General features: G+C 43.1%; 50 protein-coding genes and 3 tRNA genes (1 of these 53 only partly in view). 26 read left to right on the top strand and 27 right to left on the bottom strand.

What is annotated here, in order from left to right:
• Both FQ082_RS11045 and FQ082_RS11040 read left to right on the top strand, forming a co-directional pair.
• Positions 1-797, top strand: the end of a protein-coding gene (locus FQ082_RS11045) for an efflux RND transporter permease subunit (RefSeq protein ID WP_149493127.1). 2,302 nt of this gene lie to the left of the window's left edge; only the last 797 of its 3,099 coding nucleotides appear in the window; its start codon lies beyond the left edge, outside the window; its stop codon occupies positions 795-797.
• A gap of 369 nt (positions 798-1,166) precedes the next feature.
• On the top strand, positions 1,167-2,168 hold the full coding sequence (locus FQ082_RS11040) for an NAD(P)-dependent alcohol dehydrogenase (protein WP_149493126.1): 1,002 nt from the start codon (positions 1,167-1,169) through the stop codon (positions 2,166-2,168).
• Between the two features lie 247 nt (positions 2,169-2,415).
• Here the strand turns inward: FQ082_RS11040 and glmS are convergent, their stop codons facing one another.
• From glmS to hisF, 7 genes are all read right to left on the bottom strand, one after another.
• Positions 2,416-4,260, bottom strand: coding sequence for a glutamine--fructose-6-phosphate transaminase (isomerizing) (glmS, locus tag FQ082_RS11035; RefSeq protein ID WP_149493125.1), 1,845 nt, complete (start codon positions 4,258-4,260; stop codon positions 2,416-2,418).
• A 149-nt stretch (positions 4,261-4,409) separates the two neighbouring features.
• Positions 4,410-5,786, bottom strand: a complete 1,377-nt coding sequence (gene glmU / locus FQ082_RS11030; protein ID WP_149493124.1) for a bifunctional UDP-N-acetylglucosamine diphosphorylase/glucosamine-1-phosphate N-acetyltransferase GlmU — start codon at positions 5,784-5,786, stop codon at positions 4,410-4,412.
• A gap of 183 nt (positions 5,787-5,969) precedes the next feature.
• The gene (locus tag FQ082_RS11025) at positions 5,970-6,548 is read right to left on the bottom strand and encodes a phosphatidylglycerophosphatase A (RefSeq protein WP_149493123.1); all 579 of its coding nucleotides are present in this window, start codon (positions 6,546-6,548) and stop codon (positions 5,970-5,972) included.
• 3 nt (positions 6,549-6,551) lie between these two features.
• The gene (thiL, locus tag FQ082_RS11020; protein ID WP_149493122.1) at positions 6,552-7,586 is read right to left on the bottom strand and encodes a thiamine-phosphate kinase; all 1,035 of its coding nucleotides are present in this window, start codon (positions 7,584-7,586) and stop codon (positions 6,552-6,554) included.
• 2 nt (positions 7,587-7,588) lie between these two features.
• The gene (gene nusB / locus FQ082_RS11015) at positions 7,589-8,650 is read right to left on the bottom strand and encodes a transcription antitermination factor NusB (protein WP_262498209.1); all 1,062 of its coding nucleotides are present in this window, start codon (positions 8,648-8,650) and stop codon (positions 7,589-7,591) included.
• Positions 8,651-8,874: 224 nt separating this feature from the next.
• The gene (ribE, locus tag FQ082_RS11010) at positions 8,875-9,396 is read right to left on the bottom strand and encodes a 6,7-dimethyl-8-ribityllumazine synthase (RefSeq protein ID WP_011514697.1); all 522 of its coding nucleotides are present in this window, start codon (positions 9,394-9,396) and stop codon (positions 8,875-8,877) included.
• A 205-nt stretch (positions 9,397-9,601) separates the two neighbouring features.
• The gene (gene hisF / locus FQ082_RS11005; RefSeq protein WP_149493121.1) at positions 9,602-10,384 is read right to left on the bottom strand and encodes an imidazole glycerol phosphate synthase subunit HisF; all 783 of its coding nucleotides are present in this window, start codon (positions 10,382-10,384) and stop codon (positions 9,602-9,604) included.
• Positions 10,385-10,572: 188 nt separating this feature from the next.
• Here hisF and FQ082_RS11000 point away from each other — a divergent pair, with 188 nt between their 5' ends.
• The 3 genes from FQ082_RS11000 to FQ082_RS10990 are packed head-to-tail and all read left to right on the top strand — an operon-like array spanning position 10,573 to position 12,970.
• Positions 10,573-11,742 (top strand): homoserine kinase, encoded by a 1,170-nt coding sequence (locus FQ082_RS11000; RefSeq protein ID WP_149493120.1) that lies wholly within the window; start codon positions 10,573-10,575, stop codon positions 11,740-11,742.
• Positions 11,743-11,785: 43 nt separating this feature from the next.
• Positions 11,786-12,046: a hypothetical protein gene (locus tag FQ082_RS10995; protein WP_149409692.1), complete on the top strand. Its 261-nt coding sequence runs from the start codon at positions 11,786-11,788 to the stop codon at positions 12,044-12,046.
• Entirely contained in the window at positions 12,047-12,970 is a 924-nt protein-coding gene (locus FQ082_RS10990; protein WP_149493119.1) for a class II glutamine amidotransferase, read from the top strand. It abuts the gene before it with no gap.
• A gap of 23 nt (positions 12,971-12,993) precedes the next feature.
• On the opposite strand, the gene FQ082_RS10985 is transcribed toward FQ082_RS10990, so the two are convergent.
• Both FQ082_RS10985 and FQ082_RS10980 read right to left on the bottom strand, forming a co-directional pair.
• Positions 12,994-13,545 (bottom strand): YchJ family protein, encoded by a 552-nt coding sequence (locus FQ082_RS10985; protein WP_149493118.1) that lies wholly within the window; start codon positions 13,543-13,545, stop codon positions 12,994-12,996.
• A 45-nt stretch (positions 13,546-13,590) separates the two neighbouring features.
• A complete protein-coding gene (locus tag FQ082_RS10980) occupies positions 13,591-14,307 on the bottom strand; it encodes a metal-dependent hydrolase (protein ID WP_149493117.1) in 717 nt (238 codons plus the stop codon).
• Positions 14,308-14,421: 114 nt separating this feature from the next.
• Between FQ082_RS10980 and FQ082_RS10975 the strand changes: the two genes are divergently transcribed.
• Both FQ082_RS10975 and acnA read left to right on the top strand, forming a co-directional pair.
• Positions 14,422-15,465 carry a DUF3025 domain-containing protein gene (locus FQ082_RS10975; RefSeq protein ID WP_149493116.1) on the top strand — a complete coding sequence of 348 codons (1,044 nt, stop codon included), beginning with the start codon at positions 14,422-14,424 and terminating at the stop codon, positions 15,463-15,465.
• A gap of 424 nt (positions 15,466-15,889) precedes the next feature.
• Positions 15,890-18,697 carry an aconitate hydratase AcnA gene (gene acnA / locus FQ082_RS10970; RefSeq protein ID WP_149493115.1) on the top strand — a complete coding sequence of 936 codons (2,808 nt, stop codon included), beginning with the start codon at positions 15,890-15,892 and terminating at the stop codon, positions 18,695-18,697.
• Positions 18,698-18,785: 88 nt separating this feature from the next.
• Here the strand turns inward: acnA and FQ082_RS10965 are convergent, their stop codons facing one another.
• The 5 genes from FQ082_RS10965 to gltX all read right to left on the bottom strand — a co-directional run bounded on the left by FQ082_RS10965 (position 18,786) and on the right by gltX (position 22,281).
• Positions 18,786-19,439: a LysE family translocator gene (locus FQ082_RS10965; RefSeq protein ID WP_149493114.1), complete on the bottom strand. Its 654-nt coding sequence runs from the start codon at positions 19,437-19,439 to the stop codon at positions 18,786-18,788.
• Positions 19,440-19,663: 224 nt separating this feature from the next.
• Positions 19,664-19,739: transfer RNA gene (locus FQ082_RS10960), tRNA-Glu, on the bottom strand.
• 157 nt (positions 19,740-19,896) lie between these two features.
• A tRNA-Ala gene (locus FQ082_RS10955) sits at positions 19,897-19,972 on the bottom strand.
• A 122-nt stretch (positions 19,973-20,094) separates the two neighbouring features.
• Positions 20,095-20,472 (bottom strand): hypothetical protein, encoded by a 378-nt coding sequence (locus tag FQ082_RS10950; protein WP_149493113.1) that lies wholly within the window; start codon positions 20,470-20,472, stop codon positions 20,095-20,097.
• 279 nt (positions 20,473-20,751) lie between these two features.
• Positions 20,752-22,281 carry a glutamate--tRNA ligase gene (gltX, locus tag FQ082_RS10945; protein WP_149493112.1) on the bottom strand — a complete coding sequence of 510 codons (1,530 nt, stop codon included), beginning with the start codon at positions 22,279-22,281 and terminating at the stop codon, positions 20,752-20,754.
• 427 nt (positions 22,282-22,708) lie between these two features.
• Between gltX and rsmH the strand changes: the two genes are divergently transcribed.
• The 7 genes from rsmH to FQ082_RS10910 all read left to right on the top strand — a co-directional run bounded on the left by rsmH (position 22,709) and on the right by FQ082_RS10910 (position 32,107).
• Positions 22,709-23,710, top strand: a complete 1,002-nt coding sequence (rsmH, locus tag FQ082_RS10940; RefSeq protein WP_149493142.1) for a 16S rRNA (cytosine(1402)-N(4))-methyltransferase RsmH — start codon at positions 22,709-22,711, stop codon at positions 23,708-23,710.
• A gap of 212 nt (positions 23,711-23,922) precedes the next feature.
• Positions 23,923-24,435, top strand: coding sequence for a cell division protein FtsL (locus tag FQ082_RS10935; RefSeq protein ID WP_149493111.1), 513 nt, complete (start codon positions 23,923-23,925; stop codon positions 24,433-24,435).
• A complete protein-coding gene (locus FQ082_RS10930) occupies positions 24,432-26,519 on the top strand; it encodes a peptidoglycan D,D-transpeptidase FtsI family protein (RefSeq protein ID WP_149493110.1) in 2,088 nt (695 codons plus the stop codon). Before FQ082_RS10935 ends, FQ082_RS10930 begins: the two co-directional genes overlap by 4 nt.
• 70 nt (positions 26,520-26,589) lie before the next feature.
• Positions 26,590-28,308 carry a UDP-N-acetylmuramoyl-L-alanyl-D-glutamate--2,6-diaminopimelate ligase gene (locus FQ082_RS10925; protein WP_149493109.1) on the top strand — a complete coding sequence of 573 codons (1,719 nt, stop codon included), beginning with the start codon at positions 26,590-26,592 and terminating at the stop codon, positions 28,306-28,308.
• A gap of 111 nt (positions 28,309-28,419) precedes the next feature.
• Positions 28,420-29,868, top strand: a complete 1,449-nt coding sequence (locus tag FQ082_RS10920) for a UDP-N-acetylmuramoyl-tripeptide--D-alanyl-D-alanine ligase (protein ID WP_149493108.1) — start codon at positions 28,420-28,422, stop codon at positions 29,866-29,868.
• Positions 29,869-29,871: 3 nt separating this feature from the next.
• Complete coding sequence (mraY, locus tag FQ082_RS10915; protein WP_149493107.1) at positions 29,872-30,990, top strand: phospho-N-acetylmuramoyl-pentapeptide-transferase; 1,119 nt, start codon at positions 29,872-29,874, stop codon at positions 30,988-30,990.
• Between the two features lie 163 nt (positions 30,991-31,153).
• Positions 31,154-32,107, top strand: coding sequence for a putative RNA methyltransferase (locus FQ082_RS10910; RefSeq protein ID WP_149493106.1), 954 nt, complete (start codon positions 31,154-31,156; stop codon positions 32,105-32,107).
• Between the two features lie 24 nt (positions 32,108-32,131).
• Here the strand turns inward: FQ082_RS10910 and cls are convergent, their stop codons facing one another.
• The 3 genes from cls to FQ082_RS10895 all read right to left on the bottom strand — a co-directional run bounded on the left by cls (position 32,132) and on the right by FQ082_RS10895 (position 34,895).
• Positions 32,132-33,571 (bottom strand): cardiolipin synthase, encoded by a 1,440-nt coding sequence (gene cls, locus FQ082_RS10905; protein WP_149493105.1) that lies wholly within the window; start codon positions 33,569-33,571, stop codon positions 32,132-32,134.
• Positions 33,572-33,651: 80 nt separating this feature from the next.
• A complete protein-coding gene (locus FQ082_RS10900) occupies positions 33,652-34,431 on the bottom strand; it encodes a YdcF family protein (RefSeq protein WP_149493141.1) in 780 nt (259 codons plus the stop codon).
• Positions 34,432-34,804: 373 nt separating this feature from the next.
• Positions 34,805-34,895 (bottom strand) — tRNA-Ser (locus FQ082_RS10895).
• A 269-nt stretch (positions 34,896-35,164) separates the two neighbouring features.
• Here FQ082_RS10895 and FQ082_RS10890 point away from each other — a divergent pair.
• From FQ082_RS10890 to FQ082_RS10880, 3 genes are all read left to right on the top strand, one after another.
• Positions 35,165-36,016, top strand: a complete 852-nt coding sequence (locus FQ082_RS10890; RefSeq protein WP_262498208.1) for a DNA/RNA non-specific endonuclease — start codon at positions 35,165-35,167, stop codon at positions 36,014-36,016.
• Between the two features lie 76 nt (positions 36,017-36,092).
• The gene (locus FQ082_RS10885) at positions 36,093-36,356 is read left to right on the top strand and encodes a hypothetical protein (RefSeq protein WP_149493103.1); all 264 of its coding nucleotides are present in this window, start codon (positions 36,093-36,095) and stop codon (positions 36,354-36,356) included.
• Positions 36,357-36,627: 271 nt separating this feature from the next.
• Positions 36,628-37,011, top strand: a complete 384-nt coding sequence (locus FQ082_RS10880; RefSeq protein ID WP_133104958.1) for a DUF2147 domain-containing protein — start codon at positions 36,628-36,630, stop codon at positions 37,009-37,011.
• 293 nt (positions 37,012-37,304) lie between these two features.
• Here the strand turns inward: FQ082_RS10880 and FQ082_RS10875 are convergent, their stop codons facing one another.
• The 4 genes from FQ082_RS10875 to FQ082_RS10860 all read right to left on the bottom strand — a co-directional run bounded on the left by FQ082_RS10875 (position 37,305) and on the right by FQ082_RS10860 (position 41,922).
• Positions 37,305-38,567 (bottom strand): ammonium transporter, encoded by a 1,263-nt coding sequence (locus FQ082_RS10875; protein WP_149493102.1) that lies wholly within the window; start codon positions 38,565-38,567, stop codon positions 37,305-37,307.
• Between the two features lie 77 nt (positions 38,568-38,644).
• On the bottom strand, positions 38,645-38,983 hold the full coding sequence (locus tag FQ082_RS10870; protein WP_011514651.1) for a P-II family nitrogen regulator: 339 nt from the start codon (positions 38,981-38,983) through the stop codon (positions 38,645-38,647).
• Positions 38,984-39,422: 439 nt separating this feature from the next.
• Entirely contained in the window at positions 39,423-40,277 is an 855-nt protein-coding gene (locus FQ082_RS10865) for a universal stress protein (RefSeq protein WP_149493101.1), read from the bottom strand.
• Positions 40,278-40,422: 145 nt separating this feature from the next.
• Positions 40,423-41,922: a SulP family inorganic anion transporter gene (locus FQ082_RS10860; protein WP_011514649.1), complete on the bottom strand. Its 1,500-nt coding sequence runs from the start codon at positions 41,920-41,922 to the stop codon at positions 40,423-40,425.
• 521 nt (positions 41,923-42,443) lie between these two features.
• Here FQ082_RS10860 and murD point away from each other — a divergent pair.
• Both murD and FQ082_RS10850 read left to right on the top strand, forming a co-directional pair.
• Positions 42,444-43,859 carry a UDP-N-acetylmuramoyl-L-alanine--D-glutamate ligase gene (murD, locus tag FQ082_RS10855; RefSeq protein WP_149493100.1) on the top strand — a complete coding sequence of 472 codons (1,416 nt, stop codon included), beginning with the start codon at positions 42,444-42,446 and terminating at the stop codon, positions 43,857-43,859.
• A 437-nt stretch (positions 43,860-44,296) separates the two neighbouring features.
• Complete coding sequence (locus tag FQ082_RS10850; protein WP_149493099.1) at positions 44,297-45,421, top strand: FtsW/RodA/SpoVE family cell cycle protein; 1,125 nt, start codon at positions 44,297-44,299, stop codon at positions 45,419-45,421.
• 47 nt (positions 45,422-45,468) lie between these two features.
• Here the strand turns inward: FQ082_RS10850 and gluQRS are convergent, their stop codons facing one another.
• From gluQRS to FQ082_RS10820, 6 genes are all read right to left on the bottom strand, one after another.
• Positions 45,469-46,458, bottom strand: coding sequence for a tRNA glutamyl-Q(34) synthetase GluQRS (gene gluQRS / locus FQ082_RS10845; protein WP_149493098.1), 990 nt, complete (start codon positions 46,456-46,458; stop codon positions 45,469-45,471).
• Between the two features lie 263 nt (positions 46,459-46,721).
• Positions 46,722-47,162 (bottom strand): RNA polymerase-binding protein DksA, encoded by a 441-nt coding sequence (dksA, locus tag FQ082_RS10840; RefSeq protein WP_011514645.1) that lies wholly within the window; start codon positions 47,160-47,162, stop codon positions 46,722-46,724.
• A 523-nt stretch (positions 47,163-47,685) separates the two neighbouring features.
• On the bottom strand, positions 47,686-48,525 hold the full coding sequence (locus FQ082_RS10835) for a metallophosphoesterase (RefSeq protein WP_149493097.1): 840 nt from the start codon (positions 48,523-48,525) through the stop codon (positions 47,686-47,688).
• A gap of 308 nt (positions 48,526-48,833) precedes the next feature.
• A complete protein-coding gene (locus FQ082_RS10830; protein ID WP_020444438.1) occupies positions 48,834-49,667 on the bottom strand; it encodes a metal ABC transporter permease in 834 nt (277 codons plus the stop codon).
• A 75-nt stretch (positions 49,668-49,742) separates the two neighbouring features.
• Complete coding sequence (locus FQ082_RS10825; RefSeq protein ID WP_227673050.1) at positions 49,743-50,474, bottom strand: metal ABC transporter ATP-binding protein; 732 nt, start codon at positions 50,472-50,474, stop codon at positions 49,743-49,745.
• A 57-nt stretch (positions 50,475-50,531) separates the two neighbouring features.
• Complete coding sequence (locus FQ082_RS10820; protein WP_149493096.1) at positions 50,532-51,053, bottom strand: Fur family transcriptional regulator; 522 nt, start codon at positions 51,051-51,053, stop codon at positions 50,532-50,534.
• Positions 51,054-51,340: 287 nt separating this feature from the next.
• Between FQ082_RS10820 and FQ082_RS10815 the strand changes: the two genes are divergently transcribed.
• The 7 genes from FQ082_RS10815 to atpA all read left to right on the top strand — a co-directional run bounded on the left by FQ082_RS10815 (position 51,341) and on the right by atpA (position 57,655).
• Positions 51,341-52,270: a metal ABC transporter solute-binding protein, Zn/Mn family gene (locus FQ082_RS10815; protein ID WP_149493095.1), complete on the top strand. Its 930-nt coding sequence runs from the start codon at positions 51,341-51,343 to the stop codon at positions 52,268-52,270.
• Between the two features lie 295 nt (positions 52,271-52,565).
• Positions 52,566-52,964, top strand: coding sequence for an ATP synthase subunit I (locus tag FQ082_RS10810; RefSeq protein ID WP_149493094.1), 399 nt, complete (start codon positions 52,566-52,568; stop codon positions 52,962-52,964).
• Positions 52,965-53,645: 681 nt separating this feature from the next.
• Positions 53,646-54,512 carry a F0F1 ATP synthase subunit A gene (atpB, locus tag FQ082_RS10805; RefSeq protein ID WP_149493093.1) on the top strand — a complete coding sequence of 289 codons (867 nt, stop codon included), beginning with the start codon at positions 53,646-53,648 and terminating at the stop codon, positions 54,510-54,512.
• A gap of 33 nt (positions 54,513-54,545) precedes the next feature.
• Positions 54,546-54,794 carry a F0F1 ATP synthase subunit C gene (atpE, locus tag FQ082_RS10800; protein WP_010197960.1) on the top strand — a complete coding sequence of 83 codons (249 nt, stop codon included), beginning with the start codon at positions 54,546-54,548 and terminating at the stop codon, positions 54,792-54,794.
• Between the two features lie 117 nt (positions 54,795-54,911).
• The gene (locus tag FQ082_RS10795) at positions 54,912-55,382 is read left to right on the top strand and encodes a F0F1 ATP synthase subunit B (protein ID WP_011514637.1); all 471 of its coding nucleotides are present in this window, start codon (positions 54,912-54,914) and stop codon (positions 55,380-55,382) included.
• A 13-nt stretch (positions 55,383-55,395) separates the two neighbouring features.
• Complete coding sequence (locus FQ082_RS10790; RefSeq protein ID WP_020444434.1) at positions 55,396-56,019, top strand: F0F1 ATP synthase subunit delta; 624 nt, start codon at positions 55,396-55,398, stop codon at positions 56,017-56,019.
• A 91-nt stretch (positions 56,020-56,110) separates the two neighbouring features.
• Positions 56,111-57,655 carry a F0F1 ATP synthase subunit alpha gene (gene atpA / locus FQ082_RS10785; RefSeq protein ID WP_011514635.1) on the top strand — a complete coding sequence of 515 codons (1,545 nt, stop codon included), beginning with the start codon at positions 56,111-56,113 and terminating at the stop codon, positions 57,653-57,655.
• The last annotated feature ends 16 nt before the right edge of the window (positions 57,656-57,671 follow it).

Here is a 57,671-nt window from a genome sequence, read left to right as displayed (position 1 = left end):
CAAGTGCGCTACCAGCAGGACAAGGCGTGCGTGTTGGCGAAGTTGCGACACTCGACTTTGGTACTGGACCTGCGCAAATCAGTCGCCTAGATCGTGAGCGGGCGATTAGTATTACTGTTCAGCCTGCCAATGGTGAGCTTGGTGATTTGGTACAAGCAGTCAAGAGTATACCTAGTATGCAACAGCTGCCAGCCTCTATTACTATTATTGATCAAGGACAAGCAGAAAATATGGCCGAGTTATTTAGCGGCTTTGTGATTGCAATGTCGGTCGGCGTGGTCTGTATTTTGGGCGTACTTATATTATTATTTGGACGCATCTTGCAGCCATTTACGATTCTCATGGCATTGCCCTTGTCTATCGGTGGTGCCTTTGTAGGCTTGGTAATTACCAATAGCAGCCTGTCGATGCCCTCGATGATTGGTTTTATTATGTTGATGGGCATTGCGACCAAAAACTCTATTCTTTTGGTCGATTATGCACTGATTGCTCAGCGGCGCGGTCTAGCACGTTTTGAGGCGATTATCGATGCTTGTCGTAAGCGTGCGCGTCCGATTATTATGACTACCATTGCGATGGGTGCGGGCATGCTGCCATTGGTCTTTGGTTGGGGCGATGCCGATCCGACGTTCCGTCGACCGATGGCGGCCGCCGTATTGGGTGGTTTGGTCACTTCAACTTTATTAAGCTTGGTCGTCATTCCAGTTGTCTATACGCTGATGGATGACCTATCAGGATGGTTTGGTAAGTGGCTTGCTCCAAATGGTAAGCCAGATATAATGACTGAGGAAAAGTAGCAGCTTTAACAGTATTACTGTTAGTAAGCGACATAAAAAGCTCAAACTATATTCAGGTATAGTTTGAGCTTTTTATGGGTAAGATGTTAGCTATTAGATTAATTCAAGCTATTATGAAGTCAAAGAGTCGTAATGTGTGTTATTGGGAGACAGGTTACCAAGGTAATGGGCTTTAATTATGGTTCTTTGTATGACGTTAGTCTGAAACTGGTAAGTTTAGTGGTTTAGTTGAGCAAGTCTTTGTTATAGTCGATTCAGTTAAATTTATCAAAGAAACGGTTTGTATCGATATTTTGATGCTATTCGTGTCTTGATCATTACTAGAACTATAAACCAGTTTCTATATATATTAGAAAACAAGGAATAACTATGATTATTGCCTATGCAGCAAAAGAAAAAGGTGGCGAGTTTGTGCCTTATCAATATGATCCTGGCACATTAGGGGATCATGAAGTAGAAATCGAAGTACATAGCTGCGGTATCTGCCATAGCGATCTATCGATGTGGCAAAACGAATGGGGAATGACCCAATATCCGTTTGTAGGTGGGCATGAAGTCGCAGGAAAAGTCCTCGCAAAGGGCAAGCATGTCAAGCACCTAGAGCTTGGCGATAAAGTCGGACTTGGCTGGCATAAAGGATATTGCAACGTTTGTGATCTATGTATCGGTGGGGACCACAATCTATGCCCTGAGCAAGAAGGTACTATCATTGGTAATCACGGCGGTTTTGCAGATAAAGTACGCGCAAAAGATACTAGCGTCATCAAGATACCTGAAGGGCTTGATTTTAATGCGGTAGGACCATTGCTATGCGGTGGCGTTACGGTGTTTAATCCGCTTATGCAGTACGACATCACGCCAACCTCAAGAGTCGCTGTTATCGGTATCGGTGGTTTAGGTCATCTAGCGCTTCAGTTTGCCAATGCGTGGGGCTGTGAAGTGACGGCATTTACCAGTGAATCAAAAATGGAAGAAGCAAAAGAGATGGGCGCTCATCACTCATTAAACTCAAGAGAGGATAGTGAAATTGAAAAAGCAGCTGGTTCTTTTGATTTAATCATATCAACAGTGAATGTCGATATGAACTGGGATGTTGTGATCAAGACCTTGAGACCAAAAGGTAAGCTACACTTTGTTGGACTGTTAGAAGCTCCATTAGAGATATCAGCTGCACCAATGATTATGGCTCAAAACAGTCTGTCAGGCTCACCAGTTGGATCACCGTCAACCCTGCGAAAAATGTTAGATTTTGCCGCTCGCCATAATATTCAGCCAGTGACTGAAACGTACAAAATGTCTGAGATCAATGAAGCATTTGAGCGCCTAGAGAGTGGTAACGCTCGCTATAGAGTGGTATTAGAAAGAGACTAAAAGTCATTGAAGATCACGAAGCATAGTCATATAGTTATACCTCATTTAATGAAAGACGGGGTATCGCTATTTTTTTGTATTGTATCTCTACTTTCTTTAAGCCATTTTTGCTTTTTTTTGAGCGCATAAAAAACCCTTGCTGTGGTATTAAACAACAGCAAGGGCTAATAGTTGAGTCAATAGAATGAATTGTCTAAGATGATACTTTATTACTCGCTGACAATAAATATTGTTAAATTAGTAAACATTATTCGACTGTAACTGATTTTGCTAGGTTACGTGGCTGATCGACGTCTGTACCGCGCATTACTGCGACATGATATGACAGCAATTGTACTGGCACGCTATAAACAATCGGCGCAAGCGTTTCGCAAACATCTGGCACATACACCACGTGCAATCTATCTGCTGCGACCATTTGACTGGATTCGCTCGCAAAGACAAACAACTCACCATGACGAGCATGTACTTCTTGCATATTGGCTTTTAGCTTATCAAACATACTGTCTTTCGGGGCTAGCACCACGATAGGCATGTCTTTATCAACTAATGCCAATGGTCCGTGCTTCAGCTCGCCTGCTGCATAGCCTTCAGCGTGGATATAAGAGATTTCCTTTAACTTTAATGCGCCTTCTAGAGCAATTGGGAACTGTAAACCACGACCTAGGAATAAGCAGCTTTTCTTATATTCAAAATGCTCACTCATGATCTTGATAGGCGCGTCCAGGTGTAAGCTGGCATGGAGCTGACCCGGTAGTTGTTGCAGTTGACTAAGCAGCGTGCTCAAATTTTCATCAGTCATGCGCTGTTGGGTCACACCTACCTTTAATAACAATAACATCAGTGCTGCAAGCTGAGTAGTAAAGGCTTTGGTAGATGCCACGCCAATCTCGGGACCGGCAAGCGTTGGTAAAAAGATATCCGTTTCACGTACCAATGATGAGGTTGGCACATTGCACAATGCCAGACTAACCAGTCCAATAGGAGACTGTTTTTGAATATCACGTAGTGCAGATAAAGTATCAGCAGTCTCGCCCGACTGAGAAATACAAATCACTAAAGAGTTATCAATAACGACTGGATTGCGATAACGGAACTCACTGGCAACTTCCACTGAGCAAGGCACACGAATAAGACTCTCAAACCAATATTTTGCGACCAAACCTGAATGATAGCTAGTACCACAAGCGATCACTTGTACGTGCTTAATGCCTTTTAATTGCGTTTCATGACGTTGCAGAAAATCATCACGCAGTTTATTTGACTCATCGCTATCTAATGCCATCTCGAGAGTACGAGCGACAGCATCTGGCTGCTCGTAGATTTCTTTGAGCATATAATGTTTAAATTCGCCCTTGTCCGCATTGTGTTGTGCTGCGTCAATTTCATGGATTTGGCGTGTGACCTCGACACCATCAGCGTAAACCTGAATACTGTTACGCGTTAATCGGGCAATATCGCCTTCCTCTAGATACATAAAACGATTGGTCACTGGTAAAAGTGCCAATTGATCGGAGGCGATAAAGTTTTCGCCAATACCGACGCCAATCACTAAAGGCGAGCCTAAACGTACTGTAATAAGCTCTTCTGGGCAATCAATATGGATAACGCCAAGGGCAAATGCGCCATGTAATAAAGGAGTGACAGTGCGAACGGCTTCTAATAAGTCAGGCGTTGCTTTATAGATATCGTTAATAAGATGCGCGACGACTTCGGTATCGGTTTGCGAGGTAAACTCGTACCCTTTGGCCATTAATTCTTCTTTTAGCTCGGCGTAGTTTTCAACGATACCATTATGTACCACAGCAATCTTGCCTGAAACATGCGGATGGGCATTACGCTGAGCCGGTTCGCCATGCGTTGCCCAGCGTGTATGCGCAATACCAATATGACCATCGAAAAACTCTGGGTTGACTGCGACGGCATCGACTAAGGCCTGAACTTTACCCACTTGGCGCTCACGGTGGAGCTCGCCATCACGAATGACAGTCAGACCAGCAGAATCATAGCCTCTGTATTCTAGGCGCTTAAGTCCCTCAAGTAAGATATTGGCGATATTACGCTCAGCCACTGCTCCAACTATTCCGCACATAACTATTCCTTAAATTTAATTATTAGTATTTCTATGTATGACGATGTCTGGTTAATCTATAAATATAAATAAGCAGCACCACAAATCATTGTCGTACTGCTTGAGATTGCTAAGAGCCATTTTTATTTAACTAACTGTCAACGCTGCCATTATTTTTTAGTCGGACGCTTAAAGTCATTTTTCTGTGTTTGACGAGCACGACCAAAGGCTAGTGCATGAGCATCAACGTTTTTAGTAATCACTGAACCAGCTGCCACAGTAGCGGTATCACCAATTTTCACTGGCGCCACTAGACTTGAGTTAGAGCCAATAAAGGCATTATCTTCAATGATGGTTTGTGATTTATTCACACCATCATAATTGCAAGTAATCACACCAGCGCCAACGTTGACACCAGTACCAATAGTGGCATCACCAATATAGCTCAGATGATTAACCTTGCTACCATCACCAATCGTTGATTTTTTAATTTCGACAAAATTACCGACTTTGCTGTTGTCAGAGAGTATTGTCTCAGGACGTAAATGCGCAAAAGGACCAATATCTACACCTGCGCCAACTTCAGCGCTATCAATCACGCAATAAGGCTTTATATGACAAGCGTTGCCTATCTGGGCGTTTTTAATGACACAGCCCGCTTCAATATAAACATTATCACCTAAGACACAATCACCCTCAAATACCACACCCACATCGACAAACACGTCCTGACCTGCGCTCAAGGTGCCACGAATATCGACACGAGTAGGGTCAGCGAACTGTACGCCAGCTTCTTGTAAGTCGGCGACAAGTTTACCTTGCCATGTACGCTCTAAGCTAGCAAGTTGTTGACGGTTATTCACGCCTTCAATCTCAAAGGTATGCTCAGGCTCAATGGCTGCAATAGTGATGCCATCAGCAACCGCCATTTTGACAATATCGGTCAAATAGTATTCTTGCTGCGCATTGTCATTTGATAGTTTGGGCAAAAATTTATGCAATAAAGCATTATCGACGCAGTAAATACCGCTATTAATTTCTTGTATCTGCTGCTCATCGCTATTGGCGTCTTTTTGCTCAATAATGGCTTCAATATTGCCATCTTTATCACGTTTAATACGACCAAGACCAAATGGATTATCTACGGTTAGCGTCAACATAGACATGCCGTCAGTATTGGCATCCTGTAGTGTCGCTAAAGTTTGACAGCTAACCAATGGCACGTCGCCGTAAAGAATGAGGCTTTGTCCATCTTTTGGTAGCTCAGATAGAGTCACTTTGACCGCATGTCCCGTGCCCAACTGCTCAGTTTGGGCGACCCAAGTAATGGGCAAATGCGCATATTGCTGGTCAATGTGATCTTGTACTTGCTCGCCACCAAAACCATGCACAATGATGGTGTCATCAACTGTCAATTGATGGCAAGTATCTAACACGTGACCTAGCAATGACTTGCCAGCCAATGTCTGTAGCACTTTTGGCTTGGCCGACTGCATACGCGTGCCTTTACCAGCAGCGAGGATAATTACCGAAAGAGAAGATGTCATAATAGCCCTACAAATGTAACAAAATATAATTTGGGATTATAGCGTAAATTGGCATTTAACTAAAACGCTATGTCGTGACCTCTTTGTAATTCAGCTATCGCTAACAGCAATATTAAATGATGAAAGTTGTTTTGTTATCACTATCTGGTTACAAGATAAAATAAATGCGCTGCTAATGTAAAATTAGAGGATTATATTATAAATAATGACCCAAACTGCCGCTGCCATAATGCCAGCAATAATGTCATCTAACATAATGCCTAGACCGCCAGCGACTTTCTTATCTGCCCATCCAATGGGTGGTGGCTTAATAATGTCAAAAAAGCGAAAAAGTATAAAGATCATGATCAGAGCAGCGACAGAAAAAGGTTGCGAGATATTGTGCCAAAAATTACCGTCAGCAATACCTATATAGGACAACGGCAATAAGGTAATCCATATACCTGCCCACTCATCCCAGACGATATGTGGGTCATCATGACCGCCCATCAAATCTGAGGTGCGACCACATATCCAGATACCAATGATGCAAGATAAAAGTGTAATAATTAAAAATGGTATAAAACCTAAGCTTAGCAGCGGTATTGCAACAGTTAAGCCGCCAACCGTACCCCAAGTGCCGGGCGCCCGGCGAGGTATACCACTGCCCAAGCCGATACCGAGCCAATAAACTGCGCGGTCAATCATAGTGGCGTTGACTGGCAGAGGAGGGCAATCATTTGCTTTACGGATATCGGGCTTAACTAGGTCGTGATCGGTCATGGGTTAACCTGCAAAATGTTGGTAACCCGTAAGATTGGGCCAAGTAATAAACGGTGAGGGATGGGTGGGTGTCACTGGCTGATCTTGATAATAAAGTTCAGGACGTTTATGCGCCGCATTATCTGTATTTCTATCACTCGCCAATGCAATCACATTACCAATGTAAGTCACAGGCGTATTAACGTCGGTACAAGAAGATGGCTCGATATGGGGAGGTAAGGTAAAAGCCAACTCATAATCATCGCCACCAGTTAATTGACACAATAGCCGCTCAGATACATCGATACTAGCTAAAGGGTTACTGGTAGGAAGAGCTTCCAAATTAAGTCTCATAGCGATGCCGCTTTGCTCGCAGATATGACCAAGATCTTGATAAAGACCATCAGAGATATCTATCATTGACGTTGCACCGATTTGTGCTAGTCCTGCACCTAAGCTAATACGTGGGGTTGGCATATGAAGTCGATGCGCAAGTTCAATGCCGATAGCATTATCAGGGTGCTGTAAGGCATAAGCAGCATCGCCCAGTGTACCTGATACATAAATTTTATCACCGACTTGCGCACCTGAGCGATAGACAGCTGGAGTATCTGCGGCAAGCAGCCCTTGGGCACTAATACTTAACACTAAGCTATCATTACGAGTCGTATCACCGCCTATCAAGGTCACACCAAATAACTGGCAAGCATGAAATAAACCTTTGGCAAACTCAGTCAGCCACTGACTATTAGCAAGGCGCTGAGGTAATGCTAATGCCAGTAAAATGCTATGCGGGGTGGCACCCATCGCCGCGATATCAGAGACGTTAACGGCTACCGCTTTATAACCAATAGCAAATGCCAGTTTATTCACCTGTTCCCAATCAGCACTAAAGTGACGACCTTGAACGAGTGTGTCAATACAGCTGACTAAGCGCGCGCCTTGTGGCAATGCCATCACAGCCGCATCATCACCGATGCCCTTTTCGACAGCGTTAGATGATGACTGCGTGGCTTGCATCTGTGAAAATATGCGCTCAATCAGCTCAAATTCATTCATGGCTAGTCTTGGCTTTTTTCATCAGCATCATTTAATTCAGCACTTTTTGTATCAAAATCAACGCTATTCGAGTCAAGTAATTCGACCTCTGCTGTAACTTTGTCATTGCTAGCAGCAATGTTTTCTTCTACTGGCTGATCATTGACAATGTTTTCGGCACTAACGACAATCTCGTCTGCTTTATCAACGATGACTGTTTCGATGCTAGTCGGTTTAACAATAATTTCTTCAACCGTATTTTGAGTATCGTTCTGCTTGCTGGCTTTGTAATCAGTAATATTTGCCAAAGCTTTACTGACACTATTGCGTTTAACACTGGCATTATTAGCACTGATACGTGGTTTATTTGATGCTGTTGGTTTTTCTTCGATATCACTATTATTAGCATTGATATCTGTGTTTTTATCCGCTTTAGTAACAGGCTTAGCTGCCGCTTTTTGCGACGTGCGAAGATTGGCTTTACTATCTGCGTCTACTTCGGCAGCACGTAGCTCAACTGCCATTCTATCTAAGACGGCATTAATCAGTTTATGTGCATCCGTAGCACCAAAGTGATTGTTTAGCTTCATCGCTTCATCAAGTACCACTTTGTACGGAATTTCTAAACGATTTTGTAGCTCGTAAGCGCCAACCAAAAGAATGGCATGTTCAACCGTATCGAGTTTATTGATTTCACGATCTAGATGCTGGCTAATAAGCGCATCTAAGGCATCAATCTGCTCTGGGATATCGCGCATCATTTCATGATAGTAGCCAATATGTACAGTATGCATGGCATTGGTCGCGCGTGTACGAGCAGCAATATCGTGCGGGGCATTGGCTTTCCAACCAAGCTTGCCATCGATATCAAAACGGCGGTCAGTAACCAGCCATTCATATAGACCTTGCATAGCAAAGCGGCGTGCCTTACGGATAGCAGTGTGACTGGTCTTATAAGAAGACTCACTCATATCAAAGGTTTGATCGCCCGCACTGCTGCTCGCGATGCGCGTGGCTTCAGCTTGTTGGTCATTAACTTGTGCGGTTTGTGCAGCGCTAATAGCGCGCTTGAGTTGGTCAGTCATAAGGGGTCTATACCTAGTTTTTGAGATAATAAGTTTAAAAATAAAATGTTAAATAGTGGTCGACTAGCAAGTGTTGCTAGTCAGTCTTGGAGATGGATGTTCGATAATCATTTAAAATATTAATGCTATTGTAAAGTGCTGAGGGCTATCGTTATAACCATAGCCCCGTTTCAAACAATAAATAATAATTTTATACTCATAAATGCGGCTAACAGTGAGTGCAATTAAGCGTCTTCGCTGCCATCATCAATGTCTAACTGTGATAACACGGCAAGCATTTCTAATACAACCATCGCTGCTTCTGAACCTTTATTACCAGCTTTAGTACCAGCACGCTCAATCGCTTGCTCGATGCTGTCAGTAGTCAATACGCCGTTTGCTACTGGAATATTATAGTCAATGGCAACACTGCTTAAACCTTTAGCAGATTCGCTTGCGACAAAGTCAAAATGCGGCGTGCTACCACGGATAATCGCACCCAAAGCAACGATAGCGTCAAAGCGATCAGACTCAGCAGCGCGCTGTGCAACCAATGGCAACTCGAAAGCACCCGGCACACGAATCACAGTGATATTACTGCCCAATACGCCATGACGAAGCAATGCATCAATCGCACCATCAACCAATGACTCAACGACAAAACCATTAAAACGACCGACGACGATACCGATACGCACGTCCTCGTTTTGATGTAAATTGCCATCAATATGGGTCACGTCATTGCGTTGCTGTTGTAAATTTGACATAAAAAATCCTTTGCCGAATAGGCTATTAATAGAAGTATAAGAATCTAAGTATTAGGAATCTAAATATATTGCTAGGTTCAAATCGCTTATTTAATTGGCTAGTGAGCAGATAAATAGGCAGTAAAATGAACGAAAACCAAATGATAATAAGCAGTTAGCGCTATGATAACATTTTTTTCTGCTATATTTGTATTTTACCAACGTCTTACAAACGCATTTGTATCCCTTGCGCTGCCATATATGCTTTGGCTTCTTGAACGGTATACTCACCAAAGTGAAAAATACTGGCAGCAAGGACGGCATCGACGCCGCCTTCTAATACGCCTTCGGCTAAATGCTGTAAATTACCGACGCCACCTGACGCGATAACTGGTACATTTACACGACTGGTAATTTGCTTCATCAATGCCAAATCGTAGCCTTTTTTGGTGCCATCGCCATCCATAGAAGTTACCAATAATTCACCAGCGCCAAGCTCAGCCATTTTGCTTGCCCAAGCGACGGCATCAATGCCCGTTGGCTTACGACCGCCGTGGGTAAAAATCTCCCAGCGTGGTATGATAATGCCATCAACCTCAATATCAGCAACGCGCTTGGCATCGATAGCAACGACGATACATTGATTGCCGAATTTCTGCGAGGCTTCACCGACGAACTCAGGGGTAAATACTGCCGCTGAGTTAATCGCTACTTTATCCGCGCCTGCATTGAGCAAATTACGAATATCGGCAATTTTACGCACACCGCCGCCGACAGTTAATGGCACAAATACCGTTTCCGCCATACGTTCTACCGTATGATAAGTGGTGTCACGCTCGTCATTGGTTGCGGTAATGTCCAAAAAAGTAATCTCATCGGCGCCTTGTTCATTGTAGCGTTTCGCCACTTCGACAGGGTCGCCTGCATCTTTAATATCGACAAATTGTACGCCTTTGACCACGCGCCCATTATCAACGTCCAAACAAGGGATGATACGCTTTGCTAACATAGGGTCTTTCACCTTATAATCAATTCATTCTATAAGCGCTAGTCTAGCAAAATCACTGCCATCTCAGGCAGGTTTTCGCAAGATTAATGTGCTTTTTGCCAAAGTTTATTTATAAGCGGTGCAATCGTCGCTATCACCGTCTATATTTATCCTATTTACCTTTATTTAATTGCCATAAGTGAGATGTTATGTCCGTCTATACCCAGTTAACCGATGACCAGTTTGCCGATTTTTGCCACCGTTTTGGCGTATCGTTCGCCCGTGCCATTCCGATTACCCAAGGTATCAAAAACTCTAACTGGTTTATTCAGACGACTGATGATGTAGATGGTGCACACTCTTATGTATTTACCTTGTTTGAAGAGCGTCCACCAGAAGACATCGAAAAAATGGCGGTTATCTTAAACCAATTAGATGGTAAATTGCCGGTAGCGGCGCCGTTATCATTGGTTGATAGCGCAGAAAAATGTTATGTCATACGTTATGACAATAAAGCGATTACCTTAGTGCCATGCCTAGCAGGTTCGCATCCAGAGCAAATCACGCAAGCGATGTGTCATGAAATCGGCACCGCTTTAGCGATGCTACATGAGACTTTGCAAGCATTACAGCCAAGTGAACAATACGGTGTTCCATTATACCCATGGAGCGATGTACGCGACCGTGAAAAGCAGTTTATGCCAGCTGACGAAGCTAAATTGATGAGTGATATTTGGCAATCTTATACGGACTTGCCACTTGCCACTTTGCCAAAAGGCTTATGTCATTTAGACATGTTTGCTGATAATACTTTATGGAACTTATCTTTAAATAACAGTCAAAAAGGTGAAGCGCGTCTGACTGGGTTATTAGATTTCACCGAAGTCAGCGTTGAACATTATGTGATGGATATTGCCATTACTATTAATGACTTTTGTACTACTTGGGGTATGGCTGAACAAGGCGAGTCGGTAAACTTTGACCGCAGTAAAATGGCGGCTTTTTTGCAAGGCTATGAGTCGAAACGCATGCTCGGTGAAGATGAAAAGCGTGCCTTACCAGTGATGCTCGCAAAAGCTGCGGTGATTTTTTGGCTATTACGTCTCAACGTCATTCATTATAACCGTACCGAAGGTCGTACCGGTGATAACATCATGGTCAAAAACCCTGACTTGATGAAGCGTCTAGCTGCTTATCATTGGTCACATGTTGAAAAAGCACAAAATACGGTATTTGTGCTCTTAGCTATTGATAATAAGATCGAAAAGCCGATAGCCGGTGTGTTCAGCAGTATTACGCAAGCTGAGCAAACATGTGATAGTTTAGGTAATAGCAGCGATTTTATTATTAAAGAATATACGCTCGATCAATTAGTATAATTTTTTTTGAGCATTCCTGTATCAAAAATATAAAGGCGACCTCATGACCGATCAAGTTGATAACTGGCACAAACTGGCACGCTACGATACCAATATCCAAGGTGAGTTACATGCCAATTTGCTACGTAATAATGATATTACTGTTTCTCTACAGCCGCTGAGTGCGATGCCTGGTATGAATTCTGGCATCGTGCTTTGGGTACAAGATACCGATTTGGTGCATGCAAAACGCATTTTGGATAGTATTGATAAGGATGCGGCAAGCTTGCCTGAAACAGACGACAATAACGGCGGTACTCTATAAATGTGTCAACTTTTAGGTATGAACTGTAATACGCCAACCGATATTGGTTTTAGCTTTGCAGGCTTCCGTCGTCGCGGCGGCATGACAGACAGTCATGAGGATGGTTTTGGTATTGCATTTTTTGAGCGTAGCGAATGCACTAATAGTGACAGCTCTAATAGTGAAAAGTCGGACAATGCCTCGACTGGTCTACGCTTATTCCATGATAATCGCCCAAGCCATTTATCGCCCGTTGCTGATTTGGTTAATAATTATCCAATTAAAGCGATGAATGTTATCGCACATATTCGTAAAGCCACCCAAGGGCAGAATTGCTTGGCGAATACCCATCCTTTTGTCCGTGAAGTCTGGGGTGAGCAGTGGGTATTTGCGCACAACGGACAGATGAATAGCGAATTTATTAAACGCTGCCAGCGCCTGCAAGACAATGGTAATGCCTCACATTGCCAACCAGTCGGTACAACTGATTCTGAAATGGCATTCTGTTATCTGGTCAATCGCCTGAAAAGTAGCTTTAAAACTCGTCCGGATGACAAAACGCTGTTTAACTTTTTGACGACTCAATGTCGTTATTTATCCGCTAACGGTTTGTTTAATTGCTTAATATCAAATGGTCAATGGCAATTGGCTTATGCTGGCAGTTTACTGTTTTATCTCACGCGCAAAGCGCCATTTGGTGAAGCGAAATTAGCAGATGATGATTTGGCGATTAACTTTGGTGATGTGACCACTGATAAAGATAAAGTGACTATCTTAGTGACTGTGCCATTGACTGAAAATGAAAAATGGCAACAGTTGGCAGTCAATGAATGCCTGATATTTCAAGATGGTGATGTCATTTATAAAGACAGCCCAAGCCAGCGTAAGTTTTTGACCGTTGAGGAAGGAATTGCGGTAGCACGCGCGGTTGGAGCGAGTGTTTAGGGTTAGCGAATATTTTATGTTAATTAAATATACATTCCACAACAACGCTTAAACTTCTCACCTGAGCCACAAATACAGGGCTGTTTTTGGGTGACAGTCATTTCTACTGTTGGGTCGAGGAAGTACCAACGCGCATCATTGTTCGCTTTGTCTGTTACTTTTACAAAGGCAGACAATTCATGATGCGCCTGTAACTCATTAGACGTCTTAAAGTAAGCCTTAAACTCAACTTGCGCATGGCGTTTACCCAGTTTTGGCGTGTGCTGTACGATTTCTAATCCTGCCCAGTCCGTCTCTTTTGCCCAAGACTCAATAGCCTGAATATCTAGCAATTTTTGCTGCGCGGGTAGCGTAGTCTTGACGATGTATTCTGGTTTAACCAAGACAAAGGCGCTATAACGCGACCGCATAAGGCGTTCAGCAGAGTCTGGCTTTGCGCCATTATCTTTATCAGCTTCGTTATTTAAAAGCCCGTCATGATAAGGCTGACAACAATCTTGATAAAGTAGCGGCGCGCTAATGTCATCCGATGATGGATTGATTTGGCAAGGGCAGATTGGTAGGGAAATTGGCATTATTTACTCGAGTTATTATTCATTTTTTTAACGGTTTTATAAATTTCAATTGAGCCAGTTTTTTATCAATTCTGGCCATAGCCCCAGTTTAAGCTTTGCCCAAGGCGTGGGGTCACGTAGCTGCTGCCAAAATTCATCAAACGGCGGCGCAAAATATACCAAGAGCGCAAGGATAACGTACAGTAGCAGGTACCACCATTTATCTTTATGCTGATAGAACTTCATCGCTGTACCCGATGAGCGCTTCATTTTCATATTGGACAAATTCACACTATATAGCTCATCCAATGCCAAATGTACCATGGCGCCGCCAAATAAAAACAAGCCGTAAAACCAGCTAACCGTCAACGGTAAGTTTAAAATATCGTAGCTGACATAGGTCATTCCAAGCCCCATTATCGCCATATAGGGCACCGAATGAATGACACCGCGATGCACGGTCATATTAGTAAAAATCGAAAACACCACATAACGCATAAAGCCGTAGCCGGCCAACCATAACGCTATCAGCGCCAGTAAACTCAGCTCACTACGCCAATGCATCACCAGACCAAAGGCAAAAATAAACGAGGTAATATTAAACCCAAGCTTAATCGGTGTCGAATTATCAGAATCCAAATCAGGCAACAGTCCCCCGATGGTACCGAGTGCCACGCACATCAAAAAACCTGAATCATCAATCAAGCCAGCTTTATAAACCGTTAGACTCATCGTACCACTGACCATGAATGCGACATTTAAGTGGGTGTTAAAATTTGCCATAAAAACTCATCAATAAGTAGCGCACGAAAACGTCATTTCGAGCGGCTCGTCTAGCCGTAAAAAAGCGCTCCATGATACCATAGCCACGCCAGTCGTCTAATAGAGATAGTGAATATGACCGCCACTGAATTACCTGCCAAGCCTAATACCAATCTTTGCAACGCTCCTTTCGATGTGCCTGTTAATGCAACTGTTGAAGCTGCTATTAATAACCCGTCTGCATGCGATAGTCAGCTTGATGACAGCTTTGCTGCCATTGACTGGCAAGCGCCATGGCTCTGTCACTTAAACCAGTTAGGCTATATAAGTAAAGCTATCACAAAGCTTAGCTCTTTAAGAGATGAGCCTGCTCAAACAGATAAACTCGAAAACACACCTGATATTATCGCCAAGGTTTTAAATGTAGCATTGCAGCAACAGGCTGATGACCTACAGCAGTCATTACCGCAAACCAAACCTGCGCTAAATAATCAAGCCCAAACCTTACAATTTGTCTCACAAAATGCGTTGCCAGCAGGCGAAGCATACGAGAGTTTTATCGGTACGGCTGGTAATATTCCGACACGGGATAATTTGCATGACTTATTTAATGGCAGTATTTGGCTCACTTTTCCCAAAACTAAAGCCTTGCTGAATTATTATCATATGCTTGAAATCGAACAACAAGGTATTGGTGCCAGTCGCGGGCGTGTCCGCGATACCATTACCGTATTTGATGAAAATGGCTCTGTATTAGTGACATCGAATGCTAGCATTGGTGAGGCACTAGTGGATTTTGACTGGCAAGCAAGTTTGGTAGAACCGCGTGAGCAGTGGGATAAACCAAAAGCGCTAAATAGCGACTCTCAAGCTGCGGTTTATATTTTTGGTCATGCCTTAATAGAAAAACTGCTACAACCACGTAAAGCATTATGTGCCCATAGTATTGTTATTTATGTGACGCCAGATTTTTTTGCCTTATCGCTATCTGAGCGTATTAGCCATTTGGATCAGAAAGTAGCTGATTATATGGAGGCATTATTATCACAACCGGATGTGACACCGCGCAAACTGTCTCCATTGCCTATTTTAGGTGTGCCGCATTTTTGGGCTGAAAATGCCAAGCCTGATTTTTATGATGATAGCCAAGTGTTTCGCAGTGGTCGCCGTCAAAAATAAAAAGTCAAGGGAATACCTTACGAGTTAACCGTTAATGCTTAACCGCTAAAGCATTGTTACGTTTACGATTGTGCCACGATTTGACTACGTCTAGACGTTAACAAAGCTCGGGTTATTTGTTATGGTAAAAGGACGTTACTGTTAAATACTAAAGATATGCTTATGTCTTTTGTTACCTAAGATTTTGTTAGTATAAAAATACAGCGGTCTATTTTTCTTAGCAACTCTTATGAGTCATTAATTTGAGTCATTAATTTGAGTTGTTAATAACAGCTACTAAAGTTAGCCATTAAATTCATTTAGTAAAAATTTAAGCACTATTATTTAGCCACCAATTATCAGCATAAATGCTTATTGATTGATAGTCATATTAGTTCAAGAGTCATTTATGTTCAGGATCTATAACAACGATAAGGAAGCTACCATGAGTGATATTTTTAATGTAAAAGACACCATTACGGTCGATAGCAAGGACCATACCTATTACAGTCTGCCCAAGCTAACCGAGACTTACGAAAACATCAGCAAGTTACCATTTTGCATGAAAGTCGTTTTAGAAAACTTATTGCGTAATGAAGATGACGGGCAGTCTGTTGGCAAAAACCACATCGAAGCGGTCGCCAATTGGGATGCAGGCGCGGAAGCGTCAAAAGAAATAGCCTTTATGCCAGCCCGTGTTGTCCTGCAAGATTTCACTGGTGTGCCATCAGTAGTCGATTTGGCAGCGATGCGCGATGCCGTCGTTGAGCTTGGCGGTAAAGCTGAGCAAATTAACCCGTTTATCCCAAGTGAATTGGTCGTTGATCACTCAGTACAAGTCGATGCTTATGGCCGCGAAGATGCGATAGATCTTAACGAAAAGATTGAGTTTAAGCGTAATAATGAGCGCTATGAATTTCTGCATTGGGGTAAGAATGCCTTTAAAAACTTCGTTGTCGTGCCACCAGCCACAGGTATTGTGCATCAGGTCAACTTAGAGTACTTGGCCCGTGTGGTAATGGCTGCTGATGTCGACGGTGAGCTGACCGCTTATCCTGATACGGTATTTGGTACTGACAGTCATACTACTATGATTAATGGTATTGGTGTACTTGGTTGGGGCGTGGGCGGTATTGAAGCGGAAGCGGCAATGCTCGGTCAGCCATCATCAATGCTCATCCCACAAGTGGTTGGTTTTGAGCTAAAAGGTAAGTTAACCGAAGGCGTTACTGCAACAGATTTAGTGTTACGTGTGGTTGAAATGCTGCGTGCGCATGGCGTGGTTGGTAAGTTCGTCGAATTTTATGGCGAAGGCTTACATAGTATGCCACTTGCAGATCGTGCCACCATTGCCAATATGTCACCAGAATATGGTGCAACCTGCGGTATTTTCCCGATTGACCAAATGGCGATTGATTATCTACGTCTATCAGGTCGTGATGAAGCACAAATCGAGTTGGTTGAAAAATATGCCAAGGCACAAGGCTTATGGCATGATGCAGATACTCCAGCAGCGACCTACTCAAGTAAGTTGGAGCTGGATTTATCATCCGTTCAGCCAGCACTTGCCGGTCCAAACTTGCCACAACAGCGTATTAATCTATCTGATATGCATGAAAAATTTGGCGAAACCTTGACGGCGATGACCAAAGACCGTAAGAAAGAAGTTGAAGCCAAGGTTCGCTTCGATGAAGAAGGCGGTAAGCAAGAGCAAGCAAAAACGCTCGCGGCAAAACCCAATCCTTTTTGCGCGGAAGGCAGTACTTATTGCACGGTCAAAATCGAAGACGAAGAGTATAGATTGCGTGATGGTTCTGTCGTTATCGCGGCAATTACTTCTTGTACCAATACCTCAAACCCAGCAGTGATGATTGGCGCAGGTTTGGTTGCGAAAAAAGCCGCTGCAAAAGGTCTAACGGCTAAACCATGGGTTAAAACTTCACTGGCTCCAGGGTCAAAAGTAGTAACTGATTACCTTGAAAAAGCCAAATTGATGGATGAGCTAGAGAAAATAGGCTTCTACCTAGTTGGTTATGGCTGTACCACTTGTATCGGTAACTCAGGTCCGTTATTAGGGGCGATTGAAGGGGCTATCGAAGAAGGTGATTTGGTTGCCGCTGCTGTACTATCAGGTAACCGTAACTTTGAAGGCCGTATTCACTCACATGTAAAAGCCAGCTACTTGGCGTCACCGCCATTGGTGGTTGCTTATGCCCTAGCAGGTACTGTCGATATTGACTTGACCACGCATCCGCTAGGACAAGACCAAGAAGGCAATGATGTATTCCTAAAAGACATCTGGCCAACGTCAGAAGAAATTAACGAGCTAATTGCCAATAATATCGACGCGGATATGTTCCGTAAAAACTATGGCGAAGTGTTTGACGGTAGTGCAGCATGGAACGCGATTAGCTCAGCCGATAGCCAGCTGTATCCATGGAGCGAAGAGTCTACGTATATTAAGAACCCACCGTTCTTTGATGGCATGACCATGGAGCCAGAAGGTATCCCTGATATCGAAGGCGCGCGTATCTTAGGGTTGTTCGGTGATTCAATCACCACCGATCATATCTCACCAGCTGGTAATATCGATGCTGATTCTCCTGCAGGTAAGTACTTGCAAGGGCGTGGTGTGATGGAAGCTGACTTCAACAGTTATGGCTCACGCCGTGGTAACGATGCGGTCATGACTCGTGGTACTTTTGCCAATATCCGTATCAAAAACGCCATGATGGCTGGCAAAGAGGGCGGTTATACCTATTACTTCAATGGCGATAGCGCCACGCTAAAAGACGGTCAAGAAATGGCTATCTATGATGCGGCGATGAAGTATAAAGAAGACAAACGTCCGCTCGTGGTACTTGGCGGTGCAGAATATGGTTCTGGCTCTAGCCGTGACTGGGCAGCGAAGGGAACGATTCTACTCGGCGTGAAAGCGGTACTGACCAGCTCGTTTGAGCGCATTCACCGCTCAAACCTAGTCGGTATGGGTGTCTTGCCATTGACCTTTAAAGACGGTGAAAATGCAGCGACCTATAATCTAGATGGTTCTGAAGTCCTTAGTATCACAGGTCTAGATAATGGCGAAAGTAAAACAGCGAAAGTCACTGCTACACGTGCCGATGGTTCGACTGAGAGCTTTGACGTCAATGTCATGCTACAGACGCCAAAAGAGCGCGAGTATGTGCGTCATGGCGGTGTATTGCACTATGTGCTACGTCAACTGGCAGCTGAGAGCAAAGACGCTGCGTAATAATTGATTAGACTTAGTATGACAAAGAGCCCAATCATATGATTGGGCTCTTTTATGCAATATTATCGTGCTTAGGTAATTTTATCGCTCAACCTTTCTCAGTCAGCAGCTTGACTCCCATGCCGATAAATATCACACCGCTTATTCTATTTAAAATCACTTCAATCGTGGGATTTTTACGCAGATTTTCACTGAACTTTGACGACAGTAATGCCAAGCACGAGAACCACATAAAACCGGTCGCGGCAAAAGTTAGCCCGAGACCTAAAAAAGACAACATGCTATTACCGTAACTCGAGTCGATAAATTGTGGGAAGAACGCCAAAAAGAATAATGCGACTTTTGGATTAAAGGTATTAGTTATGACCCCTTGCTTATATATCTGCCACCTATCTAACGGTCGAGTAGACGCTACTTTTTCCTCAATGGGTAAATTACTGGCAAGTAAAGGTACTGGTTTGCTAGTCAGCATTTTAAAGCCTAGATAGCATAAGTAGCTTGCGCCAATATATTTCACTAGCGTAAATGCAAATGGTGAATTGGCTAATAGGACGGACAACCCGAGCGCAGCCAGCAAAGTATGTACTAAAATACCAGAGATAATACCGAATACAGAGTAGAATCCTGCAGTCTGTCCCTGTGACATACTACGAGTAATGATATACATGCTATCTGTTCCGGGTGTTATATTTAATAAAATGGCAGCAAGGATAAATCCCAGATAATTTTCAATACCAAACATAGCCAATACCTCCTTGTGATAGCAGTTCAGCTCAACATTTTATAGAGCGCTTTTACATTGCATTCTATCAATATTCCTAATGGTTTATATAGCCTTGCTAGCTTTTTTCAGAAATGACAGACATAAAAAATTCCAGTCACCGTATGATGACTGGAATTTTTTATTGTTCGCTTACTAGTCTAATCTGATGCTAAGCAAAAGTGCTAATAAGTGACGCCGTATAATGGCGTCCCCAGGGGGATTCGAACCCCCGTTACCGCCGTGAAAGGGCGGTGTCCTAGGCCTCTAGACGATGGGGACGCATAGAGTGTTATAACCAGGGGTTACAACGGTACTTCACAATATCAGATAGCTTATCTATTAATAACAGAGCAAGCTGTGCCTAGGTGCTGATATCGTCCTACTAGCGAGTATTTATATCAAGTTTCAGTAATACTGAGCGTTGCGATAAATAGTATGGTGGAGCTAAACGGAGTCGAACCGTTGACCCCTTGCATGCCATGCAAGTGCTCTACCAACTGAGCTATAGCCCCTCGCTAAGAGTGTGCGTATTTTATGTAAGACCGGCAGTCTTGTCAACTGCTATTTGAAAAATAATGCATAAATATGCAAAAAAAAGCGTTTAAAGCCATTTTAGCTGCTTAATAAGCTTAAATTAACGTGGATTTTGCTTGATGGCAATCTCTTTTAGGGCTTTATCGGTAAAGAATTCTTCTTCCGTACAGTTAGAGCTGCTGTCAGAAAAAATGATTGCACAGCATTCCGTTGGGATATATTGACCGCCTTTTTCTCGGACAGTACTTATGCCCTTAAAACCAATAATGTCAGAATTGCTTAACTTATCTAAATTCTGCTTGGTGTAATGACAGTAGGTGCTGTATATCCATTTTAAATCTTCAAAGTCTTGACCGGTTGTCAGGGTAAGTTTTGCGTCGTATAGCTCTTTTATGATGGCATCATAGTAGTTCTGCGCTTCTTTGAGGGTATTAAAGACATAATCTTTGCTTTCGATGGTGACGGTTTTGGCGGCCATATTTATATCCAATGAAGGTGTTGAATTTTAAATGCTGAGATTAACGTAAAAAAGGGGCAGTATTAGCCTGACCCCTTTTCGTTATAGTAGAGTTACTTTAAAATCGATACAGTGCGACTGGGATGAATTTTTCGTAGCCTCTGGAGTGCAAAGCGCACAGCAAGCAAGGAAAATTTATACCAGTCGCATATAGCTATAACGTAGCGCTTTTATTTTGAACTGATTATATTTAGCAATACTGTTTTTAATTAACAAGTAAAAAACTATTCAGCTGCCAAACTATTTATCAGCTAAGAAGTCTGGCAATTCTGCTGCTTGTTTCTCAAGTTTCTTCAGTTTCTTTTTACCAAGGCCACCCAGTACATCAACCGCATGGCGCAAGCGTGTCAATGTCATATCAGCGCCGATAATTGCCATAGAATTCATGACAGGCGTCGATGAGGTGCTACCAGCGATAGCGATAAAGAACGGCGCCATAAAGTCACGCATCTTAATATCAAGATGGGCGGCAAGACCTTTAAGCGTGGCGTAGATATTTTCTTCTGACCACATTGGCAAGGTTTCTAGCTGCCAAAGCGCTAATTGCAGCATCTCAGTAATTTGCTCAGCCGTCAGTGATTTATGGGTAAAGCTCTCAGCATTAATATCAGGTAGGTTCTGGAAATAAAAGCCCCCCCAATTAACCGCATCAGATAACAGCTCAATACGTGGCTGAATAGCAGCGGCGATAGCGGTTAATTTATCGCTGTTACTTGCCCAGTCGAGGATTTTGTTTTTGAGTTCTTCTGGTGTTAGCGCCCGTAGCCATTCTGCGTTGAGCCAATTAAGCTTTTCGATATCGAAAATAGGGCCGCCAAGTGACACACGCTGAATATCAAAGCTGGCAATCATTTCATCCAAGGTAAATTTCTCTGCTTCGTCAGGCATTGAGTAGCCCATACGACCAAGGTAATTTAGCAAGGCTTCAGGTAGCACACCGGCATCACGATAGTAGGTGATAGAGGTTGGGTTTTTACGCTTAGACAGTTTTGATTTGTCAGGGTTACGCAGTAATGGCATATGGCAAAGGACTGGCATCTCCCAACCAAAATACTCATAAAGCAGCTGATGCTTAGGCGCAGAGTTGAGCCACTCTTCACCGCGCAACACATGGCTGATGTCCATCAAGTGGTCATCCACAACGTTGGCTAGATGATAAGTTGGCATGCCGTCGGTTTTGAGAAGCACTTGCATGTCCACTTGCGTCCAAGGAATCTCGACCGTACCGCGCAGCATATCTTGTACCTGACAGACGCCTTCGGTTGGCACACGCATACGAATGACGTTTGGTTTGCCCTCAGCAACCAATTGCGCGGTTTTCTCTGGTGCTAAATGGGCACAGCGACCGTCGTAACGCGGCGTTTCACCATTGGCCATTTGCGCAGCACGCATGGCATCGAGTTCTTCACTGCTACAAAAGCATCGAAACGCATGATCGTTTTCTATCAGCTGCTCTGCATGCTTTTTATAAATATCACTACGCTCGCTCTGACGATAAGGCGCGTGCGGACCGCCGATATCTGGACCTTCCGCCCAGTCAAGACCGACCCAACGCAGTGCATCCAAAATCATTTTTTCAGATTGCTCTGTCGAGCGCGTTTGGTCGGTGTCTTCAATACGCAAAATAAATTCGCCGCCATGAGCTTTGGCAAAGGCCAAGTTAAACAGTGCGATATAAGCAGTGCCAACGTGCGGGAAGCCAGTAGGCGAAGGGGCAATGCGGGTACGAACAGGGCGTATGCTATTAGTAGAAGTAGATGGTTGCATCATAAAAATCTCAGAATGTTGTTGTTAATGAATGGGACAGTCAAAAGTAGTAGTGAAAAGTGAAAATATGGACGAAAGAATGGCAGTCAACATTGAAAAATAGCGTAAAATATAGCGCTAGTATAACAGAGAGATGGGATATTTTTAACGAAATGCCCTTCTAGCGCTTGACTACCCGTGTATCCTTGCGATAATAATGTTAGGTAAGTCATAACTTGTTTATTTTCATCTGATTTTTTACTATTACTGGTCAATTTGACCATCATCTATTGAGTTGTTTGTGTCCATATCGAATAGTAAGCCGAAAAATACGCCAAATGCTAATCACAATCCTTCTGACCCTGATCATTCTATGTCAGCGGCGAGTCTGTTTTCTGAAGAAAGCACTTCTACTCAAAAACTTACACAAGAGCCTAGTGAAGATCAAGCTATGTCTGACGAATTGAGTTTTGTCCATGATGCGGTGCTATTGCAAGAAGCGGTCGCCGCAGTGTTGGGTGTCAAAGCTCTACCGAAGCAGACAGACGACGAAAGTCAAAATAGCTTGCAAGCAAGCGGTATCTATGTCGATGCTACCTTTGGTCGTGGTGGCCATAGTCGCTTGCTATTAAGCCAGCTTGCCGATGATGCAACTTTGATTGTTTTTGATAAAGACCCAACGGCCATTAGCGTTGCTCGTGAATTGGCAAATAGCGACAGTCGCGTAAAAGTGGTGCACGATAGTTTTGCGACGTTAACAGACAGTCTTGCGGCAATGGGTATCATGCAAGTTGATGGCTTAATGGCAGACTTAGGTATCTCATCACCGCAAATTGATGATGGCAGTCGTGGTTTTAGTTTTATGCGCGATGGCGCGGTCGATATGCGTATGGATACCAGCCGCGGGCAGTCGGTTGCTGAGTGGCTTGAGACGGTCGATGATGAAACCTTGGCCAATGTGCTTTATGAGTTTGGCGAAGAGCGTCACAGTCGCCGTATCGCTCGTGCCATTAAGCAGATGGACAGTTACGACTCTACTTTAGCATTGGCTGAAGTGATAAAAGTTGCGCACCCAAACTGGCAACGCGGCAAGCATCCAGCGACCCAGAGCTTTCAGGCGATGCGGATTTTTATTAACAACGAGCTTGGTGATGTCGATAACTTTTTAGAGCAAAGTATCCCGATATTAAAGGTAGGCGGACAGCTAGCAGTGATTAGTTTCCACTCCTTAGAAGATCGACGTATCAAGCAGTTTTTGCAGCGTCATAGTAAAGGGCAATATCCAGAAGATGAGAATCTACCGATGCCACCCAAGCGTCCGCGTTACTTTAGTAAGCCAAAACGCGTCGGTCCAAGTAAAGAAGAGATAAGTCATAACCCACGCTCGCGTAGTGCATGGTTACGCATGGCAACACGTACTGATGCTGACTATGTAGCAGATATTCATCCATGAATGCCATTATTAAATTATGTGGTTTAAATATGACTGAATGTTTTAATGATTACGCGGCTGTTAAAAAGCTGTAAACATTATCTGCTAGGCTCAGCAGTTACTTTTTTGCTTGGCATTGTTTTTATTGATGGTGCTGATGGCTTATAAGAGTTTTATAACTCGTAAATGGTTATCGCTTTTTATATTTTGAAGTTCACTTTTTTGAGATTGTCATGGCAATATCCGACAAACCTGTAAACCGCCGCGCCGCAACGCCATCGAATACCGATGTTGGCGCCTTATTTGTGCGTAAATTTAAAATATCAAATATCTATGTGGCTATATTGATACTGTTGGCGGCTGGTATTGTATGGAGTGGCATCAAAACGGCTGAAGGTGTTCAGCAATATCATCAGGATTATAAAACCTTGCAAGACATGAAAAAACAAGAGCGGAAATTACAAGTTGAGCATCAGCGTCTGCTTATTGAACAGCAGACCTTTAGTGCGACGCCGCAGATTGCCAGTCGTGCCGTTGCTGAGCTTGGGATGTTTTCACCAACACTCAAAGATAAGCTGATTATCCAGCCAGGTGCTGCGACAGCAGTTGCACTCGTGGACCCTGATGCCAGTACTCCAGACACTTTAACGACGAATGATTCTGATGTTTTCGAAGCTGATGCTGTGAGCGATGCACCCGTTAAGGCTGCTGCTACCGATTCTGACCTAGCGGAGGCAGGACAATGAGCGATAAAAAACCCAGTGCTAAAGCGACCAGCAAAAAACCCGCCAGCGGCAAGGTTACTAAGCCACTACGCCGTGCTAGTGCGGCCAAATCTGGGCAAACGAGTAGCAAGCCTGACAATAAATCAGATGATGGCCGTAAAGCCAAGCTATTTGGTCGCTTAAAAAAGAATGAAGAACAGGGTGCTTATACCAGTGTCAAAAACCTAAAAAGCAAAAGATCAATTTTGGGAAAAGCATCTGGTGCTTCCTCTCGCGGCGGTGTCGAACAAGATAAGAACCGTTTCCGTTTGATTTGGGGTATAGCGCTGCTTATTTTGGTGGCACTTATCGGTCGTGCTTACTATATTCAAATTGCCAATACTCAGTTTTATCAAGATAAAGGCAATGAGCTCATCACCAGTGTACGCACGCAAAAATCCTATCGTGGCATGATTACGGATCGCAACGATTTGCCATTGGCTGTCAGTGCACCACTTGCGACAGTCTCTTTTAGCCCGCATGACTATGCCCGTGAATACTACGAGCTTAAGCGTATTATTATCACCAATCCTGAAAGTCCGCAGCTTATCGCACGTATGCAAAAGCGCTTAGACAATATGGATTTGACGACGCTTGCGGCGGCTGCCAACATCTCAGCCGATGAGCTAAAAAGAGTGACAGCTATCGACCCTACTATTGATGTAACGGATGAGGTGGCAGTCAAAGCAGCGCTGCCATCGGGTGCAGGCTCGCATTATTTGCCACTATTAAATAAAGTAACGCCGGAGATTGCAGAAAGCGTTAGCTCGCTTGATTTTCCTGGTGTTAATGAGAAAAACTTTTTTCAGCGCTATTATCCGCAGCCACAGCCTAACTCGCAACTACTAGGTTTCATGGGACAAAATGCCAACGATCCTGAAGGTGGTTATGAAGGACGTGCTGGTATCGAACGTCAGTATGAGAAAGATCTGGCGGGTGATGATGGTAAGGTTTTGGTGCTCAAAGATGCCAAACAAAACAGTCTTAAAGAAATCAAACAGGTTGAACCAGAAGTGCCGGGTAAAGATGTGACATTGACCATTGATTCGCGTTTGCAATATTTGCTTTATAAAGAGCTAGAAAAGGCGGGGCGTTTGCAAAAAGCGCGCTGGTCGACAGGTATGGTAGTCGATGTACAAACTGGTGAAGTATTGGCGCTATCGACATGGCCGTCATTTAACTCTAATAATCTCAATGAGATGACGGGTGAAAATCAGCGTAACCGTGCGCTCCTTGATGTCTTTGAACCCGGTTCAGTCATGAAGCCATTCACCGTTGCTGCGGCTTTAGATTCAGGGAAATACACTGCCACTACTTTGATCGATACCAATCCTGGCTCTATCCGTGTCCGTGGTTATACGATTCGTGACCATAATAATCTAGGGCGGATCACGATGGCAACGCTACTACAGAAATCTAGTAACGTCGCCTCGACCAAGATTGCTTTGTCTCTACCGGCTGACGGCATTACCAATATGCAAAGACAGTTTGGCTTTGGGGCAAAAACACCACTGCAATTTCCAGGTGAAGGCAGTGGGCTTGTGGTGACACCAGAAGAAAAAGAAACTTCGAGACGGGCAACGGTCAGTTATGGCTATGGTATACAGGTAACACTGGCACAGATAGCACAAGCTTATTCAGCGCTGGCGGCAGGTGGCGTCATGCATCCGCTAACGTTGAATAAAAATGACAAAGCGCTACCAAGCAAACGTATTATGGCGCATGAACAAGCGATGGCCATCGTACAGATGATGGAAAGTGTCACAGAAGACGGCGGTACGGCTAAAGGTGCGGCTATTGATGGTTACCGCGTTGCTGGTAAAACAGGAACCTCGCGCCGTATCAATCCAAAAGGTGGCTACTATACTGACCAGTATCGTAATGTCTTTGCGGGTATGGCACCAGCTTCTAATCCAAAACTGGTCGGTGTCATGTTAATCGAAGACCCGCGTGGTCAGATTTATGCTGGTTTAACCGTGGCTCCTGTTTTCCATAATGTCATGAAAGAGGCACTACGTTTATATAATGTGCCTTTAGATAAGCCGCTCAAAACCGAAGCTCAATAGATATAAAAGTAAATTTTTTCATATCCACCTCTTAACTATTTGATGTGTTTTAACCGTTTAGGATTTGCCAATGACCCTGTCTACCTCGTCGCCAAGCAGTATCACAGTTACCTTGCAACAGCTGCTTGCAGCTAGTAGCAGCGACGATAGACATAGTCTACAGCAGGTATTTACAGCGAATATGACCGCAGCTGTTAGCGAGTTATCGCATCAAATGACCGCTGTTCAACTGGATACGGTGATCAATATGCCATTCCAACAGTTCTGTTTAGACAGCCGTCAATTAGCCAGCAACGACGTGTTCGTCTTGTTAAAAAGCCATACGCCAAATTGCCAAAAAAGCCGTGACCACCTTTATCAAGCCGCTAACAATGCGACTTTTATCCTATCGGAAATCGACCCTCTAGCTTTGCTTGCCACCGCTAATGTCCCGCCTCATGCCAATCTCGAATTGACTAAAACTGATAATGCAAAATCTATCGCACAACAGCAATTAGATACTTTGCCTTGCCCCGTATTATATGTACCTCATATCCGTGATTTTCTGGGCAGCTTGATTCAAGCACGTTTGCAGTATCAGCAGCCCGTGACATTACCAACTGTGATAGCAGTGACGGGCACCAATGGCAAAACCACTATTAGTCAATTGGTGGCGCAATTGACGCAGCTGACAGGTATGAGTAGCGCAGTTATGGGCACGGCGGGTAATGGTCGGCTTGGCGCTTTGGTACAAGCCAGTCATACCACGGGCGATGCCTTAGCGGTCCAGCAATTTTTATATCAAATGGGCAAAGAAGGTGCTGAACTACTAGCATTGGAAGCCAGCTCACATGGTTTGGATCAGCAGCGTCTGCAAGGTATGCCAGTGTCGGTGGCGATTTATACTAACCTGAGTCGCGATCATTTAGATTATCATGCTGATATGGCAGAGTACGCGGCGGCTAAAGCCAAGCTATTTGATAAAGCCCATTTTCCGGATTTGACCCACGCTATTATCAATATCGATGATGAACATGCCCAGATTATGCTCGACACCGCACACGCTAGCAATTTGACCGTTTGGACATACAGTTTAGATTCACTAAAAACAGCTACCTTCGTCGCCGCTAACATCACGCCAAGTTTACAAGGTGTAGAGATCAGCCTGCGTACAGATTTCGGCGATGGGACAATGAATCATTTAGATATCGTCAGCCCATTATTGGGACGTTTTAACGTGGCGAATTTACTTGCTGCTATCGCAGCTGCTGTAGCTTTAGGCATTAGTCTTGAAAGCATTGCGACCGTTATCCCGCAGCTACAAGGTGCGGTTGGGCGTATGCAGCGTGTACCATCGAATGATGGTTGTTTCATCGTTGATTATGCTCACACCCCTGATGCATTAAGTCAGGTGCTTGCCAGTCTCAAAACCCACTGCAAAGGCCAGCTATGGGCAGTGTTTGGCTGCGGTGGCGACCGTGATGCGGGCAAACGTCCTTTGATGGCGCAAGCAGGATTGGCAGGCGCGGATAAAGTCGTGTTAACGGCAGACAATCCACGCACCGAAGATCCCAATGCGATATTGCAAGATATGCAGGCAGGGATGAGCACTGAGCAATATCAGCGTACCCATATTGAGCCTGCGCGCCAAGCAGCGATTGAGTATGCGGTCAATCAAGCAGCGGCTGATGATATCGTCGTTATCGCGGGCAAGGGTCATGAGACCTATCAAGAAATTAACCATGTTCGTTATGATTTTGACGATAGTGTTATTTTGCAAAACGCCTTAAAAAAAGCAGGGCGTGTATAGCATTTATAGATAAATAATAGCGCTTACAGTTAGTTTTCCATGCTATTTAAAAAGTATTAGTCGTTAACTATAAAAAATAAATAAGTAGTCATCATATATAAGGTAATCATTATGACAGCCGACAACAATAACAGCATTCAGTCGCAAGGGCTGTATGTTTGGCAAGCAGACAATCTGCTCGTGGCAACCGCAGCACTCAACGGGCATTGGCAGCTGAGTGAGGGACAATCCGGCTCAGAAAACGATGTAATGAGCACTCGTATTACCACCGATACCCGTACGATAAAGCCTGGTGATATATTTTTAGCGTTAACGGGTGATAATTTTGATGGTCACGATTATCTCGATACTGCCATCGCGAAAGGTGCGGTTGCGGCTATCGTCGCTCGCCCTATTGCTACAGCTGATGCAAATAGTATTCCGCAGTTAGTGGTGAGCGATACCCGTTTAGCGTTAGGACAATTGGCTGCGTATCGTCGTCAACAGCACCAAAATTTAACCGTTATTGCTATTACTGGCTCTAGTGGTAAGACCACCTGTAAAGAGATGCTCGGTAGTATCTTTGGCAGACTTGCCCCAACGCTTATCACGCGTGGCAACCTAAATAATGACTTGGGCGTACCAATGATGTTGCTCGAATTATCCGATCATCATCGCTATGCCATTTTGGAATTGGGCGCAAACCATATTGGCGAAATTGCTTATACTACGGAGATTGTCCAGCCAGATGTTGCGTGTATCTTAAATATTGGTACAGCGCATTTGGGTGAGTTTGGCAGCCGTGAAGGGATTTGCCAAACCAAGGCTGAGATTTACCATACCTTGAATGATAGCCAATTTGCGATCGTTCCTGATAAAGATGATTTTACTAATCAATTACGCCGTATCGCTGAAAAGCATACGTCACATGTGATTGGCTTTGGTAGTACTGATGTCAGTGCCAGCCATTTAGATGTCGAGCCTGAGCGTAGTGAATTTAAGCTGCATATAGGCAATCAAGTCCATGATATCAACTTGCCACTAGCGGGCGAGCACAATGTCAATAATGCTTTAGCCGCTGCTGCCTGTGCCCATGCATTAAATATTGAAGTTAGTGATATCGTCGTCGGACTTGAAAATGCGCGTCCTGCCAAAGGTCGCTTGAACAGTCAGCTGTTAGGCATGCATCGACTGATTGATGATACTTATAATGCCAATCCACATTCGGTACGGGCGGCTGCCAAAGTATTGGCAGCACAAACGGGTACGCAAGTGATGGTATTAGGCGATATTGCTGAGTTAGGTGAGGCTGCAGTGAGCGAGCATCGAAGCTTGGGTCGTACCATTGCAACCACAGGTATTAATGTACTGCTTTGCGTTGGTGAATATGCCCCTTATACAGTCGAAGGTGCGCAGGAGATTTCTGATATCAATGCCCATGCGTTTACCGATAAAGACAGTTTATTGGCGTATTTGAAACCTTATTTGCAAGCGCAGCAGGCGCAACCTTGTACGGTGTTGTTTAAAGGTTCTCGTTCCATGGAAATGGAAACACTTATCAATGCGCTAGTCGAGGAGTAGGCGGTGTTAGTTTGGTTGTTTAGCTGGCTTGGTCATTATTATGCCCCGTTTTATGCGGTTTCTTCTTTGACTCTGCGCGCGTTACTGGCGGTCGTTACCGCCCTTGCTTTTAGCATGATTTTTGGTAATCGCGTTATTCGACGTTTGCGTGCACTTAAGTACGGTCAGGCGATTCGTAATGATGGTCCGCAATCGCATTTGGTCAAAACTGGTACCCCGACTATGGGTGGGGTGCTGATTTTGAGCGCAATTGGGGTATCGACGTTACTTTGGGCGCGTTTGAATAATCCGTACGTTTGGATTTTGCTCATCGTCATGATTATCTTTGGTGCGGTAGGCTGGGCGGATGATTGGCTCAAAATTAAATATAAGAACCCCAAAGGTCTAATCGCTCGCAAAAAATACTTTTGGCTATCCATGGGTGCATTATTCGTCGGCATTTCTTTATATTATATTGCCACACTGCAGCCAGATATTGCGACGACTCGCGAGATGCAGGATTTATTAATACCTATCTTTAAAGATTGGATGATTCCATTTTCGGCAGTGCCGTTTGGTATTGGCTTTATTATCTTTACTTACTTTGTGATTAATGGCGCCTCTAACGCGGTCAATTTAACTGATGGCTTGGATGGCTTGGCGATTTTGCCAGTGGTCTTGGTTGCTGCAGGCTTGGGCGCGATGGCATATGTCTCTGGTGACGTACGCTTTGCGGATTACTTGCACGTACCTTATATTGCCTACAATTCTGAGGTGATTATTGTCTGTGGCGCGATGATTGGCGCAGGGCTTGGCTTTTTATGGTTTAACGCCCATCCAGCGCAAGTGTTTATGGGTGATGTGGGTGCGCTGTCACTGGGCGCAATGCTCGGTACCATTGCGGTAATGACACGCCAAGAAATCGCTTTCGCAATTATGGGCGGACTGTTCGTTGCAGAAGCACTGTCGGTAATGCTACAGGTTGGCTCATATAAGCTACGCAAAAAGCGCGTCTTTCGTATGGCACCGCTGCATCACCATTTTGAAGAGATCGGCTGGAAAGAAACCCAAGTGGTGGCAAGGTTTTGGATTATCGCCATTATCTTGGTAATCCTTGGCTTGATGACGTTAAAGCTGCGTTAAAACAATAACTCAGGTTAATCTCGATATTCTTCGTTAAAAAGCCATCTCAACAAGTTTGAGATGGCTTTTTTGTTTTCTATTCTATCTTCTCTTTTCTCATGCCTTTTATTACTTACTGAGCAGGAATTTTGGTAAAATAACAGCCATATTGCTATGATTTGAGATGCCTGTGTCCTTATTTATTTGTCCCCTTTGTCAGTCGCCACTGCAGCCCGCAATCGATACATGGCGCTGTGATGGTAGCTTGCACCCAAAACAAACTGCGCATCCTTTTGATGTGGCGCGTCAGGGTTACGTTAATCTGCTGCCCGTCCAACAAAAAAAATCTAAAGCACCGGGTGATAGTCAAGCATCCATCGAGGCACGTAAACGGTTTTTAAATGCAGGGTATTATCAGCCATTACAGGCACTGATATGCCAAAAAATGGTGGAACTGTTAGCAAAAAACGAGTTGCCATCTGAACAAACTGGTAAACCAGTCAATTGGCTGGATATCGGCTGCGGCGAAGGTTATTACACCCAAGCGATGGCTCAGACGGGTATGGATACACTTATTGCGGCGGATATTAGTAAACCTGCCATAGTAGAGCTTGCAAAAGCGAGCAAGGCAGCAAGTTCTCTTTGGAGTCAGCAAGATAAGAACGATGGTATTGAAACGGCAGTGATTTATCCATTAGTAACCAGCGCTGCTCATTTGCCCTTACCTGCGCAAAGTATCAATGGGATTAGCAGTATTTTTAGTCCCATTCTGCCAGAAGCGTTCAATGAAGTATTAAGCGATGAGGGTTATTTAATCATTGCTAAGCCAGATATCAGGCATTTAGCAACGATGCGTGAGGCTTTGTTTAACGATGTCCGTGAGCACGATTCTGACAAGTTTTTGCAGGAATTAGCGCCATATTTTACGCTGCTTAACACTTATAATGTCAGTACTGAGTTAAAATTATCAGCAGATGATTTGGCCGATTTGCTGACCATGACGCCTTATGCGTACCGTGCACGTGGTGAAAAAAGACAAGCATTATTGGCACAGGTTGCGACAGCGCCATTTGCAACCGAAGCAAAATTTACCCTGTATGTTTTGCAAAAAAAGCGCCTGCATAGGCTGATTAACTGAGCTTAGTAACGTATAAAATGGGATCTATAAAACAGGTCCCATCGTAGCAATGATGTTGTTCCATATCCTAGAAGATAGTGGCCAGTTTTTGACCTCTTCACGTGTTACTTCGTCTGAGTCAGCGATATATTGGTATTGGCGCTCGATAATATCCGCCGTCAGCTTTTTATCGCTAAAGACAACGTTATTCTCATAATTCAAATCAAAGCTACGCAAGTCTAAATTGGTCGAGCCAATCAAGCTAATTTCACCATCAATCGTCAAGGTCTTTGCGTGTAACAAGCCTGGTTTATATTCATAAATTTTTACCCCCGCTTCGAGCAATTGCCAATAATAACTGCGACTGGTCGCGGCAACGATAAAGGAATCGTTATTTTTTGGAAAAACCATCGTCACTTCAACCCCGCGATAGGCAGTAGCGCATAAAATACTGACGAGTGAATAATCGGGCACGAAATAAGGCGTAGAGATAATCAGCGTCTCTTGCGCTTGGCTAATCAAAGCACCTAAAAACTGTGGCGTGGTACCGTGCCGCTGAGTGGGACCATCTGAAAAAACTTGGGCAGGAAAGCCATTAGGCTTTGGCGTGCTATCATAATAAAAGCTATCAAGCGAAGTATCTGGGTTTTCAATCAGCCAATCACTGGCAAATAACATCTGATTCTGCGCGACCACAGGTCCTTCGATACGCAGCATAATATCGACCCACGGCGCATATTTTGGCTTTACCATAAATTCAGGATCGGCGCAGTTACGACTGCCAGAGTAGCCAATTTTGCCATCAATAACAGTGATTTTGCGGTGATTACGCAGATCAATACGGCTAAACAGCATTACTTTTACAAAGTTAGTTAGTGGGAGAGCTACACTGACTTGTACGCCAGCATCTTGCATTTCTTGCCATATCTTTGAGCTCACCATCTTCCGTGAGCCCATGCCATCAACCATTGCTCGACAAGTAACGCCGCGCTTTGCTGCTCGGATGAGAGCTTGCGCGGTATCAATACCCATGCCATCGACGAGCCAAATGTAATACAGCACATGGATATGGTCTGTTGCAGCATCAAAATCGGCAATCATGCGTCTGCGGGTTTCGCTTGCATCTGCCATGAGCTCTGCCTGATTACCCTCCATAGTATGAAAACCAGTGGCTTTTGCTGCATAAGCGAAGGAAGCTTGATAAGCGGGCTTGATCATCTTCTCTAACGTCGTCTCATGACCAAGAACGCTTGGACTATGAGTATTTAATCGCTTAATGATATCGTCGCGTTTTTGCCCAAAGTCATGACCCAAATGCACTTCACCAAACATCCAGTAAATCAGCACACCAAAATAAGGCAAAATAAACAGGATGACAATCCATGCTAATCTAGCAGGCGAGGTCAAATCATGACGAGATAAGACCCGTAAAGAAATCAGTATCAGTAGGATAAAATGTAGCGTCAACAAAATATCTACGATCATAACAGCGTCCCTTATTATTTTTTATCTAAAAAGTATCAATCGCTTTAACTAATCAAAAAGAGAAGTACTATGAAAACCGTCTAGTATTCTCCAAAAAGCCAACCGCTGACAAAGGCAAAGTACTCTCTAAACCACGCGTTGTAGCGAATGGATAACGGAGTAGGACTGGCAAGCATAATAGGTTGCACGTAGCCTTGATGCCGAGCGATGTTTGCGGCGCGAATAATATGAAAATCACTGGTCACGATAGCGATGGGCGCTTTAATAGAAATGCCTTTTGCCGCTAATATCTCTTGGCTATAAATAAGGTTTTCTGCTGTACTCGTGCTTTGACCTTCTTGCAAAATATGCTTAAGAGGAATGTCATATGTATCGTACAAGTAGGTTGCCATAATATAGGCTTCGCTACGTGTCTGACCAAAACCTATACCACCGCTAGTGATGACTAGCGCGCTTTTTTGTGAATCGATAAGGGGCGCGGCAGTATCTAAGCGTTTGGCAAGTGTTGGTGTAGGTTTGCCTGCCACCGTACCTGACCCTAGCACAATGATGGCAGCGACTTCAGGTATGGATTTAGCACTTTGTTTAATCTGCTGCTGTAATGCATAAACAAAAATGCCAAAACTGATCAACCAGATAAAAAACACCATCCATAGCCCATACCACAGACGGCCTAACCAACGATTTTGGCAGATAAATCTTATTATGTTACGCCAAAAAATACCATGAGCAACAAACACCATACCCACTAAAAAGGGTACAACAGAACCAAAATTTACCTTACCTACTGCCATCAAAATCGTACAGTCGACGATCATAAGGCTACCGATAATGGTGAATATAACTCGCACTGGCATCATGAAGTTTTTTGGCAGGGGTGTACGATTGTTTAAAGGCAATATATTCAATGGATCTTCTATGGTGATATTAGTTTGGACGCTATAGCGTGTCTGATAAGAGACTGGTTGATCCCATGATAACGCACCCTGTTTTGAGATAACGTCTCATTGTTGTTACTAGGAAAGACAAATTCAATGATAAGGGTGGAAGAGAGAGTTAAAGCGGTTTAAGGTTGAAGAAATCATCTATTAATGTAAATTTAGTGCTAAGAAAATCGTAGAAGGTGATATCAGAAAAACAAGCATGAGAAAACTATAAGATTTATCTTAACAGTTTTTAAGGGATATTTAGGAGGGGGTAGGACAGATTTGGAAAACTAGGATTTTATAAGATTGGCGGTGAAGGAGGGATTCGAACCCTCGATACGCTATTAACGTATACACACTTTCCAGGCGTGCGGTTTCAGCCACTCACCCACTTCACCGTTTTTAGTCCTGCTGACTTAAATACTGCACAGATTATTGATTGTAAATCTGATTTAGGCTTCAAGCTTTTAAATACTGTATATGATATACAGGCACTGATTTTTGCAAGACCTAGTATAGCGGATAGCATTTAAAATGTCACGGTGTCCGCAGTATCTTTCTTTATTCTTAGACGCCTGCTAGGATAGAGCATACCTAACGTTAAGTATAAATGGGTGAAAGTTGCATGAGAAGTATTTTTAAACATAAATTTAATCTGAAAAATACCATGATAATGATAGTAACTGCTACTATTCTGAGCATATCAACGGCACATGCTGATGATTTCACACAATGCAGCCAATCATTTTATGGCGGTGTCTATCCTGAATTCAGCAATACGAAGCTCAGTAATAATACCCAAGCACTATGTATGGACGGTTTCGCGGTCATGTATTCTGGTATATCACGTACACCATTATGGTCAGCAGAATATCTGGATCGTAAGCGTTTACAGCAGGCCAAACAAATCGACCGTGAAGACAGCTTTCATGAAGAAAGCCGATTGCCACAGTCCATGCGTGCCAAACTCTCTGACTATTCAGGCTCAGGTTATGACCGCGGACATTTAGCGCCTAATGGTGATATGGCCAATCGAAGTCAGCAGTATGATAGCTTTAGCCTTGCTAATATAGCCCCGCAATCACCACGTAATAATCGCTATATCTGGCGCAATATTGAATCGGCGACTCGCTATTTAACGCAGCAATATGGTGAAGTCTATACTGTTACAGGGGTTGCATTTACTGATAAAAAAGCTAAGCAACTAGCAGGGCGGGTACTGGTGCCCAGTCATTTCTTTAAAGCCGTTTATATTCCAGCGATCAATCAAGCAGGTGTTTACTATGCGCCAAACGACGAATCTGAGCGTATAGAAATCATTAGTATTGACGAATTGACGTCTAAAATTGGTATTGACGTCTTGCCGGTAATTGATGCAAAGACTAAAGTACAAGCTCTGGATTTACCGCTAAAGGCTGGTGAAGCGATAGATCTACCAACCACAGAGGTAGAAGAGCCTGCTTGGATATTATTCGTAGTAGCAATCTTTGAATGGCTCATGACACAATTGCAAACATAGGTCGTTTAAATATTGCTAAACCTGTGTGATTCTGATACATCCTGTAATATGCTACTCATGAAAAAAGGGGGATTAAATGATTGACCCATTTGCTAATAACCACCAAAGCATGCAAATTGGTGAGCTGGTGATTGAAAATCAAGAAGATAAAATTATTATTTATGGGGACATTAATCTGGTCTTAAATGACACTGGATATGAGCAGGCAAAGCAGCTGCATGAGCTTAGCGGTAAAATTTTAAGCGCCTTCGAAAGTAAAAGTCTTTATATTAATGATGAGGCCAAGTCAAAAGAAAAAGATGACCAATCGGGCAAAATTATAGACAATCCTTTCTTGTAACTTATTGATATAGTTTTGATTTTATAGAAATAATAAACTATAAAAAAATTACTAGGCAAATTCTTAAAATTGCTTATAATGGGTCAAGACAACGCTTATGCTGTCCAGATTTTTTATAAAGAGTAAATTGGTCATTTGGTATTTGCTGTACTAATGAGCGAAAACTGAATATAGTACCACTGAGCTGTAATAAAAAATTGTTGGCAAAGGATGAGCTTAGGACATAGAAACATATCGTTTCTAATAATCATTGAATGAAGGGAGTCTATTTATGAAACTATTCGCAAAAACTACATTAGCAATTGCTGGTATCAGTTTAGCAAGCATGGCATTCGCTGCTGATCCATTAGCCAATACTACTTGGCAGACTTATGACGAAGGCAAGCCAAAAGGCGTGGTTAAAATCACCGAGTCAAATGGCGTGTTGACTGGTAAGCTTATCAGCACCGTGTCAGAGAAAGGTCAGAAGCACGTTGGTATGACGATTATCTCTGGACTAAAAGCTGATGGTAATGGTAAATACAGTGGTGGTAAGATCACTGACCCTGAAAAGAACAAGACTTATAAATTGACTGCTAACTTGAATGGTAGCAATCTTGATCTAAAAGGTCATTTAGGGCCATTCTCACGTAGCCAAACGTGGAAAAAGAAATAAGTCTGAGTTACTGTAACTCTCTTTATTAAGCTAAGTCTTAATAAAGGATAAAAAAATCCCGCATTGCCGAAAGGTATTGCGGGATTTTTAGTAGTGTCTGTTGTTATATTTCTGTTTAAAGTAAAATTAAGATCCTGATTAGATATTCATCTCAAAACAAAAGCGGTATAAGATAACTATAGCTTTGCTAGGATAGATGTTCATCGTAAACTGTGAGCAATGCGTGGCAGAGACTTTGAAATCCCTGCTAGCAGCACTACAGCATTCTTAAAGCAGAGTTATTAATATATCCCCTATCTTATAAATTCTGGATAGGCTTCCATACCACATTCGGCAATATCAGCACCTTGATATTCTTCTTCTTCAGAGATACGCAGACCGATGACAAACTTAATAATGCTCCAGACGATTAAGCTGCTTATAAAGACCCATGCAAAAATAGTCACAGCACCGACTAATTGACCCAGCAATGACGCCGCCGGATTGGTCAGCGGTACAATAAGCAGACCAAATAGACCCACCACACCATGGACAGAAATAGCGCCTACCGGATCGTCAATTTTTATTTTGTCTAGTAGTAAAATTGATAAGACAACGATGACACCAGCAGTCATACCAAATAAGGTAGCTTGTAGTGCTGACGGCGTTAAAGGTTCTGCAGTGATGGCAACCAAACCTGCCAATGCACCGTTTAAGAGCATGGTTAAATCGGCTTTACCAAATATAAGGCGTGCGATGAGCAACGCACCAATCGCTCCACCAGCAGCGGCGGCATTGGTATTCAAAAACACGACAGCGACAGAATTGGCGCTAGCGATATCACCCAGTTTTAATACTGAACCACCATTAAAGCCAAACCAGCCCATCCATAAGATTAAGGTACCAAGCGCTGCCAGTGGTAAGTTTGCACCAGGAATAGCGCGTATCTCGCCTTTAACGCCGTATTTACCTAGGCGCGCTCCTAAGAGTAGTACACCTGATAACGCCGCTGCCGCACCTGCCATATGTACGATGCCAGAGCCTGCAAAATCAGAGAAACCCAAGTCGCCTAGACTATACAAGCCAAAGACTTCCTTGCCACCCCATGTCCAGCTGCCTTCTAATGGATAAATGACACCAGTCATCACCACGGCAAACAGTAAGAATGCCCATAGTTTCATACGTTCAGCGACTGCACCTGAGACGATGGACATACAGGTGGCTACAAAGACCACTTGAAAGAAAAAGTCGGACGCGCTGGAGTAAACGGCATCGCCATTAAAACCGTTTTCAGCTGAGGTAGCTAATGCATCAGTGACCAAACTTTCGGTACCTGCAATACCACTCAAAAACAGATTGCCGTCATACATGATGGCATAACCGCATATCATATACATGGTACAGGCAGTCGCAAAAAGCGCGATATTTTTTGTTAGGATTTCGACGGTATTTTTTGAGCGAACCAGCCCTGCCTCTAACATTGTGAAGCCCGCAGCCATCCACATGACAAGCGCGCCACACATTAAAAAGTAAAACGTATCTAGCGCGTACTGGAGCTCAAAGATTTGATTTTGCATGTTAATTCCCCCTTGAATATATGCAATACAGAGATCGGTATGACCTATAAAGAGATATTTATAGGTAAGTCTTGCGCTTAGATAGCGTCAGGACCTGTCTCACCCGTACGAATACGAATGACTTGCTCGAGATTGGTCACAAATATCTTACCGTCTCCGATTTTACCGGTACTAGCGATACGCGTGATAGCTTCAATAGCTGGCTCAACCATCTCATCCATCACCGCCACTTCCACTTTTACTTTAGGCAAAAAATCCACCACGTACTCGGCGCCGCGATAGAGCTCAGTATGACCTTTTTGACGACCGAAACCTTTGACTTCAGTGACGGTAACGCCTTTTACACCAATGTCAGAAAGCGCTTCACGCACATCATCGAGCTTAAACGGTTTTAAGATCGCAGTGATTAGCTTCATAAAAAAATCCTTATATGGGTGATGTCGCAGGTCAATAGATGCCATTTGATGCAACATATTATGATCATGCTTATATTAAATGATTCAAGAATTGTGCCAAACTTACTCAAGGGGGAAGATAAAATAAGGCGCATTTACTCAAAATCATTAGCATAATGACAAAAATGGCGTCTATACAGCAAATATAATCCTCATTTTACTGTGTATAAATAGACAATTAACCTGTAACGTTACATGAATACAAACTTTATTATAACTAACTTTTTAATCACTTGGGGGAGGATATGGCTTTATTTCCTGTGATGATTTGCTAAATGATTGTAGGATATAAAAACAGCTAGAAAAGACAAAGGCTACCTGTTTAGCGATATAAAGAGTAGTCTCTATATCGCTAAACAGGTAGCCTGAGTGTCAAAAAGAATAAGCTAAGAGGCTGTCTTTAGGCCTTGGGGAACAATAAGTACGGAGTAGTGGTGCTACCTAATAGCTTTTTGGTGTCACTGCCTTTGAGTAGCTCAATCAAACGCGGCTGGGCAAAAGCACCTGTCATCAGTAGACCAATATCGTTGTCACGTTGATAGTAGGTTAGCGCTGCAGTGACATCACGGCAGTCGAGCAAGGTTTTTTTGCATTTAATACCAGCTTGTTTTAGGCGCGCGTAGGCTTCACGTAATGCATCGCAGTTTTCAGAATTCTCTTTGCCGACCATGACGATATGGATCATCAAGGCGCGCACTAAAGGTGTTTTACAGAGCCAATTCAGCATTTTGTGCGAAGTAGGACTATTATCAAACGCAAATAAAGCACTGGTAGGGGGCAAAAATAGTGCATGAGTCACCAAAATGGGGCAGTGACTTGAGCGGATAAGCTGGCTTAGAGTCGATTTACAAGTAACATGATGACCAATCACGATAAGTTGGGCTTGGTCATCGACATAATTAATACTGTCATCGAGCTTTTCATGCCGATGCAGCGTATAAGTCTTGATTTTGTGACGCTGCTGCTCGCAATAGCTGCTTGCTTGATGTAAAAGAAGCTTACCTTGCGCTTTTAACTCGCAATTACTCAAGTGCTCTTTTGTAGTGAATTGATCTAGTAAGGTATTTTCATCATCAATATTGAGGCAGCCTGAATAATCAACGGCTGCCTTTTGCTGTAAGCTTGGCACTGAATACAGCAGTCCAATCGGGGCTTGCAAGCGGATAGACGCCCACATGCTTGCTTCCAATACAGCTTGCACATGGTTTGGGCAGTCTAAGCAGGCAATCACGCTATCTGGCTTCAAATTACTCATAAAGGCATCACATCATTTCAATAACTTAAATGCAAGCTGGGCAGTCGAGATATGGCGCTCAACTGCCCAACCTGATTTATATACCAATATAATTACTGATCAATAAACCACTCGTTTATATCAGCTTGATAACACACATACAGTGCTAATCTAATAAACCAATATCTCGGCGATCATGAATCGAAAAACGATCGATAAGCGTACGGCTGGCACTATTCAATCCAACGACTTTTACCTCAATACCTTCGCGCTGCAAGCGTATCACCAGCTTATCTAAAGTATCTACTGCGCTGATATCCCAAAAATGCGCTTGGCTCACATCGATGTGAACATTATCTAATGCCTCTTTGGTATCAAAGCTTTGCAAAAACTGCGTGGTAGATGCAAAGAACACTTGCCCTTGAACGTAATAATAACGCGTATTGCTACTGTCATCATATTCGCTAAATACGGTTAAGAATTGACCAATTTTGTTAGCAAAAGCTAAAGCAGATAATAGTACGCCAACACCGACGCCATATGCTAAGTTGTGAGTAAAAACGGTGGTCAAAACTGTCGCTAGCATGACGATATTAAATGACATAGGATGGGTCTTAAATTCACGAATAGACTGCCAGTTAAAGGTACCAATAGATACCATAATCATCACAGCTACCAGCGCCGCCATCGGTATCAAGCTGACCCAATCATTTAAAAACACCACCATAATCAGTAGTACGACACCAGCGATGAGCGATGATAAACGGGTACGCCCACCAGATTTTACGTTAATCATTGACTGCCCAATCATTGCACAGCCAGCCATACCGCCAAAGAATCCTGATACGACGTTAGCGATACCTTGACCACGGCATTCGCGATTTTTATCGCTTGGCGTATCGGTCAGCTCATCGACGATGGTTGCTGTCATCATAGATTCCAACAAACCTACGATGGCAAGCGCGATAGAATAAGGCGCGATAATAAGTAAGGTAGTCAAGTTTAGGGGAATATCAGGAAGCAAAAACATCGGTAATGAATCTGGCAAGTCGCCCATACTACCAACGTTACGAATATCAAGATTCATATACATGGCAACAGCTGTCAAACCTACAATACAAATCAGTGGCGATGGAATAACGCGACCAATTTTAGGAATGAGGGGAAATAAATAAATAATCGCCAAACCTGCGGCAGTCATTATATAAACCGTCAGACCAACGCGTTCAGTGGCAGGGTTAAGCTCAGGCAACTGCGCGGCAAATATCAAAATTGCCAGCGCATTCACAAAACCGATAACGACTGAGCGCGACACAAAACGCATCAGATTACCCAGCTTTAAGATGCCCATAACGACTTGAATACCACCGCACAACAAGGTTGCAGCAAGCAAGTATTGCAGACCGTGGTCGGCAACCAAGTCAACCATGACCAATGCCATGGCTCCTGTAGCTGCCGAAATCATACCCGGACGTCCACCAACGAAACTGATGACTACTGCGATGCAAAATGAGGCATATAAACCAACTTTTGGGTCGACACCGGCGATGATAGAAAAGGCAATGGCCTCTGGAATCAGTGCCAGAGCAACGACTAAACCCGATAAGGTATCGCCACGAATATTGGAAAACCACTCTTCACGTAAATTACCAAAAAAAGATGTCATAAGTAAACTGCATATAGTTGGGGACAAAAAAAGCAATCATTACTCAGTGATAGAATGATTGCATTGTGATGAGCATTTCTAGAATGATAAAACTGTGTCCGCAATCATGGTCTGCGGTAGAAGAAGACAGATAAAACGTCAGAAAAATTATAAAAATACATATGATGAAAAATAAGGGAGAACATGCCTATCATACTATTAGCGTAATATGAAACATTGCCAATAAGAGGCGACAGTTGCACGATAGTCGTGACAACATGCTAAACTAAAATGCTATGCTGAAGTTGTCGTCAATATAGTCGCTCTTACTAAGGTCGCTATTATAGCATTAGCCACTCAATATAAAAACCGCCGTCTCATTGTATAAAGTATTGAAAAATCAGTACCGAAATATGGTTGATACCGTTATCATACTATTCATTTTAATCAAATGGTTCAGGCGATATGTGCAGTACATTGATTGTCTGTTTCCTTGATATCATTTTGTTCGTTTATTTGTTCGTTTCATAAAAGGAAAAGCCATGACCGCTAGCACCGCAACAGAAACCTTACTTCATAAAGGCAGTGGTTTACAAGTCGTGGTCGGTTTGGGGCAGTCGGGGTTATCGGTCGCGCATTATTTGGCTGAGCAAGGCTACCAAGTTGCCGTCACTGACAATCAGGAAAATCCTGCGTTAGCAGATAAGCTACCTGCTACTATTGATATCAGGCAGTTTGGTGCGATCGATGCCGAATTATTACAACAAGCGGCACGGATTATTATCAGCCCTGGTATCTCTTTAGATAATGTCGCCATTGCCGCGGCACGAGCTGCAAATATTCCAGTGGTCAGTGATATTCAGCTATTTTGTGAGGCTTGTACGGTACCAATCGTTGCGATTACAGGTTCAAATGCCAAGAGCACCGTTACGACACTGGTCGGACAAATGGCGGCAGATGCAGGTATCAATGTTGGCGTAGGCGGTAATATTGGTGTGCCAGCGCTGAGCCTATTGAGTAATAAAGAGATGGAGCTGGCGGTTATAGAGTTATCCAGCTTTCAGTTAGAAACGGTCACCAACTTAGGAGCGCAGGTCGCGACAGTCCTCAATATGTCGCCTGATCACTTAGATCGTCATGGCGATATGCTCGGCTATCACCAAGCCAAACATCGTATCTTTCAAGGCGCCAAATCAGTAGTGATTAATCGAGAAGATGCCTTGACGCGGCCACTGGTATCAGACAGTTTGCCAAGATTGAGTACTGGTATCCATGCGCCTAATAAAGGACATTATGGACTTATTACGGATACCGCCGGACAGACTTATTTGGCACGCGGCACAGAGCGTCTAATATCGGCAGACAAACTTAAGATAAAAGGGCGTCATAATCTGCTCAATGCCCAAGCAGCGTTGGCATTGGGCGAGCTTGCTGGTTTGCCGCTTGAAAGTATGCTAATTACTTTGCAGCAGTTTGCAGGGCTTGAGCATCGCTGCCAATATGTCTCTACAGTCGCTGGCATTGATTATTTTAATGACTCTAAAGGCACTAATATTGGCTCAACTATGGCGGCTGTTGAAGGTTTAGGTGCAGTTTATGCGCCAAAAGACGGTAAGCTGCTATTAATATTGGGCGGTCAAGGTAAAGGTCAGCAGTTCGGTGAACTTTCGCCCTTTATCAATCAATATGTGAGTCAAGTGATGTTTATTGGTGAAGACGGTAAGCAGATTGAGCAGCATTTACGCGCAGCGGGTCTCAGCGATGAGGTCAGCCTACATCAATGTCAGACATTAGAAAATGCTTTTGCGACGATTGAGCAAGTAACAGCAAGTAGTTTGTCGCAAGTACAGGCAGTGTTATTGTCACCTGCTTGTGCAAGCTTCGATCAGTTTGATGGGTTTGTCGCGCGCGGCGAGCACTTTAGCCAGCTCGTTAAACAATTGGATGTTGTGTCTTAAAGGTTTCTATCATGAACGGCAAAACCTAAGCATCTATATCGCCCTATTCAGTCTTATAAAGCGCCTTGTTACAATATTATGTGACCTGCGCTTTATAATCGTAAACACGACAAGCATTTTCTATATAAATGATTGTTTTGCTTACAAATTGCTGCTACTGTCAAAGAAAAGCATTATGGGCAAGAATTACAGACTGTAGCAGAGACAGTGAATGCTTTGATGAGTATTCATTGAAGGTTTTCTAATCGACACTTGCTTATGCGCAACTTTTTAGTCAAGTCTATTCACCAATATCTCTTTTTAATTTTTAAACGGTGGCGTTGCATAAACGCCGTGTTTTTTCGTTTGCTAGTGTATATAAAATTATGGCGCTCTCTTCTCTCTTTCGTTCTTCTTTTCAATCTCGACAACCTAACGGTTCAGATGGCGTTTTATCTATGCCATCTGCGCGTGCGATTTTATTATCTAGCGTTGGCTGTATGTTGGTGCTGAGCCTATTAATGGTGGCTTCGGCGTCTATTCCTTTTGCGCTCAGTCGCGGCATGACAGAGCTAAAGTTCTTTTATAATCAGCTTCTATACATGGGCATTGGACTGGCTATCGCAGCGGTTTCTTATCGGGTTGTATCCTTAAAGACCTTATATAAGACCGAAACCCAATTTATACTCTTAGCCATTACGGGAGCCTTGCTATTTGCGACCTTATTTAGCACGCCCATTAATGGCTCGAAGCGCTGGTTAACCTTAGCAGGATTCAACTTCCAGGTAGCAGAGCTTGCAAAGCTTGTAATGATTATATTTGTCTCAGATTTTGTCGTACGGCGCTCATTCGAAGTTCGTAACGGTTGGGATGGCTTTTTAAGGATTGCGTTGGTGGTTGGGATGATAACTTTCCTATTATTAGCGCAGCCAGATTTTGGCTCCTTTGTGGTTATTATTGGTATGGTCTTTGCAATTTTTTATATCGCTGGTGCTCCTTACAAACAGTTTATCGCCTTGGGTGCGGTCGCTGTCGGCGGCGCAGTATTAATGGTTGCGACGGTACAGTACCGATTAGTACGAGTGATGTCTTTTCTAGACCCATTTGATGATGTGCAAGATACGGATTATCAGTTGGCACGCAGTTTAATTGCCTTTGGCCGTGGACAGTTTACTGGTGTTGGTTATGGTGAAAGTGTGCAAAAACTGTCGCATTTGCCAGAAGCGCATACCGATTTTTTATTAGCCATTACGGGTGAAGAATTGGGTTTCGTTGGGGTGACGATGATTCTAATACTTGAAGCGCTGATTATCGGTAGTGCCATGCGTATTAGTTATACCGCTCTAAAGCGTCGGCAGATGCGCATGAGCTATACTGCTTTTGGCATTGCGGTCGTGTTTATTGCACAGACCATTATCAATGCTGCAATGAATATGGGTGCAATTCCGACTAAAGGTTTAACAATGCCTTTCTTTAGTTATGGTGGCTCATCAATGCTGATTAGCTTAGTGATGGTGGCGGTACTACTAAAGATTTATAAAGAAAGCCCTGAGATTGAAAAAAGCCAATGTCGCTATTACTAATTGGTATTTTTGATTTAGAGAAGCGTCGCTTATAGCGGCGTTTTTTGTTAAATAGTGGGCATATTTAAAGACTGCCTACCTTGTAATGGCGTGTTATCCCATTGAGCAATTGCTTGATTTAGCATACGCTCTGGCGAGTCATGCTCGACTGGTAACTGCCCTAATAGCTTTAACGCATACGCAAGTAATTTACTTGGATGACGGGTATCGATAGGCTGCGCAAGATTTTGCTTGGAGAGTTTTTGACCATCTGAATTGCATATCAAGGGCAGATGATACCAATGACTGATCGTCGGTAAGCGTGCTGCTTGCATGATACTGATTTGAGCAGTCGTCATCGGTAAGATGTCCAAACCGCGCATGATATGGGTGACTTGCTGTAGTCCATCATCAAGACTTGCCGCCAAAATATAATTAATCATGCCATCTTGACGTCGAGCCACCATGTCCCCTAAAGTTTGCTGCGGATTATCCCACTGTATGCCCTGAATACCATCATTAAATCCAATACAGTAATCTGGCAGCTGTATACGCAGTTTATGTTGTATAGGACTTAAATCCTCCTCAATACAAAAACGTGGATAACGTTGCCTATTAGGCTGTAGATCGCTATCTACTTTTCTATTATCGTTAATAGATAAGTCAGTGGATAATTTTACATCATTAAGCGCTATTTGCTGCTCTTGCTGTGTCCAATAATGCTCTAAACGCTTACGTGAGCACTGACAGCCATAAGTCAGAGGGCTCAATACTGAAGAGACATAATCATTATAAATATCAATGCGTTCAGATTGAAAAATAACATCGCCATCCCAGTTGAGTCCAAGCGCCTCTAAATCTATCAAAATTTGCTCGGTAAACTGTCTGTCACAACGTTCGGTGTCCGTATCTTCGATACGTAATAACCATTTGCCACCGAGTGATTTAATATGACAAAAGCTGGCAAGCGCGGTCGTTAACGAACCTAGATGTAGCTCACCTGTGGGTGAAGGCGCAAAACGGCCGATAGGCTGCATCAATTCAATATTGGTTGGCATGGTTTTTTCTGACTTAGACGGGGTAGAGGTTTTCAACATAGACAGTTATTGTAAAATGACTGAAGAGATAAATAGGATAAACAATCCACCTATAAAAAGATATTTAACAAATACGCTTATTTTGTTAGTGACTCGTCAACCTGCGTAAAGCCTATTTATAAAACGCAACGAGCGACCAATCAATGGTCGCTCGTCGTTATTATCATGCTTAATCAGAATGGCTTCAGTTCACTATATCTTGTATTTAGCAAACCTAAGCGCTGTTAAGTATGACCTTGGTTTTGGCGTTCTTTAATCTCAGACAATGTTTTGCAATCAATACACTGAGTTGCTGTTGGACGTGCTTCAAGACGACGCAAACCAATCTCTACGCCACAGGTTTCACAAAAACCATAATCATCATTTTCGATTTCTGAGATAGACTTGTCGATTTTGCGAATAAGCTTACGTTCGCGGTCACGTGTACGCAAAGTTAGCGCAAACTCTTCTTCTTGAGTGGCGCGATCATTGATGTCTGGCATGGCGCTCGACTCATCTTGAATATAAGTCTTAGTGCGATCCGCTTCACCGATAAGCTGATGCTTCCAGTCTAATAACATTGCCTTAAAATGTGCCAACTGCTCATCAGACATATACTCTTCGTCTTTGGCAGGTGCATAAGGCGTAAACTTAACATCACTTGGATTCGTAGTCAGGGTGCTCATATGGGTATCCTACTTTTTCAAATTAATTCAATAAAACGTGCTGTCAAAAGACCAGACGTTATCAATTTACCAAACGCTATAAATTTTCCCTTTATAAAACGTTTTACCACTTAGTAACACAGCTGATCTGATTAAAATGTTTGTCTCAATATGCTGATAATGACGTATCAATGGTCAAGTATATTGTCATAAATATTTTTATTTAAATGGTTATGCCTAAATAAAATAATAAGTCACTGACTGTGAAGACTTAAATTGTGGTCGATGTAGCCATCCTAGCTATTATAATATTGCCTAATGATATATTAAACTGTTGTGATTTTTATCACTATTTATCGTTTGTAATGCTGTCTTCAAAATATAGCTCTCAAGACGAAAATGCGATTAGTTATATGGATATCAACCTATACTGTGCCAGCCATTCTATAACGAATCAAGCAAAATCAGCGAACAATATAGCCGACAGACTCAAAGCACCATTATAGCCAGACAAGTAATCAATTCTAGTCAATAAAACTGGTCGTCAAGTATCTAGTCTTTCAACCCAGCTTGCAACCTTTCCATTGTTGGCTAATTGCAACCAACGATACCCTGGGCGCATATTTTTATCGTAGGCAAAATTGTCTTCAAACGGCTTAAATTGATAGCAGGTAGAAGGAGTGCTATATACAGTGACACCTTGATAATGGCGTGTTTGCTCTTGATGGGTATGCCCATTGATAATAACGCTAAGATTTTCAAAAGGGGTTATATGCTGCCAGAACTCTTCTGCATTTTCTGCCATATGGCTATCAATCCATTCGGAATCTACGGGCAATACATGATGATGGAGCGCGATGAGCGCGGGCTTAGCACAAGATGCTAGCTGCTCACGTACCCAATCAATGTCGGTCGCCGTAATCTCGCCTTCTACTTTGCCAGTAATCGATGAGTCTAGTAAAAGCAGCTGCCAATGCTCAGATTCAATCAAATGACGGCTAAGCAGACGTGGGTCAGAAGCCCTCGCAATCAGCGTCCGTTGGTAAAAAGGTAAATCCTCACCCATCTCATCAGTCACGTCATGATTGCCAGCAATACAGGCAAAAGGAATGCCCGTCTCCTTCAATACTGTAAAAATATGGTCATAAATAGCAGGCTCTACTTTATTGACCAAATCGCCTGTTACAATAATTAAATCACACCGTATCTCTTTGCTCAATGCTTGCTTGATAATTGCCTCAAAACTATATTGGCAAACAGCGACTTCACTACTGGTTTCATCAGCAGAAGCCGGCACATGTGATGATAGATGCAAATCAGTGATTTGCAATACATTCACCTGTCCGTCTGGCGTGCTGACGGCACTCACAGGATAGCTTGGCATTAAATTTGTCCCTTATCGAAGACTAACAATGAACACTTTTAGGATATTCAGATAATTAAATGCACTATGGCAGCTCACCTGATTTCTCAATGTCGTTTTAATAGAGCGCATTTTAGACTGCTGATAAGAAGGGTGTTCCCTCTTGCGTAAAGCGCTATTAACTATCATATTGATAGCATTAGTGAAATTTTACAACATTAAACGTATGAAAGCTTTATCAATTTTAATGAAATAAAGTTGTGCAAGGGAAAGAGATATTTGAGAGCATTACCTATGGCTATAGTGTGTTATGGCAAATGGCCTACCTTCTAACGGCGTGGCGACCAAAACTTTGCCAATATGGATTTTGATGTGGTCAGTTTTGAGATGATTAAAGCGGTAAAGAACAAACTGGCTAAGACCAAGACGATAGAGAGTCCAGTTTGGATATCAAGCCAAATACTACCCCATACACCGAGTGTCACTCCAAGTTGTGCTGTAAATAGGGCGATAATCACCATCTGTTTTGGTGATGCTGACCACAGGCGAGCAGTAAGAGCTGGCAATACCAGTAAGCCGCTGATCAATAAGCTGCCGACAGCTTGCAAAGCGATGGCACAGAACCCTGCTAATACGCCCATAAAAAACAGACGTTGGCGAGTAGGGTTAATGCCTTGTATACGTGCCAAAGCTTCATGGGTTGCCAATTTAATTTGGGCAGGCCATATATAAATGAGTAATGCTAATCCGACTAGTACGCTGCCAGCAATTAAGGGCAAATCTGCCCAATCAAGCTCAAGCAAGTTACCAAACAAGAACCCTAAGACGTTTGCTTGCTGATCGGTTAGTTGGGTTAAAGTTAATAGTCCCAGACACAGTAAGGATACGGCAACCACTGCTAGTACAGCATCGGCTGGTAAGCGCTCATCATCCATAAATACCAGTCCCAATACCACCATCACGCTGACCAACGCAATACCAATACCCATTGGCATCTGCCACCATACCGCTAGTGCCACACCTAGTAATGTCCCATGTGCTAATGCATCAGCGAAAAAAGCCATACGTCGCCACAACACCAAGCATCCTAAAGGTGCTGAAAGCAATGCTAAAATACTACCGGCAATCCAAGCAGGCGCAATAATGGCTAACCAAGCACTCATAATACATATCCGTAAATTTTTATAAAAAAGGTAATCAGGTCGTTTTTGATTTAAGTCATTTGATTTTTATTATATCTAGCTTGGTGCGTGATGCTCGCAGGCATGCGGCTGATGGACATACGGTTGCTCGTAATGATGACCGAATAGCTTTTGAAACTCACTGCTGATGGCAAGCTCACTCGGTTGACCTTCACAGCAAATATGCTTATTCAAGCAAATCACTCGTCGACTGCCTTTCATGACCCAGTGCAAATCATGCGAGACTACTAACATAGCACAGCGTAAAAATTCCGGTAGTTCATCAATAAATTGATACAACCAAACCTCCGTTTCAGGATCAAGACCCTGCATCGGCTCATCTAAAATCAATAAGTTGGGCTTATCTAATAACGCCCGTGCCAATAATACTCGTTGAGTTTCACCGCCAGAGAGGTGCAGCATCTGCCGCGAGAGTAAATGGGTCAATGATAATTTATCAAATATAAACTGCCGCTGCTCTGCCGTAAGGCGTTTTTTACGGGCTTGCGCTAAAAGGTCGCTGACACGTAATGGCAGTATTGGTGGCACAGAAAATCGCTGCGGCACATAGCCTATCTGTAAAGGCTCAGAAGGTGTGACCTGTCCAGATGTTGGTACAATCAGTCCCAAAATAAGCTTAACCAGCGTCGACTTGCCCGCACCATTGGGACCAATAACGCTTACCGTCTCATTGACTGCAATGTCAATATTAATATTAGACAGTAAACGTTGTTGACCAATATAGTAGCTGACATTGCTTAAGTTCAGCAGCTTACTTGTATTATTCATCAGATGACCGCGCATATGGATAGGGAATAGGTTTAAATATAACAGTAATCTAAATTTTTACTGACAGGCTTGGCAACGACCGCTCAGCTCAATCACACTACGAGCAACGGTAAAGCCGATATCTTCTTCAGCAAAGCTCATCATCTCTTGCACAGGTAAGCTGCTACACTCTTGTACGCGTTGACACTGCTCACAAATTAAAAAGGCTGCCGTATGATGAGCGCGTGGATGACAGCAAGGTACATAAGCATTGATAGAGGTCAGCTGATGAATCAAGCCTTCGCTCAATAAAAACTCTAAACTGCGATATACAGTTGGCGGTGCGACATTTTTCGTGCCCTCAAGCTCACTGTCATTATCTAAGAGTCGCATTTGCTGTAACTGAGTGATTAAATCATAAGCACCCACTGGTTTATTGGCCTGCAATACCAGCATATATATCTGCTGCCGTAAGGGGGTAAAACGCACACCTCGCATACGAGACTGCTCTTTTGCTGCTTCTAGACGCTCGGTCACATCCTGTGGCGTAAAATCTTGCACGTCATGAGCATGCTCACAGTTCGATGAAGTGGTCGGCATAGCACAAACTCCCAAAAGCATTTTCAATAAATGCAGAAAGCATTCGGTTTTAATTAAATTCCGCACAGTATAACGGTAAATGGCTATATCAATACGTAGATTTGCCAAACCTTACTATTACTTTTAATCAACATCGCTTTTGTAGGTTGAACTGCGGTTAGCAAAAACAGAATAACTGAAATGCAAAATAAAAGTGGGATTTCATTATGTTATACTATAACATAATGATTGGAAACTTAATATATTAAAGATATCGCAGTTCAATGACTTAATAGGATCAATAACGCATGATTGCCAATGCTCATAAAGCCACGCCGATTGTAGATAACAGCTTAAACGTTCAAGAAAAGAACCTTTTGCATAAGATGCAGCAATTAACACAGCAGTACTTCTTAATAGCTAGCTTGTTGATGTTAGGGTTTTTGGCGTTACCAGCTCAAGCGGCAACGGTGAGTGTGAGTAATTATCCATTATTTTTGTTAAGCCAAGCAGTTACTGAAGGCGCGCCCCCTGCCAAGCAATTGCTACAAGCAGGGGAGGTTGGGCATCATGGCAGTATCAGCCCGAGTGATATTAAGGCAATTAAAGACAGTACCTTTGTGGTTTGGTTTGGTGAGTCACTAGAAAATAACTTGGCAGCAAATTTAAACGACGCGCCTAACTCTATCGCTTTATTTAAGTTTGATGCTTTTAATCGCCATCCTTTGCGTGATATCAAAGGCAAGCCTATCGCTGGCACGCTTGATCCACATATTTGGTTGGATCCTAACAACGCCAAAGCCATTACCCGTGCGCTTGCCGTCATACATAGTCATGCCAATCCGCAATATAAAAAACTTTATCATGCCAATGCACAAAAATTTGCCCAACGTATGGATGCAGCAGTGGCAAACAGTAGTGCTAAACAAAAACCTTTGCCGTATTGGGCTTATCATGATGCTTATCAATATATGGAAAACAGCATGAACCTACAGCTCATCGGCAGCTTAAGTACTGACGATCATTTAGCACCAAAAGCCAGTCAATTACGCTGGCTTAACGAGCAGCGCCCCGCTAAGAAAATGTGTCTGGTCAGTCCAAGTGCGCCTGCCAAAGGTTTACTTGCCAAGTTACAGCCCGTTCAAGAAACCGTTCAGACAGAAGATATGAGTAATAGTAAGGACTTTGTCAGTGGGTGGCAAACGATGGCACAGCAGATTCGCCAATGTATATCATAATGGACTTATTAGAATAAGTGATTGAAACCGTTAATTAAGAATCTCTAAAGACTGTGATATAGCGCCGGTCAAAGACTGGTTATCTACGCTTAAGTATATGAATTCTTGATGATTGAGCTAGGTGACTGATAAAAGGTATATTTTACTTGCTTAAAAGGGGCTCGCTCCCTATAATAAGTGGCGTTTAATTTTGGTTAAAAGGTAACATCTGTAGAGTGAGCCATTCACGGATAATAGTGTCGCGATGATATTAGATAGCGATATAATCCAAATGTTTAAGGCTATAGGAATACCGATGACCAAGCCTGCCAAACGCACACAAAAAGATAAAATTGGTATTTATATCAAACGTCAAGCATGGATACTGTTTATCCTTATTATTATTGCTTGGCTTGTAGATACGATATGGCTGCACAGTTCGCTAACCGTTGCAAAAAGCACCGCTATTGGTGCCTTACTAAGTTTTGCCACACAAGCTGTCTTTGCTTTTTTTATCTTTTGGTATACCGGTTATCGCGCGCGCTTACATATTGTTAGCCAGCTTTATCGGGGTCAGATGGCCAAATGGCTATTGACTGTGTTTGGTTTCGCACTAATTTTTATTACCGTACAACCCCTATCAGCGCCTGCGCTGTTTATCGGTTTTATGGTAATGCAAATTAGTCACAGTTGGATGTTGTGGCATATACGCTAGTGTAATAAATGATAACTATATAGATAGTTACAGTATTCATTGCGCTTAGCAAGTCACCCTGCCGTCCAGCTTCTCTATGACTGATTTTAGAAAGTCGAAGCATAATAATTGTCTTAGGACAGTACCAACTATCGTGATATGAGCGTTTGATATAAGGTAGCGTGCAGTAATGTGCGGGTAGGGGAGCGCGAAATGAGCGTTTACTACTATTTATAATTAAATTCTTACAATTTAATTATAGATGCGAAGCAACGGTGTTAAACGCCACTAGCAGCTAACTTATTCATACAGCGGATAAAAAAGTCACAATTGACTTTACACGAATACAACCCTGCATTAATATATGCAGCTAAATATTTTACTTAACAGCGCTGTATTAAGCGTCGACTGTCAAAACACAGTGATAATAAGTAAACATATACATAAGAATTTTGCGTACACATGTAAAGGGCTATTACTGAACTATCATAAGCCCTTTTTTGATAGCTAAAATTTATCTTACGCTATCAAATCAGCATGAGTCATAGAACTATGGGTTGGATGTTATTGGTTACATGAGCGTGTTAGCATGAGTCATTTGCTTGCTTTGTTGCAAGGCAGATAAACATACTAAAATCTCATCAGATGACAACCATATTTTTGGTAGTTGATTAAATCGTTGATTAATAAGAAGCTGACATTATGGCAGGCGAGCAAACAACAACAGAATATATCTCTCACCACTTAACGAACTGGACGTACGGCTATCTGCCGGGCGAAGGTTGGAAAGTTGCCTATAATGCTGAAGAAGCTAGTGCAATGGGCTTTAAAGCTATCCACCTTGATTCTATGCTTTGGTCAATTGGTCTAGGCATTGTTTTCTGCGCCATCTTTTGGATGGTCGCTAGGAAAGTCACTTCAGGCGTGCCGGGTAAAACTCAGGCTGCAGTTGAGATGATCGTTGAGTTCGTTGATAACAACGTTCGTGATTCGTATAGTGGTACCTCAAAGCTGATTGCGCCTTTGGCGTTGACTATCTTTGTATGGATATTCTTAATGAACTTGATGGATTTACTACCCGTCGACTTTATCCCTATGATTGCTGGCCAAATCGGCGCACTGATGGGACATGATCCACATCATGTGTACTTTAAGATTGTTCCAACCACGGATCCTAATATCACGCTTGGCATGTCTTTTTCTGTCTTTATACTGATTCTATTTTATAGTATCAAAGAAAAAGGTTTAGGCGGCTTTGTTGGCGAGCTAACACTGCATCCGTTTAGTGCCAGAAACCCTATCGTACAAATTATTTTAATCCCCATCAACTTTATCTTAGAGTTTGTTACTTTGATAGCGAAACCTATCTCTTTAGGTTTACGACTATTCGGTAACATGTATGCTGGTGAGTTGATTTTCATACTGATTGCCTTAATGCCGTTTTGGATTCAATGGGCGTTATCAGTACCGTGGGCTATTTTCCACATCTTAATTATTACACTTCAAGCGTTCGTATTTATGATGCTGACGATAGTTTATATGTCACTTGCATCATCAACTGAACATTAATTAGACATTCAATAGGTAAATGAGGATACATCCATGGATCCAGTATTAGGTGGTTACACAGTTATCGCAGTAGCACTACTTATCGGTTTAGGTGCACTAGGTACAGGTATTGGTTTTGCTATTCTAGGTGGTAAATTCCTAGAAGGCGTTGCGCGTCAGCCAGAACTTGGTTCACAGTTGCAAACTCGTATGTTCATCGTAGCAGGTCTTCTTGATGCTATTCCGATGATCGGTGTTGGTATCGCTATGCTATTGTTGTTCGCTAACCCTCTAGCAGGTTAATCAGAAAGCTCAGTTGTAAATGTTTGGTAGTCAAAGTTTGTATCTTAACCATAGCCAAAGTTTGGCTATCAAATATGATCAATGAAACTGATTTTTCATTAACAAAGAGGTGATCACGTGAATATCAATTCTACCCTCATCGGTCAAGCCATTGCTTTTGCAATCTTTGTGATGTTCTGCATGAAATTCGTGTGGCCACCACTTATCGGCGCAATTAATGACCGTCAGCGTAAAATTGCTGAAGGCTTAAATGCCGCAGAAAAAGCAAAAGCAGATTTGGCGACCGCGGAGCGAGATGTACAGCAGGAGCTTGATCTTGCAAAGACTAAAGCTGCTGCTCTGATCGAGCAAGCAAATAAAAGCGCCAATCAACTTGTTGAAGATGCAAAATCGCAAGCCCAAGTGGAAGGCGAGCGCATTCGTCAACAAGCGCAAGCCTCTATCGACCAAGAAATCAATCAAGCACGTGAATCATTACGTGCCCAAGTTGCTGAATTGGCGGTACTTGGTGCAGAAAAGATTTTGCAAGACAAAGTCGATGTGCAAAAACATGCCAGCATGTTAGACCAACTGGCGGCGAAGCTGTAATTGTGAGGATATAATGGCTGACTTATCAACCTTAGCACGACCGTACGCTAAAGCCGCGTTTGACTATGCCAATGAAAACGGGGCAGTAAATGAGTGGGAAGACTTCTTATTTGTTGCCGCCACCGTTGTCAATGACAAGTCGTTCAGTACTTGGCTAGACAATCCAGCTGTTTCTGCTGAGCATAAGTCAGCTGCTTTGGTCGATCTTTATGATACGCAAGTAGCTAGCGCTAATGATTCTGCTTTTAAGCAGTTGTTAGATGCAAATAAAGGGGTTCGCCCTGACAGCAACGCCAGCTATCCAAAAGTATCAGTAGCATTTAGTAACTTCGTTAAACAGTTATCAGAACAAGAGCGTCTGGCGCTGCTTCCTGAAGTTTATGAGCATTATCGCCGTCACAAGGCAGTAAGCTTAAAGCAGCTTGACGCTTATGTGACCTCTGCTTATCCATTAACCGATGATCAGCGTGATATGCTACAAGCACGTCTTGCTGCTTCGCTAAATGCTAGCGTAGTGATTCATGAATCGGTGGATGCCAGTCTTTTGGCAGGCGTTACGATCAAAGTCGGTGACAAAGTCATCGATGATTCGATGCGCGGCAAGTTACAACAGTTAAAAACACAGCTAACGGCCTAATGCCAATCATTAACGTAGCTTAATTAAGCATGCGTGATATAAGAGCATTTACGTCAGTGGCGGGTTATCATAAATTAAAGGAAACAAGGCAATGCAACAATTGAATCCAGCGGAAATCAGTAACCTGATTAAGCAGCGCATTCAAGACCTTGATGCGGGTGCAACTGCAAAGAATGAAGGCACGATTGTCAAAGTATCTGACGGTATCGTGCAGATTCATGGTCTTGAAGATGCCATGTACGGCGAAATGATTGAGTTTGAAGGTGAAGTCTACGGAATGGCGCTCAACTTAGAGCGTGATTCTGTTGGCGCAGTAGTACTGGGTGACTTCCTAAAACTACAAGAAGGTCAAAAAGCCTATTGTACTGGTCGTATCCTTGAAGTTCCGGTAGGTCCTGAGTTGCTAGGCCGTGTTGTTGATGCTTTAGGTAACCCTATTGATGGCAAAGGTCCTATTAATGCCAAAATGACTGACAAAGTTGAGAAGATCGCTCCAGGCGTTATCGATCGTCAGTCAGTTGATCAGCCAGTAATGACAGGTTATAAGTCTGTTGATACTATGATTCCAATCGGTCGTGGTCAGCGTGAGCTTATCATTGGTGATCGTCAGACGGGTAAAACCGCGATGGCTATCGATGCGATCATTGCACAGAAATCATCTGGTATTAAATGTGTCTATGTTGCAATCGGTCAGAAACGTTCTACCATTGCCAACGTCGTACGTAAGCTTGAGCAAACTGGTGCCCTTGAATATACTACTGTTGTAGTAGCGTCAGCATCAGAGCCAGCAGCACTGCAATATATCGCACCGTACTCAGGTTGTACGATGGGTGAATACTTCCGTGACCGCGGCGAAGATGCACTGATTGTATTTGATGACTTATCAAAGCAAGCAGTCGCGTATCGTCAAATCTCACTACTATTACGTCGTCCGCCAGGTCGTGAAGCGTATCCTGGTGATGTATTCTATTTACACTCACGTTTACTTGAGCGTGCATCACGCGTAAACGCGGCGTATGTAGAAAAATTCACCAATGGTGAAGTGGTCGGTAAAACAGGTTCTTTAACTGCTCTACCTATCATTGAAACCCAAGCAGGTGACGTATCTGCATTTGTACCGACTAACGTGATTTCAATCACTGATGGTCAGATTTTCTTAGAGTCAAGCCTATTCAACTCAGGTATCCGTCCGGCTGTGAACGCTGGTATTTCGGTATCACGTGTTGGTGGTGCGGCTCAGACTAAGATTATTAAGAAACTGTCTGGTGGTATCCGTACCGCACTGGCTCAGTATCGTGAACTTGCAGCATTCGCTCAGTTTGCATCAGATCTTGATGATGTAACTCGTGAACAGCTTGACCACGGTGAGCGTGTGACTGAATTGATGAAGCAAAAACAGTATCAGCCAATGTCAATCTCTGAGCAAGCCGCTGTTATTTATGCGTCAAACGAAGGTTTCTTAGCAGACGTACCAGTTGAAAAAATCGGTTCTTTTGAAGAAGCTTACTTACGTTATATGCATGATGAGCAAGCCGACTTAATGAAAGAGATTGATGACACTGCGAATTATAACGATGATATCGCAGGTCGTTTAAAATCGTCTTTAGAGACTTTTAAACAAAATCACAGTTATTAATTTAACGGGTTAAGCC

The organism is Psychrobacter sp. ANT_H56B (genome assembly GCF_008369245.1).
Lineage (GTDB): Bacteria > Pseudomonadota > Gammaproteobacteria > Pseudomonadales > Moraxellaceae > Psychrobacter > Psychrobacter cryohalolentis.
This window is presented reverse-complemented; position numbering and strand designations above follow the sequence as displayed.

Excerpts from the sequence above, each read along its gene's own strand:
- FQ082_RS11040 (WP_149493126.1), top strand. The coding sequence starts at position 1,167 with ATGATTATTGCCTATGCAGCAAAAGAAAAAGGTGGCGAGTTTGTGCCT.
- glmS (WP_149493125.1), bottom strand. The coding sequence starts at position 4,260 with ATGTGCGGAATAGTTGGAGCAGTGGCTGAGCGTAATATCGCCAATATC.
- glmU (WP_149493124.1), bottom strand. The coding sequence starts at position 5,786 with ATGACATCTTCTCTTTCGGTAATTATCCTCGCTGCTGGTAAAGGCACG.
- FQ082_RS11025 (WP_149493123.1), bottom strand. The coding sequence starts at position 6,548 with ATGACCGATCACGACCTAGTTAAGCCCGATATCCGTAAAGCAAATGAT.
- thiL (WP_149493122.1), bottom strand. The coding sequence starts at position 7,586 with ATGAATGAATTTGAGCTGATTGAGCGCATATTTTCACAGATGCAAGCC.
- nusB (WP_262498209.1), bottom strand. The coding sequence starts at position 8,650 with ATGACTGACCAACTCAAGCGCGCTATTAGCGCTGCACAAACCGCACAA.
- ribE (WP_011514697.1), bottom strand. The coding sequence starts at position 9,396 with ATGTCAAATTTACAACAGCAACGCAATGACGTGACCCATATTGATGGC.
- hisF (WP_149493121.1), bottom strand. The coding sequence starts at position 10,384 with ATGTTAGCAAAGCGTATCATCCCTTGTTTGGACGTTGATAATGGGCGC.
- FQ082_RS11000 (WP_149493120.1), top strand. The coding sequence starts at position 10,573 with ATGTCCGTCTATACCCAGTTAACCGATGACCAGTTTGCCGATTTTTGC.
- FQ082_RS10995 (WP_149409692.1), top strand. The coding sequence starts at position 11,786 with ATGACCGATCAAGTTGATAACTGGCACAAACTGGCACGCTACGATACC.
- FQ082_RS10990 (WP_149493119.1), top strand. The coding sequence starts at position 12,047 with ATGTGTCAACTTTTAGGTATGAACTGTAATACGCCAACCGATATTGGT.
- FQ082_RS10985 (WP_149493118.1), bottom strand. The coding sequence starts at position 13,545 with ATGCCAATTTCCCTACCAATCTGCCCTTGCCAAATCAATCCATCATCG.
- FQ082_RS10980 (WP_149493117.1), bottom strand. The coding sequence starts at position 14,307 with ATGGCAAATTTTAACACCCACTTAAATGTCGCATTCATGGTCAGTGGT.
- FQ082_RS10975 (WP_149493116.1), top strand. The coding sequence starts at position 14,422 with ATGACCGCCACTGAATTACCTGCCAAGCCTAATACCAATCTTTGCAAC.
- acnA (WP_149493115.1), top strand. The coding sequence starts at position 15,890 with ATGAGTGATATTTTTAATGTAAAAGACACCATTACGGTCGATAGCAAG.
- FQ082_RS10965 (WP_149493114.1), bottom strand. The coding sequence starts at position 19,439 with ATGTTTGGTATTGAAAATTATCTGGGATTTATCCTTGCTGCCATTTTA.
- FQ082_RS10950 (WP_149493113.1), bottom strand. The coding sequence starts at position 20,472 with ATGGCCGCCAAAACCGTCACCATCGAAAGCAAAGATTATGTCTTTAAT.
- gltX (WP_149493112.1), bottom strand. The coding sequence starts at position 22,281 with ATGATGCAACCATCTACTTCTACTAATAGCATACGCCCTGTTCGTACC.
- rsmH (WP_149493142.1), top strand. The coding sequence starts at position 22,709 with ATGTCTGACGAATTGAGTTTTGTCCATGATGCGGTGCTATTGCAAGAA.
- FQ082_RS10935 (WP_149493111.1), top strand. The coding sequence starts at position 23,923 with ATGGCAATATCCGACAAACCTGTAAACCGCCGCGCCGCAACGCCATCG.
- FQ082_RS10930 (WP_149493110.1), top strand. The coding sequence starts at position 24,432 with ATGAGCGATAAAAAACCCAGTGCTAAAGCGACCAGCAAAAAACCCGCC.
- FQ082_RS10925 (WP_149493109.1), top strand. The coding sequence starts at position 26,590 with ATGACCCTGTCTACCTCGTCGCCAAGCAGTATCACAGTTACCTTGCAA.
- FQ082_RS10920 (WP_149493108.1), top strand. The coding sequence starts at position 28,420 with ATGACAGCCGACAACAATAACAGCATTCAGTCGCAAGGGCTGTATGTT.
- FQ082_RS10910 (WP_149493106.1), top strand. The coding sequence starts at position 31,154 with ATGCCTGTGTCCTTATTTATTTGTCCCCTTTGTCAGTCGCCACTGCAG.
- cls (WP_149493105.1), bottom strand. The coding sequence starts at position 33,571 with ATGATCGTAGATATTTTGTTGACGCTACATTTTATCCTACTGATACTG.
- FQ082_RS10900 (WP_149493141.1), bottom strand. The coding sequence starts at position 34,431 with ATGATGCCAGTGCGAGTTATATTCACCATTATCGGTAGCCTTATGATC.
- FQ082_RS10890 (WP_262498208.1), top strand. The coding sequence starts at position 35,165 with ATGATAATGATAGTAACTGCTACTATTCTGAGCATATCAACGGCACAT.
- FQ082_RS10885 (WP_149493103.1), top strand. The coding sequence starts at position 36,093 with ATGATTGACCCATTTGCTAATAACCACCAAAGCATGCAAATTGGTGAG.
- FQ082_RS10880 (WP_133104958.1), top strand. The coding sequence starts at position 36,628 with ATGAAACTATTCGCAAAAACTACATTAGCAATTGCTGGTATCAGTTTA.
- FQ082_RS10875 (WP_149493102.1), bottom strand. The coding sequence starts at position 38,567 with ATGCAAAATCAAATCTTTGAGCTCCAGTACGCGCTAGATACGTTTTAC.
- FQ082_RS10870 (WP_011514651.1), bottom strand. The coding sequence starts at position 38,983 with ATGAAGCTAATCACTGCGATCTTAAAACCGTTTAAGCTCGATGATGTG.
- FQ082_RS10865 (WP_149493101.1), bottom strand. The coding sequence starts at position 40,277 with ATGAGTAATTTGAAGCCAGATAGCGTGATTGCCTGCTTAGACTGCCCA.
- FQ082_RS10860 (WP_011514649.1), bottom strand. The coding sequence starts at position 41,922 with ATGACATCTTTTTTTGGTAATTTACGTGAAGAGTGGTTTTCCAATATT.
- murD (WP_149493100.1), top strand. The coding sequence starts at position 42,444 with ATGACCGCTAGCACCGCAACAGAAACCTTACTTCATAAAGGCAGTGGT.
- FQ082_RS10850 (WP_149493099.1), top strand. The coding sequence starts at position 44,297 with ATGCCATCTGCGCGTGCGATTTTATTATCTAGCGTTGGCTGTATGTTG.
- gluQRS (WP_149493098.1), bottom strand. The coding sequence starts at position 46,458 with ATGCCAACCAATATTGAATTGATGCAGCCTATCGGCCGTTTTGCGCCT.
- dksA (WP_011514645.1), bottom strand. The coding sequence starts at position 47,162 with ATGAGCACCCTGACTACGAATCCAAGTGATGTTAAGTTTACGCCTTAT.
- FQ082_RS10835 (WP_149493097.1), bottom strand. The coding sequence starts at position 48,525 with ATGCCAAGCTATCCTGTGAGTGCCGTCAGCACGCCAGACGGACAGGTG.
- FQ082_RS10830 (WP_020444438.1), bottom strand. The coding sequence starts at position 49,667 with ATGAGTGCTTGGTTAGCCATTATTGCGCCTGCTTGGATTGCCGGTAGT.
- FQ082_RS10825 (WP_227673050.1), bottom strand. The coding sequence starts at position 50,474 with ATGAATAATACAAGTAAGCTGCTGAACTTAAGCAATGTCAGCTACTAT.
- FQ082_RS10820 (WP_149493096.1), bottom strand. The coding sequence starts at position 51,053 with ATGCCGACCACTTCATCGAACTGTGAGCATGCTCATGACGTGCAAGAT.
- FQ082_RS10815 (WP_149493095.1), top strand. The coding sequence starts at position 51,341 with ATGATTGCCAATGCTCATAAAGCCACGCCGATTGTAGATAACAGCTTA.
- FQ082_RS10810 (WP_149493094.1), top strand. The coding sequence starts at position 52,566 with ATGACCAAGCCTGCCAAACGCACACAAAAAGATAAAATTGGTATTTAT.
- atpB (WP_149493093.1), top strand. The coding sequence starts at position 53,646 with ATGGCAGGCGAGCAAACAACAACAGAATATATCTCTCACCACTTAACG.
- atpE (WP_010197960.1), top strand. The coding sequence starts at position 54,546 with ATGGATCCAGTATTAGGTGGTTACACAGTTATCGCAGTAGCACTACTT.
- FQ082_RS10790 (WP_020444434.1), top strand. The coding sequence starts at position 55,396 with ATGGCTGACTTATCAACCTTAGCACGACCGTACGCTAAAGCCGCGTTT.
- atpA (WP_011514635.1), top strand. The coding sequence starts at position 56,111 with ATGCAACAATTGAATCCAGCGGAAATCAGTAACCTGATTAAGCAGCGC.